This is a genomic window from Corynebacterium sp. HMSC11E11 (assembly GCF_001807025.1).
GTDB classification, from domain to species: Bacteria; Actinomycetota; Actinomycetes; order Mycobacteriales; family Mycobacteriaceae; genus Corynebacterium; species Corynebacterium freneyi.
This window is the reverse complement of record NZ_KV787101.1, coordinates 1-56523: the sequence shown is the minus strand read 5'-3', so window position 1 is coordinate 56523 and position 56523 is coordinate 1. Positions and strand designations below refer to the sequence as shown.

The following is a 56523-nucleotide window of genomic DNA, read 5'->3' as shown; positions in this document are numbered from 1 at the left end:
TCGCCGCCGCCACCACCGCCACCCGTGGCATCGCCACCGCCGTCGGCGGGCTCAAGGGATCCGTCACCGCAGCGTTCGACGGCATGAAGGCTGCCGGTACGGGGCTGATGAACATGCTCGGTGGCCCGTGGGGGGTCGCGATGATCGGCGCGGGTCTCGCCGTCGGCGCCATCACCACGGCGTACGGCGAGGCGAAGCAGGCTGCCAAGGACATGGCCGCCGCTGCGGTCACCGCCGCCGAGGCGCAGAAGCAGCTGTCCCGAGAGGTGGCTGGCACTACCGGCGAGATCGGCGAGGCAGGGCTTGCCGCCGCGACCAAGCTCGCTGAGGCGTCGATGGTCGAGTACATTTCGACCGGCGAGCGCATGGGCAGCATGTTCGGCGAGCTGGGGCTCAAGGCTGGCGGCTTCTTCTCCATGCAAAACGATGAGTGGGAGGCGCACAAGGCCCAGCTCACCGACATCGAGCGTGGCTACGACTCGCTGACCAAGTACATGGACGACCATGGCCTGACCATGGAGCGGGTCTATGAGATCGTCGCTGAGGGTGGCACCGCCTACTCCGAGCTGATCCAGGGACTCAAGGGCTCCGGCGAGTCCGGCCAGATGGCGGCCGAGGAGCTGGAGAAGGTCCGCGACAAGATCCAGCAACTCACCGACGAGGCCCGCCGCGTGTCGCCCGCGTCGGCTGAGGTGTCCGCAGCCATCGAGGACATCGCCAACAAGGCCGGCACCGCCGAGTCGAGGGTGGACAACTTCTGGCGTGCCATCCAGCGCATGCGCGGCTCCGCGCCCGACATGGCCGAGGCTGGGGCGGCGCTGGGCAACGAGATCGACGCACTCGCCGACAAGCTCACCGGAGCCGCGGGCGGCGCCGACGAATTCGCCGGTGCCGTGCTCAACGCCAACGGCAGCATCGACACCATGGCCGGCGCGTCGTCCCGTGCAGCGTGGGAGGCCGTCGACGGCCTGGCCCGCTCCATGCGCGAGGCCGTCGTCTCCGGCCACGACGCGCAGCAGGTGTACGACCAGGCCAGGCCGACGCTTGACGCGCTCGGCGCGGCCGCCGGGTGGTCCGCCGAGGAGGTCGACCGTCTGGCGCGTCACATGCAGATGACGCCCGACCAGCTGCAGATCCTCGCGAAGGTCGAATCCGACGCGGCGCTGGCCGACCTGGTGCATCTGCAGGAGAAGATCGACACCATGGGCACGGGGCTGATCTCGAAGGAGATCACCCTCGAAGGTGGCGACGAAGCCATCCAGAAGCTGCGAGACATCGGCGTGGAATTCACCATCATCAATGGTGAGACCGGCCAGATCCGCATCGACGCCATCGACCATGACGCGCGCCGGAAGCTCGCCGACATTCTCGCCGAGGCGTCGAAGCTCGACTCCCGCCCGCCGTCTCGGGTGGCCGTCGAAAGCGACGTCGCCGGCGCCCAGGCGGCTCTCGACGACATCGCCCGTCAGCTCAGCGACGTCGACGACACCACCGCGTCGCCGGGGCTCGACGTCGATCCGATCGCCTTCAACCAGGGCATCGACGACGCCAACGGGCAGCTCGATGTTTTCGACTTCCGGTTCGCCTCCGCGTCCGCTGGCCTGGACGCCACTGAACTGACCTGGAATGCCGTGGCCGCGCACACCGTGCTCGACGGCGTCGATGGGCGGCACGCGGTACCGACGTCCGACCTGGACAACATGCTGCTCGGCACCAACGCCGCCGCCGCGCATGCCACCCTGGATGGCGTCGATGGGCGCCGCCCGGTGCCGGTGTCCGACCTGTTCACCGGGCCGCTCGACGGCAACGCGGCAGCGGCGCATGGCACGTTGAACCTGCTCGACGGCGAGCGGCCGACCCCGGTCGCCGACCTGCACAACCAGCCGCTGCGTGACGGTGTGACCGAATCCCGCTCGTGGCTGCAGCGCCTGATCGACGACTTCAACAACTTCGCGTTGAACATCAGGTTGAACGTCGTCCGATCCATCCGCGACGTCTTCTCCTCCGGCGGTGCTGCCGTCGGCGGCACCATCGGTGCACTCGCGGCGGGTGGCTCGATCCGTGACCTGACCAGTGGGGGATCGCTGCCCACCACCGGGCCGGGAACGAACGTCGTCGACGGCTTCATGGGCGTCGACCGCTCCGGTGTGCCCATCGTCCGCGTCGACGCCGGTGAGGAAGTCGTCAACGCCAAGCAATCCGCCAAGCACAGGAGCTTCCTCAAGGCACTCAACCGCGGCGACCGTCGCGCCGAGCAGGCTGCGGAACTCACCGGTCTGGAGACCGGTGGCACGATCGGGTCCCGCGAGGGCCTGGACCGTGCGCTCCGCGAGGCGAAGTCGTCGCACGACATCGGTGCCCGCTACCAGTGGGGCGGTATCAGCCGTGAGGCCGCCGACTGCTCCGGTTTCATCGGTCGTGTCGCTTGGGCTGCCCAGGGTCGTGACCCCGACACCTCGGGCCGGATGGGGACGACCCACACGATGCTGCAGGGGCAGTGGCCGGGCTTCAAGCGTGGTCGCGTCGGTCCGTTCATCGTCGGCGTCAACTCCGCGCACATGGCTGCGTCGCTCGACGGGATCCCCGTCGAGTCCGGTGGCGACGTCGGTGGCCCGTCGATCGGTAAGGGTGACGGCGCCAACGATCCGCAGTTCACCGAGCACTGGTACCTGGCGCACGATCGCTTCTCGCCGCCGTACGCGAACCGCCCGTCGATCTCCGAGTCGTCGGAATCCCTGGAGTACGGCGACGGCGGAACGCGGATCACGGCAACGACCGATGGCGACGGCCGCGCAGTACCGCTTTCTCCCGAGGCTTCAGCGGCCGCGGAGTCGGCGTCGAATGACAAGGACTCGCCGTTTTACGGCACCGGTTCGGACTCGTGGTCGGGGCTGGCCGGGAACCTCGCGTCGGCATTCGTGTCGGGGCAGGTCGCCAGCTTGCTGTCGGTGCTTGGGATCCCCGACCAGCTCCCTCCGATCATGAAGGCGGGCAAGACCTGGTACCAGCAGGTCGAAGACGACGCGACGCCCCAGGAGATCGAGCAGCAGGACGAAGCGATCGCCCAGACCGCCGAACCGGACGCCCCGGCCGAGGCTGGTGTCGGCGATGGCGCCGCCACTGCGGTGGAGGATCCTGCGGCGGCGACGTACGCGACGCCGCAGGAGGCGGCGAAGGCTGCGCTGCGGCCGCGCGGCTGGGACACGGGCGCCAACTGGGCGGGGATCGACTTCATCTACACGCGCGAGTCGAACTGGAACCCGTTGGCGGAGAATCCGAGCTCAGGCGCGTGGGGCTTGCCACAGCTCAATCCATCAAGTGGGACGCTGCAGCAGTACCTGCCGGACAAGTCCCCGGATCCGTACAAGCAGACGCAGGCCGGCGCTCAGTACATCGAGGACCGCTACGGAAATCCTGTAGAAGCCGAGAAGTTCTGGCGCGCCAACAACTGGTACGACCGTGGTGGCCGCGCCACCGGTGTGGGCCACATGCTCAAGAACACCTTGGAGCCCGAGCGGGTACTCAGCCCGGAACAGACCCGGGCTTTCGAGGACCTCGTTTATAGCCAGCTGCCGGATCTTTCGGGGTTGGCGGAGTCGATGACGAAGGCGGCCGTCGCTGGTGCGGCTGGCCCGGCTGCGGGCATGGCCAACGCGATCGTTCCGGGTTCCGGCGCGGTCGTGTCGGCGGCCGCAGGCCCGGCTGGTGAGCTCGCCGGTTGGTACGCCGGTGAGGTAGCGGGGAACGTCCAGTACGCCGCTGAGGAGTTCGGCCGTGACCTGATGGCGATCCCGACGTCGATGCTCGACTCCGTGGCCGACGTCGTCATGCCAGCGATGCCTCACATGCCTCAGTGGCAGATGCCGCTGATGCCGGAGCTGCCCCAGGAGCCGGCCAACCGCGGCACCGCGGCCGACCGCCGTGGCCGGTACGGCAACGGCGATGTCCATTTCCACGTCCGGGATGACCAGGACGCCTACATGAAGGGCCGCCTACTCGCGATGCGCGAGCACCGCGGTCTGATTGGAGTGTGATCGAATGACCACCGAGTATGAGCTGTGGCTGCGCGGCTGCGACGGTTCCGAGTGGCCGCTGCACGGACCGGAGGCCCTGGGCCGCCCGGTGCGGGCGATGGCCGGCGAGATGGAGGAGTTCTACGACACACCGTTCGACTCCACGTACCGTGCACGTGTCGGCGGCGGCTCCGTCTACGCCGGGTCGATCCTCCGGGCGCCGCTGATCCCGCTGTCCATCGACTTCTTCGGCGACGAGTGGGCCGACGAGCTCAACCGATTCCGGCGCGCACTGCACCGGGACCGTGACTCGGAGCTCGTCGTGCGCACCGACAGGTCGGGGGAGCGGGTGCTCACCGTCCGCGAGGTCGAAGCCCGCGCGATGGCAAACGACGTCGACCCTGGCGCCGAAGAATCCGCGCGCTACAACTTCATGCTCATCGCACCGATCCCGGGATGGCGGTCCGCGGCCCCGATCACCGCCGAGTGGCAATTCGACGGCCATACGGTGATGGGCTCGGTGACGATCGACAACCCCGGCAACATGCCCGCGTGGCCCTATTGGTCACTCACCTCCCCGGCCGGGTGGCTGCTCCCCGACGTCGACCACGAACTCGGCACCGAACCAGGGGAAGAGGAACGGATGATCCCCATCGACTTCCTCCCATACGGCCGCGACGCTCTGGTCGACACCGACCCCGCCCAGCTGACTGTCGAGACCTCTGACCAGACCCTCGCGCCCCTTGCCGCAATGCGTGGCCAGTCATTCCTGCACCCCCTGCCGCCGGAGACCTACCGCATGCAGCTCCCGGTCGCCGTCGATCCGCTGCCGGCCCTGCCGTGGAACCTGCCCTACGAGTGGAAGGCATGGATCGCCCGCCGACTCCACGACCTCGCCAACGAAATCGGCGCCACCGCCTTCATGCAGATGACCCCCACCGACGTCGGCAACCGCATCGCCACCTGGATCCGCGACACCACGCCCTGGTGGGTGCCCACCATCGGCGACGGACTCATCGCCAACCTCACCGGCCAAGCCATCGCCGACCTCATCGCCGAGCACTACGGAACCTTCGGTGGAGTCGCCGGCGCCGCCGCCCAAATCCGCGTCTATCCGAGATGGGAGCAGCCGTGGTAGACACCACCACCCTCGACCGCCTCGACGCCGCCTACGAATCAGGCATGCGGCAACGCCGACGCCGCGAAATCAAGCGCCTGCGCCCACCCGTGGCCACCCTCTGGCACGCACGCACCGTCGGCCTCGACCTCGCCGGCCGCATCGCCGGGGAATACGCCGGCGACTGCGAATGGGTCGTCAACGACGTCGGCCGCGCCACCATCTCCATGCCCGAAGCCGACCCCCTCGCCCGGTGGGCCGCCGAATGGTACAACCGCGACAAAGACGTCGTCGTCCTGCGCATCGACAAGGACGGCGAACGCTGGTGCGGAACCCTCTCCGACCTCGACGTCGAACAGCACGAACAAGGCGACCGCACCGTCCACCTGACCTTCCTCCACGACTGGGAACAGCTCAAGCACATCCCCGTCTACCCCAACCCCATGTTCCCCAGCGCCTTCCAGGCCCCGAAGGTCTTCCAACTGTTCATGAAGGCCCAAAGCCTCCTGGCGCTGACCCTCCAACTCAACCTGCTGCGCCACTTCACCATCTTCGGTGGACACCTACCCGACGACCCCCTCCGCTTCGAGTCATGGGCCTCAGCATGGAACTGGCGCGACTGGCCCATCCTCGTCGCCCCCATCAACTACCTCGAAGACCCCACGCCCCTCCGCTACCTCGGCGCCAGAATGGACTACTTCGCCGACCTCGCCCAACCCATCCTCGAAGACGTCCAACTCCACATGCGCATCGACCGATGGTTCGAAGGAGACCCCGACCCCTGGCCCGGCGCCCGACTCACCCGCAACGGCCAAATGATCGTCACCTTCCACGACAAGTCCGGCTGGTTCGGCGAAACCGCCACCGAAGGAACCCTCGGCCGCGGACTCACCCGCACCGTCCTCGAAATCGCCGACGGCGGAGTCGAAGAAATCCGAAACCTCGTCGATGCCCGCCCCGACACCCCGCAGTACCACGTATCCCGATGGCTCGGCGTCGCGCCGGGCGATCCGTACGTCGTGTATCGGACAAGTGGCGCGGCGTCGATGGTGCGGTCGGCCCGGGCGTCGTATTCGCCGCCGACCGTGGGAATGATCACGGTCGGCGGCCAATCGATGCCGGGCGTCAACGAAACGATGAGCGCGGTCACGAAGGTGGTGTTCAACCTGCTGGGCGCGGCGATCCCGGGCGGCGCGGGTTTTGGCACGATCGTTGACGACGCGGCCAAGCCGATCTACGAGAACACAACGCTGGCGTTTCAGACGCTGGATCTGGTGTTGCGTACCCGCCGGCTTGGCTGGGGCCATTACCTGGAGGACACCGACGTCGGGAACATCGAGGCGTTCACCGTGGCGTCGCTCGTCGCGCTGCGCGCGCTGAGGCGGGCCACGGACGCGAAGTCGGGGCACAGCCTCGACGTCGGCGACGGGGCCCCGTTCCTCATCGGTGGTCGCGGGGAGGGGCACTGGCACTACGGCGATCGGATCGGCCATGAGTCATTGCTCAGCCGCGATGGCCGGATCGAGACCGGCCAGGCCACTCGGGTGACGCTTGCTTGGGCCGCCGATGAGCCGCATCACTATGCCGTGACCATCGGCGAGTTCCCCCGCCGTGATCCGGTCGAGTGGGCGATCAAGCTCGCGGGAAGTGTCGCCAAGGATCTCCAACGACAAGGACTGATGTAATGCCCATTCCGTTGCAATCGAACCTCGACATGAACAACCTGCGTGATCAGGTCTTGTGGACGCTGGTCAACCCCGGGCATCTCCTCGATGCTCCGCTGCTTCTTCGTCTCGAAGAGATGAAGCTCATCGCTGATCACTTGGTGGCTTGCGGTCTTCGATTTCATCCGGAGTTGCAGCAGCAGTGGTACATCCCACCGCGTCCCGGCGCCTCGATCCTTGAGGCTGGTGCCGGTCGCTGGGTGAAAGGCCCGGCGCCGGGCGTGCCGCCTGTCGAGGCGAGCGACGTCGCGCAGGCGCCGGATGATGACGCGAAGACGCTCCTGAATCTGCTGTCCGCCGAGCAGCGCGCACAACTGCGCAAGCTGCTGGGGGAGGAGGAACCATGAGCACTCCGACGCCTCCGTCTGATCCGGTCGTCCCTCCGGGGACGTTGAGCTACGCGCAGATCCGGCAGCTGTTCGAGGCCGATGAGGCCGCGAAACGAAAGGTTCGCGACGAACTGCAGGGCGCCGTCACAAATGCCCGTGGCTGGTTCATCGACGGGCTCCTCGATGGAATCGCTGACCTGTTCCGGGGGAAAATCCGTCCTGGATTCGAGGTTGCCGCCCAGGCCTTCCAGGACGGGCAACTGGCCCTGAACACCCGCCTTGACCTCCTGTCCCCGCTGGTCGACTACGGCAGCGTGTACATGGATCCCGTCGGAGGGTTTCTCCAGTTCGGGACCAACTACGGAACGATGCCCTTCAACAAACAGATCGGGCCGATGAGAGGCTGTGAGCTTCACGATGGTGGGATCCGACTGAAGGACAAGGGCCTGTGGGATTTGCACGCGCAGCTTGCCATCGGTGGGAACGCCCTCAACGTCGGATCGGGACGCGTGGACTGGCGAATCCGCGTCTACGCGCCGGACGGAACGCAGTTTTCCGAGCAAGTCGGATTCAAGTGGAACACACGACGTGAGACCGACGTAATTGTCTCGTCAGTCGTCGTCCCGGAAGCCGGCTATGTGGTCAAGGTTGAAATCAGCTGGATCCATGGATCTCGCGAGCTGCTTGGCGGCCCGGCGAACACACGTCTGAAGGTTCAGCACATCTCCCGTCGCACCGATGTTGGTGGAACCGGGGCCGAAGATTCGTATATCCCGGAGACGCCTCCGGAGGAGGAAGTAGAGCCATGACGATCTTGACAGGCTTCTTTCGAGATATTGCACGCCGAGCGTCACAGGGCACCGTCACGGTGTCATCGACGACGACCAGGCCGGCCCATGATGGGCCGGGGGAGATGGTGACGGAGGAGCGGCACGTGCTCAATCTTGTCGGCGGCGGGTTCACGTCTCCAGAGCTTGATCCGGGCCCGGTCCGAGTGGATCTCAACGCCATGGGTGTGCATAAGTGGTGGGAGCTGCATTTGCCGGAAACGGGCACCCACGACCTTTTTACGCTGATCGATGCTCAGGTTGAATACACGCCGGTTGTCGTTGGCCAGGCGCAGGCGGCGTCGGCGGAGGCCGCCAGGTCGGCGGCCGCGGCTGAGTCCAGTGCTTCCCGTGCGGAAGCGTCGGCGACGCATGTCGACGCGGTCGTCGCCGACGGTGCGGCGGCGGTACGCACGCAGCTGCAAACCGACATCACCGCCACCGCCGAAGCGAGGACCGCCGTCGAGGCCTCCCGCGATGAGGCAGCGGGCTCCGCGCAGACCGCGACGGAAGCGGCCGCCTCGGCGACGTCGTCTGCGGCGACGGCCGGCTCCGCCCAGTTGGCGGCGGTCTCCGCCCGCGACGAAGCGAAAGCCGCGGCGGCGTCGGCGACATCGGTGAGCAATTCCCTGAGCGAAGGGGGCGATCTGAAGGCGTACCTTGACGGTGTCGCCTCTGATGCGGGTGCAGATGCTGCCCGCGCCGCGACCTCTGAGGCGACCGCGGCTGACGCCGCGTCTCGCGCGGAGACCGCCGCGTCGACGGCCCAGTCGGCCCAGTCCCGGGTGCAGGCCGTTGTCGATAACGGTGCGGCCACGGTCCGCGCTGCCGTCGCCGGCGACGCCGACCGTGCCGAAACGGCACGCGATGCCGCAGAAGCTTCGGCCGCCGACGCGGCCCAGTCGGCATCGACTGCGACAACGGCGGCGGGAGAGGCAAGCGCTGCTTCGCAGGCAGCGACCGAAGCCGTCGGGTCCATCGCAGCGCACGCGGATGGTGCGGCGGAGGCGGCATCGCGTGCGGCGGCTTCGGAGTCGGTGGCCTCGGAGTCGGCGACGTCCGCGTCTGAGTCCGCGAGGGCGGCGTCGACGACGGCGGCGGCTGCCGCACAAATCGCGGCGTCGGAGAAGATTGCGGAGCTCGTCGGCTCGGCCCCGTCGAATCTGGACACCATCCACGAGTTGGCTGCGGCGATGCAGACCAAGGGGGAGGCGATCGCGGCGATCCAAACTGCCCTCGCAAACCGCGTCGTCGGCGACTACACCGTCGTGGTCCAGTCGACCCCGCCGGAGGGCGGAACAACGCCTTCCAACCAGATCACGTTTGTGGTGGGGGCGGACTGATGTCGATTTACGTGGGTGATCGCGAAGTCCGTCAGATCACGTTTCCCGACGGGACGCGGATGGGCCGAGTCCTGGGTGTCTACGTCGGTGCAGAACGCATTTTCCCACCGGAGGGCCGCACCGAGGAGTACCTGTTCACCGTCGGTGCGACAGGAGGCACCGCCAGCGGTAATCAGGTTCGGTTCACCCCGCGGGTTCCGTGGTGGGCTGTCGCGGTCGACGTGATCGCCATCGGTGGTGGCGGCGGCGGGCACGGCGGTGACGGCCGCTTCAACCGCGACGGCCAAGGAGGCCGCGCCGCTACCTGGCAAACGGGAACCATCGCTCTGACGAAGTCCGAGGGGGACTTCCTCAACTCCTTCCAGGTCAGGGTCGGGAAGGGAGGCGCCGGGGGATCTGCCGGCAACGCAGGGAACCCCGGTGCTGAGTCGAAGGTTTCTTACGGGTTCGACTTGGGGCCGTCCGTCTCCTCGCAAGGTGGACTCGGTGGCAGCTCCTACGGTGACGCCACGGGACAGGCCGCCGGAGACGTCAGCCGATTCGGGATGGAGTTTCCCGGTGGTGCTGGCGGTGGGCGCAGGCAGGCCGGTTGGTCACCAGGTGGCGGTGGCGGCGGTGGGCGCGGTGGCACCTTCGGTGGGGCCACCGCAGGCGCAGCCGGTGGTGCGGGCTCCGTCTGGATCAGATTCCGCAGCAGCGCTTAGCCACACACGGGAAGCACTCCCCGCACGAACCCCGTACCTAACCGCACGAACCCCGCACCATCCGGTGCGGGGTTTCCACATAGGAAGGACCCCCGTGGTCACCCACCCGATGAAACCAGGCACCTACACCGTGTCATCCGGCTACGGCCCACGGTGGGGCACTCACCACAACGGCATCGACTTCGCCGCCCCGATAGGAACCCCCATCTACGCGCCCGCCGATGGAATCGTCATCCAAGGCCGCGACCGCGCGCAAGGCACCGTCTCCGGGTTCGGATCGTGGATTTGGATTGACTCTCAACAGTCCGCCGGCCTGGACTTCATTTTCGGCCACGTCCACCACCCCGGCATCCTCGTCAAACGCGGCGACCAAGTAAAAGCAGGCCAGCAAATCGGAGTCGTCGGCAATGAAGGCCAGTCCACCGGCCCGCACCTGCATTTCGAGGTGTGGGGGCCTCCCGGCCGGTCCGGGGGGCGTCACGAAGACCCGGCGAAGTGGCTTTTCGCCGCCCACCCACCACCCCCAGCCCAGCACCGTCTGGTGCGGGGCTTTCGCATGCAACCCGAAAGGAGGGCACGAGTGACCAGTACCGTGCTCGATTTCTCCGCCGGGATCATCCCGGCCAAAGCGGTCCGCGACGCCGGCCACGTTGGCGCTGTGCGATACATCAGCCCGCCGCGCGAGCCGTGGATGCGCGGCAAGCCCGCCACCGCCGATGAGGTCGCCGACTACAAGGCCAATGCGCTCGACACCGCTTTCGTGTGGCAGTACGGCGGGGCCGACAACCCCGACGCCATGCGCGGCGCACGCGGCGGCGAGCTCGACGCCAAGGCCGCCGATGAACAGCTGAAGCGGATCAAGCGCACCGGGTACCCGGTGTTCTTCGCCGTCGACTTCGACATCACCCTCGACCAGTGGAACAACGTCGCCGTCGAGTATTTCCGCGCCGCCTGCAAGGTGTTGGGCCGGGAACGCGTCGGCATCTACGGGCATAGTCGCGTGTGCGACTGGGCCCGCGAGGACGGGGTCATCGGCTCCGCCGGCGACGGCAAGTACCTCATGTGGCAGACGTCCTCGTGGGCGCAGCCCCGGGGGCATGTCCACCCGCTCGCGGTGTTGTACCAGCACACCCACAATGTTCCCGGGCCCGCTGGGATGCAGGTCGACGTCAACGACATCCTGCATGTCTATTGGGGCCAGCACCCGCCGCGCCCCGACCAGACCCAGGACCAGACGGTCACCGACCCCGCGCCGACGGCGCCGTCGCTGCCGACCGGTCCTGCGCCGAAGCCCACCGAGCAGTTCAAGTGCGACCGCGACCTGCTGACCTGGAGGGACAACGGCATTGCCCGCCGCTCCCGTCGCGCGATCTGCATCCACACCGACGAGTCCGCCTACAACTACGCCACCGGCCAGCTCCGGCCGACGGCGTGGACGGCCGATCAGCTCGCGGAGTACAACCGCCGCCGCGATATCTCCGGCGGCTCGTACCACCTCGGCGTCGACCGTGCGGGGCGCACCGTCCGGCAGAACGACGACGTCTACGGCACATGGTCGGTGGGCAGCTTGGGCAACGACGAGATGTTCCACGTCTGCTGCACCGGCACCGCCTACCAGACCCGAGACCAATGGATGTCGCTCGGCAAGGCACAGCTCGCCAAGCTTGCCGACGTCCTCGCGCACTACTGCCGCTTCCACGACATCCCCGCCGTGCGCATCGCCCCGGCCGACCTCCGCGCGGGACGCAAGGGAATCCTCGGGCATTGGGACTGCTCGAAGTTCTACGGCGGCTCGGATCACTGGGATCCGGGCGGCTACGACGGCACCACCGGCGTGCCCCGCACGGCGGGCGGCTTCCCCTGGGACTACGTCCTCGACCTGGTGCGCAAGCAGCTCGAAGCCCCCGCACCGACCCCGGCGTTGCCGCATGCGCCGACCACCGACAAGAAGGAGACCCCCGTGCCCCACACCCCGCCGCCCGCCGACGTCCTCGCTCTCGACCAGCTCGCCGGGCCCCGCGACAAGGACGGCCAGCAGCTTTTCAAGGGCTGGCCGCAGCTCGGTGACCGCACCGTGGTCGACGCGCTCGCCGCGATTGGCGAGGCGCTGGAGGTGCCGGGAATGCGCGCGCCGCGCCCCACCGCCGGCGACCCGAAGTAGCGCGCTCACTGCCTGCTCAGTGCCCCTCACTCTAGGGAGTGACGGCACTGACGGTCTGCACTGACAACCAACGGCCACCCACCCTGGGTGGTCATTTTTCATGCCACAAGGAGGCACACATGCTCGATTTCATCCGTTCCGTTGTCCCCGCCGGCGCCCGCGCCGCCTGGTACGCCACCGCCGGCGCCGTCGTCACGGCCTTGGTGGCGTGGGGCATCCTCGACGACACCGCCACCCCGGCCGTCGTCGGCGTGGCCACCGCCGCCATCACCTTGCTGTTCGCCATCGTCCACTCGGATTCGCCCGTGCGGCAGGCCGGCTACGGCCTCGCGGCCGCAGTCGGTGTTCTCGGCGTGTACCTCGGCTGGGGAACTGAAGCGCAGATCGACTCGCTGCTTGCGGTCATCGCCCCGGCCCTGGGTCTGGGTACTGCTGCGGCGACGACCACCATCGGCGATGCGTCCTACGTGGGTGAGCACCGCCTGGAGAACTAAATGCCCGGCGTCGAGCTGTGGTTCGGGCCGGGCGGCATCGCCGCCGGCGTTGGCGGCGTCGTCCTCGCCGCCGCGGCATGGGTGCGCGCCTGGCGGGAATCCCGCAACGCCGACGAAAAGTTGAAACTCCAGCGGGTGGCCGACGAGGAGAAGCTTGAGCTCGAGCGAGAGAAGATCCGCCTCGAAGAGCGAAACGCCGACCTTGCCGGGCTCCAGACGCTGACCACCGAACTGCGAACGGACCTCTCCCGGATTCGTGACGACCTGACCGAGACCCGCAAGGACCTCGACGAGGAGCGCCGCAAGGGCGATGAAACCCGCCGCGACCTGGATGCCGAGCGCCGGCGCACCGACGAGGCGACGGAGAAGATCGACCGGCAGGGAAAAGAGCTGGCGCGGTTGGCTGATGAGCGGGCCGAGGCGTGGAAACTCGTCCGACGCCTTGCCAGTCATATCCGCGCTCGCGAGGAGTGGACGATCCTGCACCTTCAGCCGCGGCCACCGTCGCTGGAGTTGATCCCGGACGACGTCGTCCACATTGTGTTCCCGGACGGTGGCCCGTACCCGCGCGAGCCTCCGGACACGTCGTGACGCACGGTCACCGCACTGATACGGCCCCGGCCGCCGCCCCTTTGACGGGCAGCGGTCGGGGCCGTTTTCGCATTTGAGCGGCGCGTTCATCACCGCGGGGGAGCGGTGGGCAGCCGCGATTCCGTGGCTCATTTTTGGCTCACTTTTGGCTCACAAAGACGCAGAAACAGGCGTAAAGAGGCGTAAAGATACCCCCGCCCGAAAAACCGAAAACCCCCGCTGGCCTGCATTGAAGCAGGTCAGCGGGGGTGGTCGCCTGGCTCCCCCGCCAGGACTCGAACCTGAAATGCCTGAACCAAAATCAGGAGTGTTGCCATTACACCACGGGGGACCGGTGCTGCCCGGGGGCGATCGGGTGGACCAGGCGGACGATGTCGGTGATCTCCATCGTCGGCTGCTCGCGATCGTCGCGTGCGTGCACCGCGCATCAGACTAGCAACTTCCGATGCGGTATCCCGCAATCGAGGTGCCGGACCGTGGTCGGGCGGTCCGCCGCGGCTTCGATAGGCTCTGGGGCATGGGAAATCCGGGAAACGACGTTCGCAGGCGCATGAGCGGGCCGGAACGTCGCAGGCAGCTTCTCGATGTCGGCCGCGGGGCGTTCGCCGAGCGTGGCCTCGATGGCACGTCGATGGAGGAGATCGCTTCCCGGGCGGGGGTGTCGAAGCCGGTGGTGTACGAGCATTTCGGCACGAAGGACGGCCTGTACCGCGAGGTGGTGGCCGAGGAGATGGAGCGTCTGGAGCGCGTCATCGCCGAGTCGATTTCGAAGGGCCGGTCGCGTGCCCGCATCGAGCGGGCGGTGGTCGGCTTGCTCGAGTACGTGGAGGAGCACACGGACGGGTTCACCATTCTCGCCCGTGATCCCGCGTCGACGTCGGGCTTGGCGACGTTGCTGGGCAACGCCACCGGCCGGGTGTCCCATATTTTGGGCGCCGCGTTCGCCCGTGCGGGGCTTGACGAGTCCCATGCCGTGTTGTATTCGCAGGCGCTGGTGGGCATGGTGTCGCAGACGGCGCAGTGGTGGCTGGACGAGCGCACGGGGTCGCGGGAGGGCCCGGCGATGGACCGGGAGACGGTGGCGGCGCACATCGTGAACCTGTGCTGGAACGGGCTGGCCGGCATGGAGTCTCACCCGGTGTTGCGCGGCGACGTCGAGGGCCCCGCCGCCGAAGAGGGCGCGGTGCTCGGGGCGGGCGCCGAGGCCGATCCCGCCGACCGGGTCCGCCGTCTCAACGACCGTGGCTGACGGCTGCACCCGACCCGCCGCCCACCCGACCCACGCACGAAAAAGCAGATGATCGCGAGGACCGTGAACAACACCAAAAACGCCAAGGCCGTGCCGATGGTCGCCCCGTTGTCGGGGCTGGCCCAGGTGGTGGCGGGTGAACCGCAGCTGCGCGGCGTCGTCAAGCATCTCGGCGACCCGGAGCTGCACCTGACCGGCAACGACCGCGTCCGCCCGTACCTCATCGCGGCGCTGGCGGCGAAAACCCCCGTGCTGGCGGTGACCGCCACGGGCCGGGAGGCGGAGGATCTGACCGCGGAGTTGCGTGCGATGGTCGGCGAGGGCGCGGCGATGTTCCCGTCGTGGGAGACGCTGCCGCACGAGCGGCTGTCGCCGGCGGTGGACACGGTGGCCACGCGCCGGGCGGTGCTGGCCGGGATGAAGTCGGGGAAGGTCCGCGTCGTCGTCGCGGCGGTGCGGTCCCTGGTGCAGCCGGTGCTCGACGATGGAGCCGAACCGATCCGCCTCGCCGTCGACGCGGAAGTGCCGGACCTGCCGGAAAAGCTCGAAAGCCACGGCTACTCACGGGTGGACATGGTCGGCCGCCGCGGCCAGTTCGCGGTGCGCGGCGGCATCGTCGACGTGTTCCCCGCCACGGCCGACAACCCGGTTCGCGTGGAGTTGTGGGGCGACGAGATCACGGAACTGCGCCTGTTCTCCGTCGGCGACCAGCGCACCATCTCCGAGGAGGAGGGCGCCGCACCGTTGGGCGCCGTCGACGTCCACGCCTGCCGGGCCCTGCTTCTCGACGACGACGTCCGGGCGCGCGCCGGGGAACTCGCCAACGAGCGTTCCGGTGACGTGCAGGAGATGCTCGTGCGCATCTCGGAAGGACAATGGGTCGACGGGATGGAGGCCCTCATCCCGTTGCTCACCGACCGGCCGCTGGTACCGCTGACGGAACTGCTTCCCGACGGCGCCCACACGCTGCTGTGCGGGCCCGAACGCATCCGCTCGCGTGCCGCGGACCTCATCACCACCGGCGAAGAGTTCATGGCCGCCGCATGGGAAACCGCGGCGATGGGCGGCGGCGCGCCGATCCCGTCCGACGGACTGGAGGCCAGCGCCTACCGACACATCGACGACGTCCGCCGCGCCCCCTGGTGGACGATGTCCCCGCCGGGCATGCTCGACGGCGGCGTCACCGAAGACGACGTCCTGCCCCTGACCTACGAGCCGGGCCCCGAACCGCGCGGCGACCTCAAGGCCATCGGCGCCATGATGGCCCAACTGCGTCAAGCCACGGTCGACGGCCAACGAGTCGCCTATGTGGCGGGCACGCCGGCCGGCGTTCGTCGTCAAGCAGAAAAGTTCCGGGAGGCCGGCATCGCCTGCCGCATCGCCACCGGCCCCGAACAGCCCGAACCCGGCCGGATCACCGTCTACCAGGGCGTCAGCCACGGCGGCCTGGTGTTCCCGCGCACCGACGGCGGCGCACTGACCGTCATCGCCGAAGCTGACGTCACCGGCAACCGGGTCACCGACATCGGCGGCGGACGCCGTAAACCCGCCAAACGCCGCAACCGCGTCGACCCGCTGGCCCTCACCGCCGGCGACTACGTCGTGCACGACACCCACGGCATCGGGCGATTCGTCAAACTCACCGAACGCACCATCGGCACCGGCGATGACATGGCGCGGCGCGAATACGTCGTGCTGGAATACGCCTCCGGCAAGCGCGGCGGGCCGCCCGACCAGCTCTACGTGCCCATGGAAAGCCTCGACCAGCTCACCCGCTACGTCGGCGGCGAAAAACCCACCCTGTCGAAGATGGGCGGCTCCGACTGGAAGAGCACCAAACGCAAGGCCCGCGGCGCGGTCCGCGAAATCGCCGAGGAACTGGTCAAGCTCTACGCCGAGCGGCAGGCCGCGCCGGGCCACGCCTTCGCCCCCGACTCGCCGTGGCAGGCGGAGATGGAGGACAACTTCCCCTTCGCCGAAACCGAGGACCAGCTCACCGCCATCGCAGAGATCAAGGCCGACATGGAGAAGCCCGCGCCGATGGACCGCGTGCTCATCGGCGACGTCGGCTACGGCAAAACCGAAGTGGCCCTGCGCGCCGCGTTCAAGGCGGTGCAGGACGGCAAGCAGGTGGCGGTGCTCGTGCCCACGACGCTGCTTGCCCAGCAGCACTTGGCGACGTTCTCCGAGCGCATGGAGGGCTTCCCCGTGACCATCCGCGGCCTGAGCCGCTTCACGTCGACGCGCGAGGCGAAGGAGATCATCACGGGGCTGGCCGAGGGCACCGTCGACATCGTCATCGGAACCCACCGCCTGCTGCAGACCGGCGTGACGTGGAAGGAGCTGGGCCTGGTCATCGTCGACGAGGAGCAGCGCTTCGGCGTCGAGCACAAGGAGCACATCAAGGCGCTGCGCAACCACGTCGACGTGCTGACGATGTCGGCGACGCCGATCCCGCGCACCCTGGAAATGTCGATGGCCGGCATCCGCGAGATGAGCCAGATCCTCACCCCGCCGGAGGACCGCCATCCCGTGTTGACGTACGTCGGCGCGCAGTCGGACAAGCAGATCGCCGCGGCCATTCGCCGCGAGCTGCTGCGCGACGGCCAGGTGTTCTACCTGCACAACAAGGTCAGCACCATCGACAAGGCCGCGCAGAAGGTCCGCGACCTGGTGCCGGAGGCCCGCGTCGTCGTCGCCCACGGCCAGATGGGCGAGGACATGCTCGAACGCACCGTCCAGGGGTTCTGGGACCGCGAGTTCGACGTGCTGGTGTGCACGACGATCGTGGAAACCGGCCTGGACATCGCCAACGCCAACACGCTGATCGTGGAAAACGCCCACCACATGGGCCTGTCGCAGCTGCACCAGCTGCGCGGCCGGGTGGGCCGTTCCCGCGAACGCGCCTACGCCTATTTCCTGTATCCGGCGGACCAGACTTTGACGGAAACGTCCTACGATCGGCTGTCCACCATCGCGCAGAACAATGATCTCGGCGCGGGAATGGCCGTGGCGATGAAGGACCTGGAAATGCGCGGCGCGGGAAACGTGCTCGGCGCGGAACAGTCCGGCCACATTTCCGGCGTCGGTTTCGACATGTACGTCAGATTGGTCGGCGAGGCGGTCGCCGCGTTGAAGGCGGTCGCCGACGGCGAAACGCCCGACGCGTCGGTGCAGGAACCGAAGGAGATCCGCATCGATTTGCCCGTCGACGCGAATATCCCGGCGTCCTACGTCGATTCGGAGCGGCTGCGCCTGGAGGCGTACAGGAAGTTCGCGTCGGCGCAGGCCCTGGAGGACGTCGACGTCGTCCTGGACGAGTTGTCGGACCGGTACGGGGAACCTCCGGTGGAGGTGCAGCGGCTCGCGGCGATTTCCCGATTGCGCATCATTTGCCGCGAATTCGGCGTGCATGAAGTTCAGGCGACGGGTTCGCACATTAAGATCGGGCCCATGGAGCTCGCCGATTCGAAGCAGGTGCGTTTGAAGCGCCTGCATCCGCAATCGACGTATCGGGCCGCATCGCGGACCGTTTCCGTGGCCGTTCCGAAGGAAGGGAAGGGCCTGCGAGCCAAGCCGGTGCGTGATGTCGCGCTCGTTCAGTGGGTCGCGGATTTCCTGACCGGCATGGCGGGAATTCCCGTCATGGACATCGTCGGCGGCGCTCACGGCGGAAAGGATCGGAAATGACCATCATCGTGTTGGACCCGCGGTTTCCCACCGCAATTCCCCTGGAGGCGGCGAATCTGCTGACGGGGGAGGTGGCCTACACCGAAGAGGTGTCGATCCGCATCCGGTGGGCGATCGCCGACGCCGGCGGGCGTTCCGTCTCGGAGGCGGAGGTGCTGGTGACCACTGACGTCGACAACGACGAGGTGGTTGATCGCATCGCCGCGGGGGAGAAGGTGTACGGCGTCGGTCTCGACGAGGCCCCGTCGCCCGCCGCCGTCGCCGCCCCGGCACCGTCGTCGACGCCGGCTGCGTCCGAGGGCACGGAGGCTGCGACGGTTGCAGCGGATGCAGAGAACGCCGAAGGGTCCGAGGACGCGAAGTCTGCCGGGGCCGCATCGGAGGGTTCCCCGCAGGGCTCCTCGCAGGCGTCCGCCTCGACGCTTGACGACGACCCGTCGTCCGGCACCGCTGCCTTCGGGGCCGGAGACGCCGAGCGTTTCCCGCGGATGGCCGAGGCCATCGACGTGATGGCCGCCGCCCGCCGTACGGGGGAGTGGGAGGTCGGCCAGACCCACGCGAGCCTGCTGCCGTACCTGATCGAGGAGGCGTTCGAGTTCATCGACGCCGTCAACGAGGGCGGCGACATCCGCGGCGAGCTGTCGGATCTGCTGCTGCAGGTGCTGTTCCAGGCGGAGGTGGCCGACGACTTCGACATCGAAGACGTCGCCGGGGCGTTCGTGGACAAGATGCGTTCGCGCAAGCCGTACCTTTTCGACGGTTCGCGCGACATCGGCGAGGGCGCGGAGCTGATGCCGGTGGAGGAGCAGGAGGCCGCGTGGGCCGCCGGTCGCGGAGGCCCGCGGTCGCAGCCCGCCGAGTACCTGCCGGCGCTGTCGCTGGCGGAGGAGGCCATCCGCCGCGCCCGGCAGCTCGGCCTGTCGGATTCGGACATCCCCGTCGAGCTGATGTGCCCGACCCCGGGCCTGGAGTTGGAGTCGGGCTGCGAGGCCCGCACCCGTTTCGTCGCGCGCGAGTTCCTGGCCCACCTCGATTCGCTGGGTCAGCCGGAGCCGACCGCCGACGCGGAGGCCACGGCCGACCATGCCGAGCCCGTCGCCGGGGACGAGTACCCGGAGGACTACCCGGACGGTCCGGACTCGACCGGCGATTGGTCGGTGCCCGTCGACACGATGCGGTGACGGCCTTTCCCCGTCGGGCCGCCTGATCCGTAGGATGGGCACCCGTGTCCGACTTCGCTGATTCCCGTGGCGGCGGCCGACGTGGCAAGCGCCGCGACGTGCCGTCGTGGTCCGGTGACGCCCGGGGCAGGTCCGGGAAGAAGGGGCGGCGCCGCAATTCGGGGTGCGGTTGCCTTGGCTTTACGACGGTCGCCGTGTTGGCGATCATCGCGATGGTCGGGGCGATGACGATGTTCGTCGGGCCGGTGGAGGCGCCGTTTTCCAAACAGCCGATCCCGGACAACGTCCCGCCGGCGGCGGCGGAGCCCGCACCGCGCATCGACGTCCACGCCCCCGGCCGCAGCTCCGATCATTTGACCCAGTGGGCGCAGCCCATCGCCGAGGCCACCCGCATTCCCGCAGCCGCCGTGCGCGCCTACGGCAACGCCGAAGTCATCGCCGCCGAGTCCTGGCCGGAATGCCACCTGACGTGGAACACCCTGGCCGGTCTGGGACAGGTGGAGACCCGCCACGGCACCTACACCGGCAACTGGATGAAGCCGGCGGCGATCGAAGACGACGGCGTCGTGCGCCCGCCGATCATCGGAGTGCCCCTGGACGGGTCCCCCGGGTTCGCCGAAATCCAGGACACCGACGGCGGCGCCCTCGACGGTGATCCGGAGTTCGACCGGGCCGTGGGACCGATGCAGTTCATCCCCGAGACGTGGCACCGCTACGGCGTCGACGCCAGCGGCGACGGGGTCGCCGACCCCCACCACATCGACGACGCGGCGGCATCCGCGGCGCGTTTGCTGTGCTCCGGCGGACGCGACCTGGCCACCGCCGAAGGATGGACGTCGGCGATCCGGTCGTACAACCAGTCCGACGAATACGTCCGAGACGTCCGCGACGCCGCGGCGAACTACGCCCTGAACCAACCCGCCTGACGGCCGTTCGGGCCGCCCGGCGGGCGTCGTCGTCAAGCCGCCCCCCATCGGGGTTCGAAACCGGGGTTCCCGTAGCGGCGCGATCCGCGCAAACGTGCCACAATCGGAAGCATGTGGCCGGAAGGGTTCCGGCGGAAAGGTGACATATGGCTGCCCCCATCATCGGACTGAACGCGCTCGAAATCCTGGACTCCCGCGGAAACCCGACCGTCGAGGTCGAGGTCGCACTGGAAGACGGCTCGATCGGCCGCGCCATGGTGCCCTCCGGCGCCTCCACCGGCGAGCACGAGGCCTACGAGCTGCGCGATGGCGGCGACCGTTACCTCGGCAAGGGCTGCCAGAAGGCCGTCGAAAACGTCCTCGAGGCCATCCAGGACGAGCTGCTCGGCGAGTTCGCCGACGACCAGCGCAAGATCGACAAGCTGATGATCGACCTGGACGGCACCCCCAACAAGAAGAAGCTCGGCGCCAACGCCATCCTCGGCGTGTCCATGGCCGTCGCCGACGCCGCCGCCCAGTCCGCCGGCCTGGAGCTGTACCAGTACGTGGGCGGCCCCAACGGCCACGTCCTGCCCGTTCCGATGATGAACATCCTCAACGGCGGCGCCCACGCCGACTCCGGCGTCGACGTCCAGGAGTTCATGATCGCCCCGATCGGCGCCGAGACCTTCTCCGAGGCCCTGCGCGTCGGCGCCGAGGTCTACCACTCGCTGAAGAAGGTCATCAAGGACAAGGGCCTGTCCACCGGCCTGGGCGACGAAGGCGGCTTCGCCCCCTCCGTCGACTCCACCCGCGCCGCCCTGGACCTGATCAACGAGGCCATCGAGGCCGCCGGCTACAAGCTGGGCGAGGACGTCGCCCTGGCGCTCGACGTGGCGTCGTCGGAGTTCTACGAGGACGGCGTCTACAACTTCGAGGGCGGCAAGCACACCGCCGAGGAGATGGCCAAGGTCTACGGCGAGCTCGTCGAGGAGTACGCCATCGTCTCCATCGAGGACCCGCTGGACGAGAACGACTGGGACGGCTGGGTCGAGCTGACCAAGCAGATCGGCGACAAGGTCCAGCTGGTCGGCGACGACTTCTTCGTCACCAACCCGGCCCGCCTGGCCGAGGGCATCGAGAAGAACGCCGCCAACGCCCTGCTGGTCAAGGTCAACCAGATCGGCACCCTGTCGGAGACCTTCGAGGCCGTCGCCGTCGCGCACAACAACGGCTACAAGTCGATGATGTCGCACCGCTCCGGCGAGACCGAGGACACCACCATCGCCGACCTGGCCGTCGCCCTGAACTGCGGCCAGATCAAGACCGGTGCCCCGGCCCGCTCCGAGCGCGTGGCCAAGTACAACCGCCTGCTGCGCATCGAGCAGCAGCTCGGCGACGCCGCGGTCTACGCCGGCCGCTCCGCGTTCCCGCGCTTCAAGAAGTAGGCGACGATAAGTAGGCGACTGCGGCGCCCCGCCCCGGCCCGATGACGGGCGGGCGGGGTGAGCCGGAGGTCGGCCGAGAAAAAGGGGCCGGGTCGTTCATCGACCCGGCCCCTTTCGGCATGGCCCGGCGGGTATGATTCCGGGCATGGGTACAACAGCGCGAGGCCGCCGAGGGCGGGGGACGACCGCCGCGCCCGCGTCGAATCGGCGGGCGGGCGGCGGCCTGGGGTCGCTGACGACCGGCCAGACGCTGACGATGGCCGCGCTGCTGGTGTTCCTGGTGCTCACGCTGGCCATGCCGCTGCGGACGTTCGCCGAACAACGCGCCGAACTGGCGGAGACCCGGGAGAACATCGCCCGGATGGAGGAGCGTACCCGCGAGCTGCAGGCGGAGAAGGAGCGTTTCTCCGACCCCGCCTACATCAAGGAGCAGGCCCGCATTCGGCTCGGCCTGGTGGAGGAGGGGGAGACCCCGTTCCGCATCATCGACCCCGCCCTCGGCGCGGTTTCGGGGGAGGACCCGGTCGGCGAGGAAGCCGCGCCGGCGAAGCCCTGGTACGAGCAGCTGTGGGATTCGGTGTCGCTGCCGCCGGAGGAGGAGAAGCCCGCCAACCCGGCCCGCGACGAGGCGACCCGCCCGGATCGGTTGCCGACCGTCCCCGAACCGGAGCCGGAACCCGGGCCGGAGGCGGAGCCCCACGTCGAATAATGGGTCCCGATGCCGGTAAGGTTGCCACCCGGCCGGTGCCTTTTTTCGGGGCGTGGCCGCCGCCGTCGTCGTACGGCAAGAGTTTTATGACAAGCCCGTGAATCACCCCGGCCGCCCGCCGGCGGGGACAGGAGGATCGCCGTGACCGTAGACCCCGCAGACCTGGAGGCCGTGGCCGTTCAGCTCGGCCGCGCCCCGCGAGGCGTTCTGGAGATCTCCTACCGCTGCCCGGACGGCGCGCCCGGCGTCGTCAAGACGGCCCCGCGCCTGGACGACGGCACCCCGTTTCCGACGCTGCACTACCTGACGGATCCGAGGCTGACGGCCGAGGCGTCGCGCCTCGAGGTCGCCGGCGTCATGCGGGACATGTCGGCGCGTTTGCTGGAGGACGAGGAGCTGGCCGCGGATTACCGCGCCGCCCACGAGCACTACCTGCGCGAGCGCAACGCCATCGAGGATTTGGGCACCGATTTTTCGGGCGGCGGCATGCCGGATCGGGTGAAGTGCCTGCACGTGCTCATCGCCTATGCGCTGGCCGAGGGGCCGGACCATTTCCGCTTGGGCACTGAGGCGGTGGCGTTGGCCGCCGAGGGCACGGGCCTGCGCGGCACGGCGATTCCGGCGGACTGGCCGACGTGCGCCGACCTCGGCATCGAGAGGAGCGACGGATGACCCGCTTCGGGGCCGTGGATTGCGGCACGAATTCGATTCGCCTGCTCATCACCGACGTCCGCCGCGGCGACGATGGCGTGCTGGAGCTCACCGAGCTGCATCGCGTGATGGAGATCGTGCGTTTGGGCGAGGGCGTTGACGCGACGGGTCGTCTGGCCGACGCCGCCTTGCAGCGCGTTCGCGAGGCGCTGACCGGTTTCGCGGAGCTCATGCGCGTCGAGCGCGTGGAGGCGGTGCGGATGGTGGCGACGTCGGCGTCGCGCGATGCGTCGAACCGCGACGATTTTTTCTCCATGACCCGCGAGATCCTCGCCGATTGGGGCGTGGAGGCGCAGGTCATTTCCGGTGACGAGGAAGCTGCGCTGTCGTTTCGCGGTGCGGTCGACGATTTCCACCCGGAGGAGGGGCCGTTTTGCGTCATCGATGTCGGCGGCGGTTCGACGGAGGTCGTCGTCGGCGATTACGACGGCACGGTGCATGCCGCGGTGTCGGTGCCGATGGGCAGCGTGCGCCTGACGGAACGTTTCCTCGTCGATTCCCCGCCGACGCCGGAGCAGGTGCAGCGGGCGCATGATTACGTCGCCAGCCAAGTTGAGCGGGTGCTGGCGGAGGTGCCGGTGGCGGGGGCGCGCACGATCGTGGGCTGTGCGGGCACGTACACGACGTTGTCGGCGTTGGCGCAGGGCCTGGAGACATACGATCCGTCGGCGATTCACTTGTCGACGTTGCGTTTCAATGCGCTGCGGTCGCTGAATCAGTCGGTGTTGGCCACCGATCGTCGGACGTTGGCGGAAAATCCGGTCATGCATCCGGGCCGCGCCGATGTTTTCGCCGGCGGGGTCATGGTCATCGACGGTTTGATGGACATGTTCGAGGCGGTCAACGCCGCGGCGAAGGAGAAGGGGGCCCGCGGGGATGCGGTGCCCCTGGAGTTCCACGTCAGCGAGAAGGATATCCTCGACGGCATCGTCGCCGGCTTGGTCGACGAGAAGCTGGCCCGCGCGCAGGAGTGATCGCGGGCGGGGGCCCGCCGACGTGGCGGTCGGCGGGCGCCCACCCCTTATTTTTGCTTTGCGACGGCCCGAGCTGGTCGTGGGACGTCGTCAAGCCCCCGTAGCCCAATTGGCAGAGGCAGCGGACTTAAAATCCGCGAGTTGCGAGTTCGAGTCTCGCCGGGGGCACCGGATGGGGTGGTCTTCTCGGTTGAAAGGCCCGGGAAAGTCGGCCGAGGGGCGCAGGCACGTCGGCTGAAAGGGTCGAATGGCCCGGGAAAGTCGGCCGAGGCGGGGGACTCGTCGGAGAACCGTCGGAAAGTCGACATTCCGGAGCGTCGAAAAAGCCCGACCTGGTGTTTTGTGCGGCGGTGGCAGTACTTTCCGACCACCGCCGCCCCTGCCGTTGCGGTTGGTGGGTGCCTACGCCTCTTTTTGCTTTACGACGTCTCGCGTGGTGCGTGGGTCGTCGTCAAGCCCCCGTGGCCCAATTGGCAGAGGCAGCGGACTTAAAATCCGCGAGTTGCGAGTTCGAGTCTCGCCGGGGGCAGCGGATGGGGTGACCATCTTGGCCGAAAGGCCCGGGAAAAATGGCCGAGGCGGGGGAGCTGGTCGGAGAACCGTCGGAAAGTCGACATTCCCGAGCGTCGAAAAAGCCCGACCTGGTGTTTTGTGCGGCGGTGGCAGTACTTTCCGACCACCACCGCCGCAACCGCGACGCGCCCGCAGCCCCAAGGTTGCCGCGCCCGAAGCAGCCGCCGAAGGACTGCGGCGCCGCAGGTTTACGGCAGGATGCCGAACTTCTTGCCCAGCTTCAGGGCGGTGGTGAACACCTTCGCGTAGGTCTCGCGCTCCAGCATCGGCAGCGCGATCGGCGACAACCGCTGGACGGTGACCGTCTGCGCGTCGGTGTACTTCAGCAGACCCTCGGCAGCCTGGCGACGGCCGACGCCGGACTCCTTGAAACCGCCCATCGGCGCGTCGACGGAGGCGAAGGTGGCGGCGAAACCGTCGTTGACGTTGACGGATCCCGCCTGAATCTTCGGTGCCAGCTCCTTGGCGCGCGACGGCGAGCACCACAGCGAGGCGTTGAGGCCGTAGCGGGAATCGTTGGCGCGGCGGATGGCCTCGTCGACGTCGGCGACGCGCTGGACCACCACGACCGGGCCGAAGACCTCCTCGGTGAGCAGCTCGACGCCCTCGGGGACGTCGGTGAGCACCGTCGGCTCGTAGAACAGGGGGCCGAGATCCGGGCGGGCGCGGCCGCCGGCGAGCACCGTGGCACCGGCCTCGACGGCGTCGTGGACCATCTTCTGCACGATGTCGAACTGGCCTTGCGACTGCAGCGACCCCATCTCGACGTCCCAGCCGTAACCGGGGCCCAGGCTCATGGCCTTGGTGCGGTCGGCGAAGGCGGGCACGAACTCATCCCACACCGCGTCGGCGACGTAGATGCGCTCGATGGAAACGCACAGGTGGCCGGAGTTGGTGAAGCTGGCGATGCGGGTGCCCTCGACGGCGGCCTTGACGTTGGCGTCCTCGGCGACGATCAGCGGGTTCTTGCCGCCCAGCTCCGCCGAAAAACCGATCAGTCGCTCGCCGCACTGCTGGGCCAGCGCCTTGCCGGTGGCGGAGGAGCCGGTGAACATCAGGTAGTCGGCGTTGGCGACGATCGCCTGGCCGACGACGGAGCCGGGGCCGGGCACGACCTGGACGATGTCCTCGGGCAGGCCGGCGCGGTACAGCATGTCGACGGCCACCAGCGCCGAGAACGGGGTGGTGGAGTCCGGCTTGAGCACGATGGCGTTGCCCGCCATGATCGCGGCGACGGCGTCGGAGATCGCCAGGGTCAGGGGGTAGTTCCACGGGCTGATCACGCCGACGACGCCCTTGGGGTGGTGGTGGACGGTGGTGTCGGACAGCACGGGCAGGGCGCCGTGGGCCTTGGCGGGCTTGAGCAGCGCCTCGGCCTGGTTGCCGTAATAGCGGGCGGTGATGGCGACGTGCAGCACTTCCTCGAAGGCGGAGGCGCGGTTCTTGCCGGTCTCGGCCTGCACGATGTCCATCAGCTGGTCCTGGTGGGTGAGCACCAGGTCGTGGAAGCGGTGGAGGACCTCGCGGCGCGAGGTGACGGGGATGCGGGCCCAGGCGGCCTGCGCGAAGCGGGCGCGTTCGAAGGCGCGCTCGACGTCGGCGGCATCGCCGACGGGCACGCGGCCAGGGGCTCGCCGGTGAAGGGGGAGGTGATGGTGCGGGTTTCCGAGCCCGCGACGGATGCGCGCTTGAGCAGCCGTTCGACGACGTCGGGCGTCAGGGGATTGCGGATGTCCTGCGCGCCGGTGGCGCGGTCGGTGTCGGTCGTGGTCGCGTTCATGGGTGAAATGATACGCAACGGGGCCGGGCCCGGGGCCGTTTCGCGTGACGACGATCCGCCGTCAGTTGTCGGTGTAACCGAGTCGCCGGCTGCGGTCGGGGTCGCGGTTGCCGCGCTCGCCGAACTCGAAGGGTTCGTGGCCGTCGACGTCGCCGTAGCGCAGTTCCGGATCCGCGTCGGGGTCGTCGTCCGGGTCGATGTCGGGCTTTTCCTCGGCGAGCCGGCGGTCGAGGGTGTCGTGGGGTTCGGCGCCGCGCCAGCGGTCCGGCGGGGTCATGACGTAGTTCTCGCCGTCGCCGGTCATGAGGTCGGCGTCGAGTCCCTCGGAACCGTCGAGGGTGTTCTCGTCGAAATCTCCGGTGGTGTCGGGATCGTAGTCGCCGGCCATGTCGTCCTCCGCGTCGTCTTTTCCGTTCTCATCCCGATCGTACCCCGCCGGGGAGCGGGTTCGGCCGGGATTTTCCGGCTGCGAAGATGCGTCCGTTCGGGAACAATCGGGGAGGTTCGACCGTTATACGTGTCGTAAGACAACTAATGATCGGCCCCTAAGAAGGCCGGAAGGAAGGACGACGTGCGCGAAAGCAGTAACCCCGCATTCAGCTCGCTCACCAAGACCGTCGCCCGGGGCCAGGCCGGCGCCCACCACTACGGGCAGCAGCAGTACGGCCAGGACCCGTTCGCCCAGGGCCAGTACGGCGCCTCGCAGCAGGCGCAGGATGCCCGCCCGATGACGGTGGACGACGTGGTGTCGAAGACCGGCATCACCCTGGCCGTCATCGTCGCGCTGGCGGCGGTCAACTTCGCCATCGCGGCGTACGTCAGCCTGGGGCTGTCGATGATCCTCACCATCGTCGGCGCCATCGGCGGTCTGGTGACGGTGCTGGTGTCCACCTTCGGCAAGAAGTACGGCTCCGCCCCGGTCACCCTGACCTACGCGGCATTCGAGGGTCTGTTCGTCGGTGGCGTGAGCTTCATGTTCGCCGGGTTCGACGTCGCGGGCACCTCCGGCTTCGGTCTGATTTCCCAGGCCGTCATCGCCACCATCGGCGTGTTCGCCGGCATGCTGTGGGTCTACAAGTCGGGCGCCATCCGCGTGACCCCGAAGTTCACCCGCTTCATGACCGCCGCCCTCATCGGCGTGCTGATCCTGGCCGTCGGCAACCTGCTGCTGGCCGTGTTCGGCATCGGCTCCCCGCTGCGCGACGGCGGCCCGATCGCCATCATCTTCTCGCTGGTGTGCATCGGCCTGGCGGCGTTCAGCTTCCTGCTCGACTTCGATCAGGCCGACAAGCTGGTCCGCGCCGGCGCGCCCGCCAACTACGCCTGGGGCGTCGCGCTCGGCCTTGCGGTCACCCTGGTCTGGCTCTACGTCGAGATCCTGCGCCTGCTGTCCTACTTCAGGGACTAGCCGCTTCAGGGACTGGCCGCTTCAGGGAGCGCACCCACCCGCCGCCTCCGTCCGGCACGCCGCTGGGCGTCGGCGGCGGGCTCGTCGTAAAGCAACGATTAAAGCGACGAGGTAAGCGACGACAGACACGGCGAAGGGCCCCGGTGAAAACCGGGGCCCTTTCGCATGCCGTGAAGCCGGAACTAGTCCTGGAACTCGGGGTCGTACGGCTCGGCCTTGATCAGGGTGACCTGGACCTCGTCGCCCGTCGGGGACTTGTAGGTGCGGGTCTCGCCCTCCTTCGCGCCGACCAGGGCGCTGCCCAGCGGCGAGTCGGTGGAGTAGGTCTCCAGGTTCGGGTTCGACGAGTCCGCGCCGCGGGTGCCGATGAGGAAGGTCTCCTTGTCGTCCTCGTCGCCGTCGTAGTAGACGTGCACGACGGTGCCGACCAGCGCGACGCCGGACTCCTGCGGGGTTTCGCCGACGGTGGCGCGCTGCAGCAGGTCCTCGAGGTAGCGGATGCGCGCCTCCTCCTGGCCCTGCTGCTCGCGGGCGGCGTCGTAGCCGGCGTTTTCCTTCAGGTCGCCCTCTTCGCGGCGCTCGTTGATTTCGGCGGCGATGACGGGGCGGTTCTCGTACAGGGCGTCCAGCTCGGCCTTCAGCTTGTCGTAGGACTCCTGCGTGAGCCACGGGTTGTTGGAGTCGGTCATGGTGCCTCCTTGGTCTGCGACGCCGCCGGCGGGTCGCCGGTCGGCGGAGAAAGCTGGCCTGGCCAGCCGGAATATGAAAAATCGGCCCCAGCCGGGGCCGTGAACGGGGTCAGGATACCACCGTCACGTCGTGCGGCGTCAATCGCCCCCGGGTGTGCCGGAGCGGGGTCGGGGCGCGGTGCTTTACGACGCCTTGTCGGAGAGGAACTCGGGCATTTCCGTGGAGCAGCCGTACACGTCTCCGGCCACGGCCTGTTCGCGGGTTTGGATGGGCACGTCCAGGCGCACGGTGGAGGGGCCTCCGGCGGGGATGAACACGTCGCGGCGGCCGACTTCGGCGACGTCGTAGTTCAGGGCGTAGATGATGCAGTACGCGTCGAGCGTCGGGTCTTCGCGGGTGACGTCGAGGGTGAAGATGAACACGTCGTCTTCGCGGCCCTCTTCGCGGGCCCAGCCGGCCTGGGTGGCGGTGACGTCGGGCGTGGACACCCGGTTCATCTGGACGAAGATGTACGCCGCCGCCACGACGAGCATGCCGATGATGCCGACGACGATCAGCTTGCCCGGCAGGCGGCGGTTGGTGTCGCCGTAACGGGCGGTGCGCTTGGCGGAGGTGGATCGGGCGTCGCTTCCGCGATCGCGGTCCGCGTTGGAGGCCTTCGTGTCCGACATGCCCCCAACTGTATCGGACGATTCCCCGCCACCCGCGTCGGGGCCCGCGGATCGGCCCCGTAGACTGAACGAATGTCGGAACAGGTACCGGACTGGAAGGACACCGCATGAGTCTGCGATTGATGGCGGTCCACGCCCACCCCGATGACGAGTCGAGCAAGGGTGCGGCGACGATGGCGCGCTACGCCGCCGAGGGCCATGACGTCATGGTGGTCACCCTCACGGGCGGGGAGCGCGGCAGCATCCTGAATCCGGCGATGGATCGTCCGGAAGTCGTCGAGAACATCGCCGCCGTGCGGGTGGGCGAAATGGCGGAGGCGGCCCGGATTCTCGGGGTGCAGCACCGTTGGCTCGGCTTCGTCGACTCCGGTCTGCCCTCCGGGTCGCCGACCCCCGTGCTGCCGGACGGGTGTTTCGCCCGGGAGAAGGTGGAGGACGCGGTCAAGCCGCTCATCGAGGTCATCCGGGAGTTCCGCCCGCATGTGCTGATCACCTACGACGAAAACGGCGGGTACCCGCACCCGGACCACATCATGACGCACATCGTTTCCGTGCGCGCCTGGACCGAGGCGGCGTCCGATCTCTACCCGGAGCTGGGGGAGCCGTGGGAGATCAAGAAGATGTACTACACCCACGGTTTCGTGCGCCGTCGCCTGCTGGCGTTGGACGCCTACTACGTGGAGCGGGGTCTGCCCAGCCCCCTGGCTGAGCCGCTGAAGCGGTGGGTGTCCACTCGCGGCGACATCATGGAGCGGGTGACCACGCAGGTCGAATGCGGGGACTTCTTCGACGCCCGCGACGATGCGCTGCTGGCCCACGCCACCCAGATCGACCCGAACGGGCCTTTCTTCGCGGTGCCGACGGACGTGCAGCGTAGAGTGTGGCCGACGGAGGAATTCGAGTTGGCGCGTACGCGGGTGCGCACCTCCCTGCCGGAGGATGACCTGTTCGCGGGCATCGAGCCGGATGACGCTCCCGGTGATGGATCCGCGGCGGACGATGCCGCAGAGCATTAAGGAATGATGGCTGACATGCCCCAGGCAATGGAATTGTGGAATGCCGCCGCGGCGGAGGCTGTGGTGGACGTGGCCCTGCTGGCGCAGAATCCGGTGGGCCCGATGGGCGCCGACTTCGGCAAGGCGTCGCCGATCGGTTTGCTGGTCATCGTGTTGTTGTTGGTCACCATCTTGTTGATCGGCGTCGACCTGTCCCGTCGCATGAAGCGGATGCGTCGTCGTCGTGCTTTCGCCGAGGGGCACGGCATGGATCCGTTCGACGTCGAGGCGATCGATCGTGCGATGGCGGCCCGAGAGGGTTCGGGTGGCGTCGACGGGGAAGCCACCGTCGAGGATCGCTTCTCGGGGGAGCCCGAATTGCGGGATCGTCGTTCCAAGGATTAGGATTTGTGACGTGCGTAACTGGCGATTTTATTTTATGAGGGGCTCCGGCAGCTGACCCCGTCAGTCATGCATCCCTGAAATCGTCGCGCGCACGCCGGAGCCCCAAAGGCAGCACCCGTTCATCGGGTCGCTGCCTTTCGTCGTATCCGGCCTTTTGCCGGAGGGCGGCGACCGGCGCAGACATCCGAAGACTCACCGAAAGGCACTGGCCATGACGCCCCCGACTTCCCTTGAAAATCCCGCTTCGACGTCGAATCAGCGTGTCGTCGCGTTCCATGATCTGCCGTCTCCCCGGCAGTTGCTTTCCGACGTTCCGCTCGGCGAGAAATTGGCCAATGACGTCGAGGACGCCCGCCGGGCGATCGCCGACGTCATCGCCAACGAGGATGACCGTCTGCTCGTCGTCGTCGGGCCGTGCTCGGTGCACGACCCGGAGGCCGCGGTCGATTACGCCCGCCGGCTGAAGGTCGTCGCCGACGAGCTGAAGGACGATCTGCTGGTGGTCATGCGGGTGTACTTCGAGAAGCCGCGCACCACCGTGGGCTGGAAGGGCCTGATCAACGATCCGCACATGGACGGTTCGTTCGCCATTCTCGACGGCCTGCGCATGGCCCGTGAGCTGCTCATCGAGGTGCTGCAGATCGGGCTGCCGGTCGGCGCGGAGTTCCTGGAGCCGAACAGCCCGCAGTACATCGCCGACGCGGTGGCGTGGGGCGCGATCGGCGCGCGCACGACGGAGTCGCAGGTTCACCGCCAGTTGGCGTCGGGCCTGTCCATGCCGATCGGCTTCAAGAACGGCACCGACGGCAACGTCCAGGTCGCGGTGGATTCGCTGGTGTCGGCGGCCAATCCGCACTTCTTCTTCGGCATGAACGACGACGGTCGGGCCGCGGTGGTGGAGACGGCGGGCAACGCCAACTGCCACATCATCTTGCGCGGCGGCACGAAGGGGCCGAATTGCGATCCGGAGTCCGTCGCCGATGCGAAGGATCGTCTGGAGAAGTCGGGTCTGCCGCGGTCGCTGATGATCGACGCCAGCCACGCCAACTCCGGCAAGTCGGAGGTCCGCCAGGCCGAGGTCGTGCGGGAGATCGCCGAGCAGATCGCCGCCGGCGACGACGGCATCGACGGCATCATGATCGAGTCCTTCATCGAGGCCGGCAACCAGAAGGTGGTCAACGGCCGTGAGGGCCTGACCTACGGGCAGTCGGTCACCGACGCCTGCATCGACTGGGACACGACGGATTCTCTGTTGCGCGGTCTCGCCGAGGCCGTCCGCGCCCGCCGTGAGGTGCGTGGCGACGGTCCGCAGCGGGCGTAGGGTTTCCCGGCGCCGTCTGGTCCGGGGCCGGGGAGCCGCCCCGCCACGTGTGCGAGAGCGGCCCGCCGAGTGGCGGGCGCCATCTCACCGGGACGGGGGCGGCCCGGTAGACTCGTCCGCGTGAAACCGTTCCAGCTTCCGCGGGTGCTCGGGCGCCTGGCGTACCCGCTCTACGAGCGTCGGCTCGCCCGGTCCCTCGAGGGTTTGCCGCGCCCGCACCATGTCGCGGTGATGGCAGACGGCAATCGCCGGTGGGCTCGCGAAGCCGGGTTCACCGACGTCAGCCACGGTCACCGGGTGGGGGCCCGCAAGATCGCGGAGTTCGTGTCCTGGTGTTCGGAGCAGCAGATCGGTCTGGTGACCATTTATCTGCTGTCGACGGAGAATCTGCGGCGTTCGGCCGATGAGTTGGAGCTGCTGTTCGACATCATCGGCGACGTCGCCGACGAGTTGGCCGATGCCGGGCAGGACATTCGGCTGCGGATGGTGGGGCATCTCGAGTTGCTTCCCGACGAGATGGCCGATCGGTTGCGCCGGGACGAGGAGCTCACGGCGGGGAATACGGGCATCCAGGTCAACATCGCGGTCGGTTACGGCGGTCGCCAGGAGATCGTGGATGCGGTGCGTCGGATCGTCGGCGACGCCGCGGCCGAGGGCGTGGCGGCGAAGGACATCGTCGAGCTGATCACGCCGGAAGCCATCGGCGGTCATTTGTACACGTCGGGGCAGCCGGATCCGGACCTGGTCATCCGCACTTCGGGGGAGCAGCGGCTCAGCGGTTTTCTGCTGTGGCAGTCGGCGTACTCGGAGATCTGGTTCACCGACACCTATTGGCCGGAGTTCCGGCGCATCGATTTCCTCCGGGCGCTGCGGGACTTTTCGCAACGCAGCCGCCGTTTCGGGCGCTGACCGGCCGACATCCGGTCGCGCCGCGCAGCCGCCGGACGTCCCGCGCGGATCGCCGCGCAACGGCCAAACACTCTGCAACTCCACGCAACCGCCGGCCGTCCCGCGCGGATCGCGACGGATGAGGGCACAATCGGTGCCATGTCGAACACCACGCCCGTTCAGCCCATCGTCGTCGTCGCCAACACCCGCTACGGATCGACGAAGGATTACGCGACGGAATTCGCCCGCCGCACCGGGGGACGGCTCATCGGCGGCGACGGCGGGGCTTCGACGCAGATGACCGATGAACTCGACTCGGTGCTCACTCAACACCCCGACGCCCCCGTGATCGTGTTCACCCCGAACTACGCCGGCACCTTCGGCGGCGCCAACCTGATGAAGACCATCGCCCGCGCCACCCCGGACCGCCACATGGCGCTGGCCGTCATCGGCATGACCCTGCTCGACGAAGTCCGCGAAAAGGACCCCGCCCGCGCGGCCCTCGACGACGTCTCCGACCTCGTCCACCGCCACTACCTGCCCGGGCGCCTGCTGTACTCCGTGATGTCCCGCAAACACCGGGCGGTGATGTGGACCATGACGCGGATGATCAAGGGGAAGAAGAACCCGTCGCCGAATGAAATCCAGATGATCGAGTCCTACGGCGTCGACACCGACCGCGTCGACTACTCGGAACTCGACGCACTGGTCGAATGGCTGGAGGCGGCCGACGGGAAATAGGGGCGCCGTCGTAAAGCACGCTACAGCTTGCGCATGCGCACGCGGTCAATCGTGTGATCGCTCGACTTGCGCAACACCAACGACGCCCGGACCCGCGTGGGCAGAATGTTCTCCATCAGATTCGGCAGGTTCACCGTCTGCCAGATGCGGCGCGCCTCGACGGTCGCCGCCTCGTCGTCCAGATCCGCGTAATCCGCGAAATGGGCCCCCGGCGCCCGGAACGCCGTATGCCGCAACTTGAGGAAACGCTCGATGTACCAGCGCTCGATGTCCTCGCGACGCGCGTCGACGTACACGGAAAAGTCGAACAGATCGGACACCATCAGCATCGGGCCCGTCTGCAGGACGTTGAGGCCTTCCACGATGAGAATGTCCGGCTGGTCGACGACCTCGAACTCGCCGGGCACCCGGTCATAGGCGGTGTGCGAATACACCGGCGCCTTCACGTCGCGGACCCCCGCCTTCACCGACGTGACGAAACGCATCAACGCCCGCTGATCGTACGACTCCGGGAAACCCTTGCGGTTCATGATCCCCCGCCGATTCAACTCGGCCGACGGATACAGGAAACCGTCCGTCGTGATCAGATCCACACGCGGATTCGTGTCCCACCGCTCCAACAGAACCTGCAGCAGACGCGCCGTCGTGGACTTGCCGACGGCCACCGAACCGGCGACGCCGATGATGAACGGCACGCCCTGATACTCCTCGCCGAGGAACGTCGCCGTCGTGCGGTTGAGCTCGCGATGTGCCTGCACCCGCAGGTGAATCAGACGCGACAGCGGCAGGTAGACCTCGGCGACCTCGTCGAGATCGATGTTCTCGCCGATGCCGGACAGACGCTCGGCTTCCTCGGCGGTGAGCACCTGCGGCATCGACTCGCGGAGTTCGCGCCATGTGCGCCTGTCGAACTCCAGGTACGGGCCGGGTGCATGCGCGCGGGTCATGGCCCCATCATGCCAATTCCTCCGACTGCGGCGGCCAACCGGGTGCCTTAGGCTGGATTGTCATGGCCGAACCGAAGCCCGGGAACAGCGAAGGACGTGCCGCTCGTGCGGCGGATGGTGCCGGTGGGGCGGATGGCGGGATAAGCGACGCCGGGGGAGCGTCGACACGCAAAGGCTCGGTCGGCGAGGTGTTTTCGGCGTTCGGCCTGCTGGGTCTGACGTCTTTCGGCGGCCCCGTGGCGCACCTCGGCTATTTTCGCGAGGAGTTCGTCGGCAAGCGCAAGTGGCTCACCGACTCGGAGTACGCCGACGTCGTCGCCCTGTGTCAGTTCCTGCCCGGCCCGGCGTCGTCGCAGGTCGGCATGGCGCTGGGTTGGCGGCGCGCGGGGCTGCCGGGCATGGTGGCGGCGTTCATCGGCTTTACGACGCCTTCCGCGATCGTCCTTGCGCTCGCCGCGATCGGAGTGGCGTACTTCGGCGATCTGGACGGCGCCATCGCGGGATTGAAGGCGGCGGCGGTGGCGGTCGTCGCCGTCGCCCTGTGGGGCATGGCCGGAAACCTGGTGACGTCGCGGTTGACCGCCGCGCTGGCCATCGGCGCGATGGCGGTGACGCTGCTCGCGCCGGGCACGTGGGGAGCGTGGGCGCAGGTCGCGGCGATCGTCGTCGCCGGCGTCGTCGGGTTGGCGTTCATCCGCGGGGGTGATCGTGGTGACGACGATTCCGAGGGCCCGACGAAGCCTGCGCATCTGGCGTACTCGGTGCCCGCGTGGGCGTCGATCGGTGCGCTGGTGGCGTTCTTCGTCGTCATGGCCGTCGCCGCAACGCAGTGGTGGGGCACGTACTACTGGGCGGGTGCGCTGGTGTTCGGCGGCGGGCACGTCGTGTTGCCGCTGCTGGAGGGCGGCCTGGTGCCGGACGTCGTCGACGCCGATACCTTCCTGGCGGGGTACGGCCTGGCGCAGGCGGTGCCGGGTCCGTTGTTCACTTTCGCGTCGTACCTGGGGATGGCGTCCGGTGGGGTGCTCGGCGCGGTGGTCGCGACTTTGGCGATCTTCCTTCCGTCGATGTTGCTGCTCGTCGCCGTGATGCCGGTGTGGGCGAAGCAGGCCGCCAACCCGAGGGCCCGTGGTGCCGTCGCCGCGATCAACGCCGCCGTCGTCGGCCTGCTGGGGGCCGCGTTCTACGACCCCGTGTGGACGCATGGCATCACCGGGCCGGGTACTTTCGTCGTCGCCGTGATCGCTTTGGCGGCGCTGACCAGGTTCAAGGTTCCCGCGTGGGCCGTCGTTCTCGCCGCCGGCGCGGTCGGCTGGGTGGTGTTCTGAGCGGGCCTTCTTTGGTTCGTCGACTCCAACCGCCCTTTCCGGGGTCACTACTCCTTGTAGGTAATCGGTGTCGGGGCCCGGCTTTGGGCAGCAAGTTTTCTATCGCACAAAACGGGACAAATCGCCCGGCGGCGACCTGGTCTTTTGCTGATCGGCGTGTCCCGTTTTGTGCGATGCCTCGGAATTTGGGGCGCAGGTGACGTGAGGGGCTTGGGTGGTTGTGGGGGAGAGCGTGGGTCGCGGGTGAGAGGTGGTGGGCTGAGAAAAGGCGGACCGTGAGTGGGGGATCTGGGGCGCGGGTGACGTGAGTGGCTTGGATGGTTGTGGGGGAGAGCGTGGGTCGCGGGTGAGAGGTGGTGGGCTGAGAAAAGGCGGGCCGCGAGTGGGGGATCTGGGGCGCCGGTCGGGGAGAGCGTGCGCCGTGGGTGGGAGGTGGCCAGCTGAGAAGGAGGCGGGCCGTTGGTGAGTGATGTGGTTCGCTGCAGGGGGAGACGACCCAGACCGAATCGGCCCCGCTGGAGGCGGGGGACTACGATGGCCTTTCGAACCCGTAGCTTCCTTCGAAAGGTTGTTGGCCACCCATGACCGGTATCCCCAGCGATGACGTCCGCTACCAGTCCCTCAGCGAACTCGACCCGGCAGTCGCCGAGGCCATGGCCGGCGAGCTCGCCCGCCAGCGCGACACGCTGGAGATGATCGCCAGCGAGAACTTCGTCCCCCGCGCCGTCCTGCAGGCCCAGGGCTCGGTGCTGACCAACAAGTACGCCGAAGGCTACCCGGGCCGTCGCTACTACGGTGGCTGCGAAAACGTCGACGTCGTCGAGGACCTCGCCCGCGACCGCGCCAAGGAACTCTTCGGCGCCGAATTCGCCAACGTCCAGCCGCACGCCGGCGCCCAGGCCAACGCCGCCGTTCTGCACGCGCTGATCAACGCCGGCGACCGCATCCTCGGCCTGGACTTGGCCCACGGTGGCCACCTGACCCACGGCATGAAGCTGAACTTCTCCGGCAAGCTCTACGAAGTCGGCGCCTACGGCGTTGACCCGGACACCATGCGCATCGACATGGACAAGGTCCGCGAGCAGGCGCTGGCCGAAAAGCCGGACGTCATCATCGCCGGCTGGTCCGCGTACCCGCGCCACCTGGACTTCGACGCGTTCCGCTCCATTGCAGACGAGGTCGGCGCGAAGCTGTGGACCGACATGGCCCACTTCGCCGGCCTGGTCGCCGCGGGCCTGCACCCCTCGCCGGTCGCCGCGTCGGACGTCGTGTCCACCACCGTGCACAAGACCCTCGGCGGCCCCCGCTCCGGCATGATCCTGGCCAAGCAGGACTACGCCAAGAAGCTCAACTCCGCCGTCTTCCCGGGCCAGCAGGGCGGGCCGCTGATGCACGCCATCGCCGCCAAGGCCGTGGCCCTGAAGATCGCCGGCACGGAGCAGTTCAAGGAGCGCCAGGAGCGCACCCTGACCGGCGCGCGCCTGCTGGCCGAGCGCCTCACCGCCGCCGATTGCAAAGACGCCGGCGTCGACGTCCTCACCGGCGGCACCGACGTGCACCTGGTGCTCGCGGACCTGCGCAACTCGGAGCTGAACGGCCAGGAGGCCGAGGACCTGCTCCACGAGGTCGGCATCACCGTCAACCGCAACGCCGTGCCGTTCGACCCGCGCCCGCCGATGGTCACCTCCGGCCTGCGCATCGGCACCCCGGCGCTGGCCACCCGCGGCTTCGACGAGAAGGCCTTCGAGGAGGTCGCCGACATCATCGGCACCGCCCTGGCCGCCGGCAAGAACGCCGACACCGCCGCCCTGCGCGCCCGCGTGTCCAAGCTCGCCGAGGACTTCCCGCTGTACGAGGGCCTCGAGGACTGGACCATCGTTTAGGACGGTCGTTTGGCGCCATCGTCTAGGACCTCGTTGAGGACCACCGGCTAAGTCCACCCCGGGATCGCGGACACCGGGTAGTTTGAGGGCCATGGAATTCGTCACCGTCACTCGCGACGCCGGCTTGCTCACCATCACCATCGACCGTCCCGAGGGCCACAACTCCCTGAACCGCGCTCTGCGGCTGGAGCTGCGGCGCGCTTTCGAGGATGCGGCGGAACAGTGCGTCGTCAAGCATGATGCCGACGCCGACGCCGACGCCACCGGCACGGGCGCCACGGACGCCGGCCCGGTGCGTGCAGTGCTGCTCAAGGGCGGGAAGAAGGTGTTCTGCACGGGGCAGGACCTCAAGGAACACCTGGTGGACATGAACGAGCCGTCGGCTATGGACAAGGTCGACACGGAGTACAACCCGATGGTCGCGGCGCTGGCGTCGATTCCGGTGCCGGTGGTCGCGGCGGTCAATGGTGCGGCGGCGGGCGCGGGCTGGTCGCTGGCGCTGAACTGCGATTTCCGGGTGGCGGCGCGGTCGGCGTCGTTCAAGGCGGCGTTCCCGTCGATTGGGTTGGCCACGGATTGCGGCATCAGCTACCTGCTGCCGCAGTTGGTTGGACCGGCGAAGGCGTTGCAGTTGCTTTTCGACGATCAGCCCGTCTCGGCGGAGGCGGCCCTCGAGTTGGGGCTGGTCACGCAGGTCGCCGACGGGGATGATGCCGATGCGGCGGCGGAGGAGTTCGCGCGGAGGCTCGCGTCGGGTCCGACGGGGTCGTACCGGGAGATCAAGGCGATGGTGAAGGATGCGGCGGCGATGTTGGCGGTCGCCGATTTGGAGGGCGGCGCGCAGAAGCGGCTGGTCAACTCGGTGGATCACCGCGAGGCCGTCGAGGCGTTCCTGAACAAGCGCGCCCCGAAGTTCACGGGGCGGTAGGGGGCGCCGTCGCGTCGGTGTTTCGTCGCGGGGCTTGCTTTGCGACGCCTCAGCGCACCGAACATCCGGCGTCGCAACCGGTGTCGGCGCATGGGTTGCGTCGCCATGCCCATGCCACCGCGGCGATGAGGGCGGCGAGGGAAATCCCGGCGAGGAACGGCTGCAGCGGTTGCCAGAAGCCCAACGCGCCCGACGTGCCCAGGGCGAGGAGCACGATCTTGTTGCAGACCGGGCAGGCCACGGCGAACATGGCCAGGCCCGCGCCGCCGATCGCCGGGCCCGACTTGGCCGAACCGGGGCGCTGCAGTCCGAAGTAGAGGCCCGTCAGCCCCGAGGTGGCCGCCAGGACCGGCAGCTCCCACGGCCGCACCGGCACGTCCCGGCCGAACATCGGGTTGGGGATGATGTCGGTGGGCACGCCGATGATGAGAAACGTCGCCAACGCCGCGCCCACGGCGACGACCACCCGGAACGCGCGCCCTGCGACCAGGACGGTCCCGCGATCGGGGTGGGCCGCGCACCGCCCCTGCACAGCCCCACCGCACCCACGACGAAGGCCCGCTCCCACCGGGGGAACGGGCCGTCGTCAAGCGCAAAAGCAATCAGGGGAGGCACGCCAACCGTGCCGCGGGAACCGGGCCGCACACGGCGCCGGCACCCGCCGAACCGCGAACCTTACGCGGCGCCGCCCTTGGCGATGCGGCGGAAGATGATCTCCTTCATGATCTCGTTGGTGCCGCCGTAGATGGTCTGCACCTTCGAGTCCAGGTAGTGCGTCGAGATCGGGTACTCGAGCATGAAGCCGTAGCCGCCGAACATCTGCAGGCAGCGGGTCACGATGTCCTGCTGCTCCTCGGTGGTCCAGAACTTCGCCATCGACGCCGCGGTCTCATCGAGGTTGCCGTCGTTGTGCGCCATGACGCACTGGTCGACGAACGCCTGCTGCACGGTGAGGCGCGAAGCGATGTCCGCCAGGTAGTGGCCGTGAACCTGGTGCTGGATCAGCGGCTTGCCGAAGGTCTCGCGCTCCTGCGCGTAGTTGTACGCCAGGGTCCAGGCGCGGCGGGAGGTGGCCACCGAACCGACGGCGACCGTCAGACGCTCGTGGGCCAGGTTGGTGCGCAGGTAACCGAACGCGGCACCCTCCTCGCCCAGCAGGTTCTCGGCCGGGACGCGCACGTTGTCGAAGTGCAGCTCGGCGGTGTCCTGGGCCTTCAGGCCGACCTTCTTCAGCGGGCCGGTCTTGGTGTAGCCCTCCAGGCCGGTGTCGACCACGAACATGGACACGCCGGCGCGGCCCTTCGACGGGTCGGTGATCGCCGCGACCAGCGCGAAGTCCGACAGCATGCCGTTGGAGATGAAGGTCTTCGCACCGTTGAGGACCCAGTGGTCGCCGTCGCGCTTGGCGAAGGTGCGCATGCCGGCGAGGTCGGAGCCCGCGCCCGGCTCGGTCATGGCCAGGCAGCCGATCAGGTCGCCGGCGTTCATCGGCGCCAGGTACTTCTGCTTGAGCTCCTCGGACGCGAACTTGGCCAGGTACGGGGCGCACAGGTCGTTGAGGGTGCCGAAGGACACGACGATCGAGCCGCAGTCGGACTTGGTCAGCTCCTCGTTGAGGACCTGGTTGTAGCGGAAGTCCATCTCGCCGCCGCCGCCGTAGGCCTCCGGGGTCGACATGCCGATGAGGCCGAGCTCGCCGGCCTTCTTGAAGACCTCGCGGTCCGGCATGCCCTGCTCGTGCCAGCGCTCGACGTTGGGGGTGATCTCCTTCTCGACGAAGCCGCGGACCATGTCGCGGAACATCTCGTGCTCTTCGTTGAAGTGGGTACGGGGCAGGAAGTCCTTCATGGGGGCGTCTCCTCGTGCTCGGTTGAGGTGGGGTCGGTGCGGTGCGCGGGTCCGGGCCGGTGGCTCGGGCTGCGGTCCGCTCTCCGGAATGTCTGTCTCAACCATTATGCATAAATATGTGACTGGGGCCACCGTTGGCGGTGACATTGCCCCCATTTTCGCCAAACCTGAGGGGCGTATCACGTTGCGGCGGGGCGCGCGGGCGGGGCGGTGATTGCGGGCGGGCTGCGGAATGTGCTGGTTGGGATGCTTTACGACGGTCGTGACTACCCCCGTTTCAACTTTTCGCCCGCGACTTAGGGCGCCCTAAAAAAATCGGTGTTTACCTGCGGTGACGACGGCGCGAAGTTGGCGTGCGAGATGGCCTCACGGGGGTGATTAACGCAAGCGTTTCGTTGTTTTAATCGCGTTGGTGCAGGTCGGGGATTATCGTTGCGCTCAGTGGTCAACTGCCACGACAGTCACGACAGTCAGTCACATGCAACCTCCAATTGCACACGAAGAGCGAGGCGGCCATCCCTTGGAACAGGATGGCCGCCTCGCTTTTTTGCGTTTCCGGCGGTTGTTCGGGCGCCTGCCGGGCTGCACATTTGACGAGTGTGCGCGTGAGGGCTTGTGGCGCACATTCGTCGGCCGGGTGGGGGCTGCAGATTTGACGAGTGTGCGCGAGGGACTCTGTGGCGCACATTCGTCGGCGCGGGCGGGGCTGCACATCTGACGAGTGTGCGCGTGAGGGCTTGTGGCGCACATTCGTCGGCGTCGTCGCCTACACGCCCCACTGCATGGCCAGCACCCGATTGACCGCGTCCGGCACCTCGACGTTGACCAGGTGCTTCGCCGGGGAAATCTCGGTCAACGACGACTCGGGAATGCCGTCGTACAGCGACGTCACCACATCAAGCGGAGTTGACGTGTCCTCCTCGCCGGCGATGACCCACGTGGGCACGGTGATGTCGCCGAGTTGCTCGCGGGTGTCGAACCCGGCGATGGCGTGGCAGCAGCCGGCGTAGCCCTCGTCCGAGGTGGCGCGGATGCCGTCGGCGAAACGGGCGGGCAGTTGCGGGTTCTCGGCGAAGCACTCGTCGGTGAACCAATTGCCCACGACGGTGTCGGCCAGCACGCCGGTGCCGTTGGCGCGGACGTTCTCGGCCTTGTCCAGCCAGGCGTCGGTCTCGCCGAACTTCGGTGCGGTCGAGATCAGGGTCAGGGTCCGCAGGCGCTCGGGGTGGTCCAGGGCGATGGTCTGGGCCACCGCGCCGCCGAGCGACAGGCCGACGATGTGGGCGCGGTCGATTCCGAGGGAATCCATGAGCGCCAGCACGTCGTCGGCCAGGCCGGTCATGGAATATTCGCCGACCGGCGCCGGGGATTCGCCGTGGCCGCGCAGGTCGACGGTGATGATCCGCGCCGACTCGGACAACGCCTCCACCTGCGGATCCCACATGTCGCGGGATGCGCCGAGCGACCCCAGCAGGATGGCGGTCGGCGCGCCCTCGCCCCCGCCCGTGGCGCCACCGTCGGCGCTGGCACCGGTCGGCCCGTGGACGTCGTATGCGAGCTCGACGGTTCCGGTCATTGCGCGCCCCCGTCCTTTCGTTCGGCGGCATCGGCGCGCTGCTGGGCCAGGGATGTTCGGGCCGCGCGCAGCCAGTCGGGCTGGTCGGCGAGGAGCGCCTTGATGTCTTCGGTGGTCAGCGGCTTGTCCATGTCGTTGGCTTTGAGGGCGGTGATGGTGATGCCCAGGCGCCGGGCGACTTCGGGCCGCGGGTGGGGGCCGGTGCGGCGCAGTTCGGCGAGCCATTCCGGCGGGTTCTTTTGGAGTTCCACGAACTGCTCGTGGCTCAAGTCCGACTGCTGGAAATCTTCGGGGGTCGCGGGCAGGTAGATGCCCAGTTTCTTGGCCGCGGTCAGGGGTTTCATGGGGCCCACGGTAGCACCGGCAAGTAGCATGGCGTTCATGTCGACCGTGCCCGCAGATCATGCCGAAGCCCGCGCCGATGTCACCGCAGACGCTGTTGCGGACGTCGCCGACCGGGGTGTGTCGCCGGGGCCGCGGGCGTTGCGGGTGGCGTTCGTTCCGGGGGTGATGCCGGAGAAGTGGTTTCGCCGGTACCGGGAGCGCACGGGGTTGGAGCTGACGTCGTTTTCCGCGGATGACCCGGTTGCGGAGCTGCGTGCGGGCCGGGCGGACATGGTGTTGGCCAGGGATCCCCGGGAGGACGATTCCCTGCACCGCATCAGGCTTTACGACGAGGCCTGCGGCATCGCCGTCGAGCGGGAACACGTGTTGTCTCTGCTCAAGGATGGTGAGGTCGTCGATCGAGCGGATCTCGAGGGGGAGACGGTGCTTCTCGACGCCTCGTCGGCGGCCGACCCGGGGGAGGTTCGGGACATGCTGCAGGTCGTGGCCACCGGGGCGGGCGTGGTGTTGGCGCCCCGGCCGCTGCTGCGGGCACTCAACGCCCGCGGCACGACCCACCGGGAAATCGCCCCGGCCGCCGGCGCCGAGCCGACGACCCTGTGGCTGACGTGGCCCAAGGACGGCGACGACGATCTGACGCAGGAACTGGCCGGCATCGTCCGCGGGCGTCGCGAAGGCTCCCGCCGGTCGGCGCTCGCCGACGATCGAACCCCGAAGAAGAAAATGTCGGCGCGGGAAAAGACGTTGGCCAAACAGGCTCGTCGTCAAGCGGCGAAGACGGGCGGCAAACCCACCGGAAAGACCGGCGCCAAGCGGGGCGGATCATCCGGCGGCGGCACGGGCCGGGGCGGTCGCGGAAAGGGCGGGCCCCGCGCATCGAAACGGCGACGCTGAACAGGCTTTTCGTCGATTCATTCGACGTGGCGCGCCAAATCGGACAGACTGGTCTCATGGCTGACGGAAACCGCGGATTCAGCATTCGGTTGATGCGCGAAGACGACTACCCGCAGGTGCAGGCGATCTACGAGATCGGCCTCGACACGGGGCACGCATCGTGGGAACACTCGGCGCCGGACTGGGAGGGGTTCAGCGCGCTGAAGCGGCTCGACCTCTGTTACGTCGCGACTTCCGACGACGACCCGTCGAAGATCCTCGCCTGGGCGTCGGCGTCGTCGGTGTCCAAGCGCCAGATCTTCAACGGCGTCATCGAGGACTCCATCTACGTTCATCCCGACGGGCAGGGCATGGGCATCGCCGGAGCGCTGCTCAACCACCTCATCGACGAGGCCACCGAGAAGGGCTGCTGGTCCATCCACTCGTGGGTGTTCCCCGAAAACGTCGGCTCGCTGAAGCTGCACCGCAAGGTCGGTTTCCGCGAGGTCGGCGTGTACCACCACATGGCGAAGATGACCTACGGGCCGATGGCCGGCCAGTGGCGCGACATCATCATCCTCGAGCGCCTGCTGGAAAAGCCCGAGGAACGAGCCGAGAAGCGCGCCATCAAGGAGGCCGAGGAGTCCGGCGACCCGGTGCGGCCGGTGCTGGAGAAGCTCGACAACGCCGCCGACCAGGTCGGCGCGTAAGGGCGGGGGTTACTCCACGGTCTCCTTGAGCTTGTCCTCGCGGACGAACGCCAGGATGATCGCGGCGGCGGCCATGAGCGGCACGAGCATGAGCAGCACCGGCGTGAAGCCGTCGTTGTAGCTGCTGACCACCACGTCGCGGATGGGGTCGGGCAGGCTGTCGAGGATCGCCGGCGTCAGGGTCGACGCGGACCCGTGGGAGAAGGCGCCGTCGACGGGCATGCGCTGGGCCAGCAGGTCGCGCATGCGGTGGATGAAGATCGCGCCGACGACGGAGGAACCCACGGCACCGCCGATCTGGCGGAAGAAGTTGTTCGTGGCGGTGGCGGTGCCGACGACGCGCACGGGGAACGAGTTCTGCACGATGAGCACCAGCACCTGCATGACCAGGCCCAGTCCGAAGCCCATGAGGAACAGGTTGCCGCCGATGACCGCGGTCGACGTGTCGGGGGTCAGGGTGGACATCAGGCCCAGTGCGGCGGCGACGAGCGCCATGCCGACGACGGGGTACCACTTGTAGTGGCCGGTGCGGCTGATGATCCAGCCGACGGTGATGGACGTGCCGAGCATGCCCACCATCATGGGGATCATCATCAGGCCGGCGACGGTGGGGGACATGCCGTGGACCATCTGCAGGTACGTGGGCAGGTAGGCCATCGTGCCGAACATGCCGACGCCCATCGCGAAGCCGGCCAGGGTGGTCAGCACGAAGTTGCGGTTGGCGAACAGGGCCATCGGCACCAGGGGGTTCTTCGCGCGCTTTTCGACGACCACGAACAGGCACCAGGCCACGATGGACACGGCGATGAGGGAGATGATCATCGGGGAACCCCACGGGTATTGGGTGCCGCCCCAGGTGGACATGAGGATCAGCGACGACGTGGCGATGATCATCAACGCGGTGCCGGCCCAGTCGAAGTCGCCGGTGGTGGGGCGCTTGGGCAGGCGCAGGTAGCGCCAGGCGGCGATGAGGGCGACGAGGCCCAGCGGGACGTTGATCCACAGGCCCCAACGCCAGCCGGGGCCGTCGGTGAACCAGCCGCCGAGGACCGGGCCGAGCACGGAGCTGAGGCCGAAGGTGGCGCCGAACAGGCCCATGTACTTGCCGCGTTCGCGGGCGGAGACGACCTCGGCCATGATCGCCTGCGACGACACCATCAGCGTGCCGGCGGCGAGGCCCTGGACGGCCCGACCGATGATCAGCAGGGTCATGTCCTGCGCCAACGCGCCCATGATGGAGCCTGCGATGAACATGGAGATGCCGAAGAGGAACAGGCCCTTGCGGCCGATCATGTCGCCGAGCTTGCCGACGATGGGCAGGGCGATGGTCTGCGCCAGCAGGAAGCCGGTGATCACCCACGACATGTGCTCGACGCCGCCGAGTTCACCGACGATGGTCGGCAGGGCGGTGGAGAAGATCATCTGGCCCAGCGAGCTCATGAGCATCGACAGGATCAGCGCGGCAAGGATCAGCCCCAGGTTGCCGCGGTTGTTCTCGACGACCCGGGCGTGGTCGGCGACTGCGGCGGATGTGCCGGCGGAGGCCCCGGTGGAGGCTGCCGCGGGCATGGCGGACTCACCGCTCGGGGTGGTGGCGGTGTTCGCGGATTCGGGTGTCGGGTTCACGCGTTCAACTCCTTCGCGAATCGGGTGACGAGGCGTGCGGCGTCGTGGATGGGGGACCCGTCGGCGCCGATGCGGTCGTGGGAGACGGCGAGCCACACGGCCTCGCGGATGAGGCCCGTGATCAGCCCGGCTTCCTCGTCGGCGCCGAGGTCCGGCATGGTCCGCGCCTCCGGGTGGGCCTCCAGGTGATCGGCGACGGCGCCGCGCATCCGCCGTATCGTCGCGGCCCGGCTGGCCATCGACACCATGAGCATGTTCGGCGTGGAGTTGATGATCTCGCGCCGCAACCTGCGCATGCGCCGGTGTCGTTCGGCGCGTTCGTCGGGGGGAAGGTCGTCGTCTTCCAGCGAAGGGCTGGCGATGGCGGTTTCGACGACGTCGAGCAGCGCCGAGTACGGGGTTGCGTCGGGCCGTGCCGCGGCATCGGAAAACGCCCGTGCTTCGGCATCGCCGAACTCGACCAGCCCGCGGCCGAAGATCGCGTGGTCCTTCGACGAGAAGTAATTGAAGAAGGTACGGCGGCTGACCTCGGCGGCGGTGCAGATGTCTTCGACGGTGACGTCGTCGTATCCGCGGTCGGCGATGAGGGTGAGCGCCGCGTCCTCGATTCCGCGTCGGGTGCGGCGGCGCTTGAGTTCGCGCAGGCCGCAGTCCGCTGTCATGTTCGCTTCCATGAGGTGCAAATATACACCCCGTGCAAGTTTGCCCGCAATGCAGGTTTGTATGCGCGTCAGTCGCGCACGGACTTCGTCGCACCCTCCCACTGGTTGATGCCCCGGTCGACCGCCCATTCGTCGATGGCGCGGAGCTGGTCGTCGGTGAAGGGCTCGGCGTCGGCGGCGTCGAGGTTCGCGTCGAGCTGGGCCACCGAGCTGGCGCCGATGAGCGCCGAGGTGACCTCGGGGCGGCGCAGCACCCAGGAGATCGCCATCTGCGCCAGCGACTGACCGCGGTCGGCGGCGATGCCGTCGAGCGCGCGGATCGCGGCGAGGGTGTCGTCGGTGAGGAAGTCCGCGTTCATCTTCCCGTCGCCCAGGCGCGAATGCTCCGGAACGCCGTCCAGATACCGGTCGGTGAGCAGTCCCTGCGCGAGCGCGGAAAACGCGACGACGCCGATGCCCTCCTCGGCCGCGACGTCGAGAAGCGCCGGGGAACCGTCGTCGCCGGGGCGCTCGATCCAGCGGTTGAACATCGAGTAGCTGGGCTGATGCAGCACCAGCGGCGTGCCCAGGTCACGGGCGATGGCCTGCGCGCGCCGCGTCGTCGCCGGCGAGTAGCTGGAAATGCCCGCGTAGAGGGCCCGGCCCGACCGGACGATGAAATCCAGCGCCGCCATCGTCTCCTCCAGCGGCGTGTCCGGGTCGGGGCGGTGGTGGTAGAACACGTCGACGTAGTCCAGGCCCATGCGGCGAAGCGACGCATCACAGCTGGCCACGAGGTACTTCCGGGAACCGCCGAACCCATGCGGGCCCTGCTGCATCCACCAGCCGGCCTTGCTGGTGACGGTGAATTCGTCGCGGTAGGGCGCCAGGTCCTTGGCCACGATGCGGCCGAAGTTCTCCTCCGCCGAACCGGGCGGCGGGCCGTAGTTGTTGGCCAGGTCGAAGTGGGTGACGCCCCTGTCGAAGGCGCGGCGCACGATGGCGCGCATGCCGTCGAAGGGGCGGTCGTCGCCGAAGTTGTGCCACAGTCCCAGCGAGATCTCCGGCAGCTTCAGGCCGGAGGCGCCCGCTCGGCGGTGGGGCATGGCGTCGTGGTGGTTCGGGTCGGCTGCGTAGACGTCCGGATACATGGCATCCAGGATGCGCCGATTCGCTGGGTCGTGCCACCGTCCAAACGACGTGTCCGAAAAACGCATGCTTTACGACGGCGCGACCACCGCACGGGACACGTCCGCCGTCGTGCCGTGATCTGGGGTCTCCGCTGCGGTGCTCACTCCGCCCGCAGCAGCTCGTGGCGCAATGCCTTCTTCAGGTCCGGGAAGCGGAATTCGTGGCCCACCGCCTGCAGTGCGGCGGGGATCGCCCGCTGGTTGGCGAAGGCCAGCTCCTCGGCGCCGCGGCCGCCCAGCACCAGCGAGGGGGCGACCTTCGGCACGGGGATCGCGGCCGGGCGTCGGAGCACCGAGGCCAGCGTCCGCGTGTATTCGGCATTGTCGACGCCACCCGGCGCGACAGCGTTGACCGGCCCCTCCAGGCTCGGGTCGAGGGCGGCGCGATGGTAGACGTCGAGGAGATCGTCCAGGGCGATCCACGGGAACCACTGTCCGCCGTCGCCGAGCGTTCCGCCCAGCCCGGTGGAGGTGATGCCGGCCAGGATCGGCAACAGGCCACCGCCGCCGGCCTGCACCAGCCCGGTGCGCACGCACGTGACCCGGATGCCGGCTTCCCGCGCCGGAGCCCACGCGGCTTCCCAATCCCGGACGATGTCGGCGAGCGGGCCGGACCCCGGGGGCGCAGACTCGTCGAGAAGTTCCGTGCCTCGATCCGCCCCGTAATAACCGACGGCCGAGGCCGAAACGACCGCCTCCACCTGTGACGCCGCCGCCAGTTCGGCGAGCTTCCGGCTCGGCCCGACGCGGGAATCGCGGACTTTGGCCAGGTGCTTGTCGGTGAAACGCCCGGCGATCGGCGCTCCGGCGAGGTGGATGAGCACGTCGATGCCGTCGAGAAGGTCGCCGGCCGGGGCCTCCGGATCCCACGTGCGGGTGTTCGGCTCGGTGGAGGAGGTTCGCGTCAGCTTCACGACGTCATGGCCGGAGGTCGACAGCAGCGCGCAGAGCATCGAACCCACGGTGCCCGATGCGCCCGTCACCGCGATGATCTTGCGGGGCAGCGCGTTGTGGGGATGCGGGCGCACCGGGTGTTCGCGGGTGCCCGAGGCGGTCGGCGGGCCGTCGTCACGCGAAGAAGCCACGGCCGACGCCAGCCTGTCGGCGGCCGCGAAGTCGCCCTCGAGAACCGCCGCCCGGTAGGCGAAGACGCCCGCGATGGTGCGGCGCGGCACACGGGAGGTGACCTCGTCGACGACGTTGGTCCACCAATCGGGGTGATCCTCGCCGGGACCGCGGACGTCCTCGAAACGGTGGACGTGGCGCCAACCGAGCATGCGGCGGAAGGGTTGGTTGGCCACGTAATCGGCGAAACGATGACCGGCGACGTACTCCCCGCGATCATGCTTCGCCCGCCACGACAGGCCCGCTGGCATGTCGAACACCGTCGTGCCGTCGCGGAGATTCGCGGCCTCCTCCACCGGCGTCATCGGCAACAGCCCCGGCGTCAGGCGGCGCACCGCGCCGGGCCGCGCGAACCAGTCGACCACCCGCTCGCGTGGATGAAACAGCAGGTGAGTGAAACGGTCGGCCGTCGGGGCGATGAACGGGATGGCCATGGGGTCGTCCTTCCGTGGTTCGTGCGGGCCGCGCCGATGAGCACGACCGGGGCGGGTCGACGCCGGCCCGTTGGTGAACGACGATACGCAAAACACCGCGCCCCGCCCCCGGGAAACCCGGGGACGGGGCGCGGCGCGTCAAGCGGTTCGGCCGGCGTGCGGCCGAACGGCGGAGACTAGTCGCGGTCGGTGTTGGCCATGGCCAGCACGTCGAGGCGCTTGTCCAGCTCCTCCTCCGTCAGCTTCTCGCCATCGACGAAGCCCATGTCGATGACGGTCTGGCGGATGGTCTTGCCCTCCTTGAGGGCGGTCTTGGCCACCTTGGCGGCGTTTTCGTAGCCGATGGCGGAGTTCAGCGGCGTCACGATGGACGGCGAGGACTCGGCCAGGGTCTTCATGCGTTCCTCGTTCGGCTCGATGCCGTCGACCAGCTTCTCCGCGAAGACGCGGGCGGTGTTGGCCAGCAGGCGGGAGGACTCGAGGACGTTGCGGGCCATCACCGGGATGAACACGTTGAGCTCGAACTGGCCCTGGGTGCCGGCGAAGGCGACCGCGGCGTCGTTGCCGATGACCTGAGCGGACACCTGGGTGGCGGTCTCGCACAGCACCGGGTTGACCTTGCCCGGCATGATCGACGAACCCGGCTGCAGGTCCGGCAGGTGAATCTCGGCCAGACCGGTCAGCGGGCCCGAGCCCATCAGGCGGATGTCGTTGGCGATCTTGTACAGCGACACGGCGACGACGCGCATGGCGCCGGAGAACTCGACCAGGGCGTCGCGGTTGGCCTGGGCCTCGAAGTGGTTCTTGGCCTCGGACAGCTCCTTGACGCCGGTCAGCTCGACGAGCTCGGCGGTGACCTTGGCGCCGAAGTCGGCCGGGGTGTTCAGACCGGTGCCGACGGCGGTGCCGCCGATGGGCAGCTCGCCCAGGCGCGGCAGGGTGGCCTCGATGCGCTCGATGCCGGCCTCGATCTGGCGGGCGTAGCCGCCGAACTCCTGGCCCAGGGTCACCGGGACGGCGTCCATCAGGTGGGTGCGGCCCGACTTGACCACGGACTTCCACTCGGCGGCCTTCTTCGCCAGCGACTCCTGCAGAACCTTCAGGCCCGGGATCAGGTCGTTGACGGCGGCCTCGGTGGCGGCGACGTGGGTGGCGGTCGGGAACGTGTCGTTCGACGACTGGCCCATGTTGACGTGGTCGTTCGGGTGGACCTCGACGCCGTTGGCCTTCGCGATGGAGGCGATGACCTCGTTGGTGTTCATGTTCGAGGAGGTGCCGGAACCGGTCTGGAAGACGTCGATCGGGAACTCGGCATCGTGCTTGCCGTCCGCGATCTCCTTCGCGGCGGCCACGATGGCGTCGGCCTGCTCGGCCGGCAGGAGGCCACGGTCCTTGTTGACGATCGCGCACGCCGCCTTCAGCAGGCCCATCGCGCGGATCTGCTGGGCCTCGAGGCCACGGCCGGAGATCGGGAAGTTCTCGACGGCGCGCTGGGTCTGGGCACGCCACAGGGCGTCGACGGGCACCTTGACCTCGCCCATGGTGTCGTGCTCGGTGCGGTACTGCTGCTCGGTCATAAATTCCTCTTTCGTGTCGGGTCCATCTGAGGTGTGAAAGGTGGATGGATTCCATCCCCAAGTATTGCGCACCCGCCGGGCCCGTGGTGGGCTCCACCCCCGGCGGGTGCGGGTGAGCGCCGCGACCGGGCCACCACGGCCGATCGCGACGCTCGCCGACGGTGGCCGCGGGCATGTGCGCGGCCACCGAACGGCGTTCTACAGGTCCATGTCCGGGAAACCGTTCGAGCCGTAGTCCACGGAGGAGAACTGGCGCAGCTTCTCCAGCGAGTGCCAGGCCTCGATGTTGCGGACCGTGCCCGACTTCGAGCGCATGACCAGCGAACGGGTCCAGGCGCCCTTGCCGCGGTAGGCGACGCCGCGCAGCATGTCGCCGTTGGTGACGCCGGTGGCGACGAAGTAGCAGTTGTCCGAGCTGACCAGGTCATCGGTGGTCAGGACGGTGTCGAGCACAAGGCCGGCGTCGAGGGCCTTCTGGATCTCGGCCTCGTCTCGCGGATGCAGCTTGCCCTGGATCTCGCCGCCCATGCACTTCATGGCGCACGCGGTGATGACGCCCTCCGGGGTGCCGCCGATGCCCATCATGATGTCGACGGAGTTGGTGTTCTGCGCGGCGGCCACGGCACCGGCGACGTCGCCATCGCCGATGAGACGGATCTTCGCGCCTGACTCGCGGATGTCGCGGATCAGGTCGGCGTGGCGCGGACGGTCGAGAACCATCACGGTGACGTCCTCCTTGCGCAGGCCCTTGGCCTTGGCGACGGCAGTGATGTTGTGGTCGACCGGGGCCTCGATGTCGATCTTGCCCGCGGCCTCCGGGCCGACGGCGATCTTGTCCATGTAGAACACCGCGGAGGGGTCGTACATGGTGCCGCGCTCGGCGGCGGCGAGAACGGCGATGGAGTTCGGGCGGCCCTCGGCCATCAGGGTGGTGCCGTCGATCGGGTCGACGGCGATGTCGACCTCCGGGCCCTCGCCGTTGCCGACCTTCTCGCCGTTGAACAGCATCGGGGCCTCGTCCTTTTCGCCCTCGCCGATCACGACCACGCCGTTCATCTGCACGGTGTTGATGAGCTTGCGCATCGCGTCGACCGCGGCGCCGTCGCCCTTCTCCTTCTGACCACGACCGACCCACTGGCCGGCGGCCAGTGCCGCGGACTCGGTGACGCGGACCAGCTCCATGGCGAGGTTGCGGTCGGGGATTTCGGGATTGACAGCGTTCATGTTCGGGTGGCCTCCGTCTTTGAGTATGAAGCGTCTGAAGATCGGCGCGTAAAGGATCGCCGCACCCCGTTTCGGGGCCCGGCGGCCATGCGGGACGCGCCCCGCATGGGCTCCACCTCAAGTGTTCCACTTTTTCGGAAATGACGGCGGGCGGGGCAGTCGTGTTCGGGGGTGGCGGCGTGGGATGGCATACTTGGGCGCGTGAAATCGGAGAAGCCCAGGATTCTGCAGGATGGCCGCGACATGACCATGACCCTCGTGGTCTTGGGCATCGCGATGCTGGTCACCGTCGGCTTCACCGGTCTGTGCAGCTTCAATCCGGGCAAGCCGGAGAACGGGCCGGTTCGGGAAGTCGACTCGGCGTCGTTCCTCCAGATGGAGGCCCAGCGCGCCGATTATCCGGTGCGCGAGCCGGAAACGCCGCAGGGGTGGCAGCCCAACTCGGTGCGCGCCGGCATGGCCGACGGCCACATCACGACGATCCTCGGTTTCGTCACCGCCAACGGCGATTACGTCCATGCGTTGCAGACCGACGCCCCGCTCGAGTCGTTGCCGGCCGACGGCAAGGCCCGCGTCGACGACGGCACGGTCGACGTCGATGGCGTGACGTGGGTGAAGAAGGAGGGCGTCGAGCCGAACACCCGCCGCACCTGGGTCGCCGACCTGGGCGACTCCCGCGTGCTTCTCGAAGGCTCCGCCAACGACGACGAGTACCGCGTGCTGGCCAAGGCCATGCAGGACGCGCCGATCGTGGAGAAGCACACCAACTAGGGCCAACCGGGTTCGGTCGGGACCAACCGGGTCCGGTCAATCCCGACCGGGTTCGATCAGGTCCAACCGGGTCCGGTCAGTCCCGGTCGTCGTCCTCGCCGCCGGCGCCCTCTGCGCCGCGGGACAGCGCAGCCTCGACCTTGGCCTTCGCGCCGGCCAGATGCTCTTCGCAGCGTCGCGCCAGCGCCTCGCCGCGCTCCCACAGCGCCAGCGAATCATCCAGGCCCATTTGGCCCATCTCCAGCAGCTTCACGGTTTCCACCAGCTCGTCGCGCGCCTGTTCGTAACCGAGCTTTTCGACGGGCACCGGCTCGGCTCCGCGGCCGTCACCCGCGCCGACAACGTCCTGGTTCATGTGCGTGTTCCTCTCGTGTTTCCGGCCCTCGGCCGGGGATTGGTGTTCGGTGTCGTGGCGTCCGGTCGGTCAGTCATCGGTCGGTAAGCGGTCAGTCGGCGGGTTTGACGCCCATCGCGGCCGCCGTGATCGAACCGTCGGCCACTCGGATGCGCAACTGCGAACCCGGCGGCGACTGATCGATGGTGGTGACCACCTGATCACCCGAACCATCGCGCGGCTGGACCTGCACCACCGCGTAACCGCGGGCCAGCGTCGCCGCCGGCCCCAGCGCGGAGACCTTGCCGCGCAACCCGGCGACCAGCGACTCCTCGCGCTCCAGACGCCGCGCCATTGCACTGCGCAAACGATCACGGCCGCGTCCGATGTCCTCCGACCGGGCGCGGATCGGCGTCATCGGATCCGCCAAAACGGGACGCGAGCGCAAATCCCGGACGATGCGGGCCTCCCGGTCGACCCACCGTCGCAAAGCCGCCGCGGAGCGGGCCCGAAGCTCCGCCAACCGGTGACGCTCCTCCATCACGTCCGGGACGACCCGCTTGGCGGCATCCGTCGGCGTCGCCGCACGCACATCCGCGACATGATCCAGCAGCGGATTGTCCGGTTCATGGCCGATCGCCGACACCACCGGAGTCCGCGCACGGCTGACCGCACGGACCAGGGCCTCGTCGGAAAAGGGCAGCAGATCCTCCACCGACCCGCCGCCGCGGGCGATGATGATGACGTCGACCGACGGATCGGCGTCGAGCCTCTCCAACGCCGGAATAATCTCCGACACCGCCTTGGCGCCCTGGACGATGGTGTTGATCACCTCGAAATCGACCTCCGGCCACCGACCCCGCGCCACCGCCAGCACATCACGCTCGGCGGCCGACCCCCGACCCGTGATCAAGCCGACTCGCCGCGGCAAAAACGGCAGGGGGCGCTTGAGGCGGGCGTCGAAAAGCCCCTCGGCCGCCAACGCCACCCGCAACCGCTCGATGCGCGCCAACAACTCGCCCACGCCCACCGGCCGCCACTGCGTCGCCCATAACGAAAAAGACCCGCGGCCCGCGTAAAACGCCGGTTTACCCAACATGACCACCCGGTCACCCGTGCTCAACGGATTCGCCCGCAACGCCGCCGTCGAACACGTCACGGACACCGACGCATCCGCCTGCGTGTCACGCAACGTCACATACGACAACTTCCAGGTCGGCTTGGAACTGATCTGCGCGATCTCGCCCTCGACCCAGATCTGGCCCAACTGCTCGATCCAGTCCTTCACCATCTGATTCAGACGACGGACCTGGACCGGCGACTCCGGCGTGGTGGTCAGCTTCGACATGTGGCGCTCGTACCGTCCCCGCCCGTCAGTCGCGCAGGGCGTTGTCGAGCAGCGTGCGGAACGCCGGACGATCGCCCAGGGTGCGCTCGTGGCGGCTCAACGCCGACAACTGCACGGCATCCAACGTCGGGATCAGATCCTCCAGATCCTCCGCGTCCATGTCCGCGTACCCGACATCCCGGGCGACCTGCTCCGGGGCGGGCACGTCACCGTCGGCTGCGGCGCGCGCGGACGCCGCCGCCGACGCCGAATTCGCCGCAGCGGCGTCGGGATCGACGTCCTCGTCGAACGTCGCCCACGCCGGCTGTTCCTCCACCGGCGTGGCCAGCTCCTCCAACACCATGTCGCCGCGGGCCACCAGATCGGTGAAATTCTGGCGGGCCCGCATGGCCGAGCCCGCCGCCGACGTCAACGCCGAACCCGCGACGCGACCGGGCAGTCGACGCAGGCGGTAGGGGAGGCGAAACGCCTCTTCGACGGTGGTGACGGCGATGCCTGCCGCAAGGCGGATGGGCAACGGTGCGGGCATGTCAACGCTCCTGGTGGAAGGGAAGTGGCGGGAAGTGGTCGGCTTGTGTCGATTGTAGGTGCCTTTGGCTAGGGTGGTGGCCATGACGACTATCTCAACCGACGCAACCGCCGCCGAGAAGAAGGTGCTGCTGGCCGCCCCGCGCGGGTACTGCGCCGGCGTCGATCGCGCCGTCGAGACCGTGGAAAAGGCCCTGGCCATGCACGGCGCGCCCCTGTACGTGCGCAAGGAAATCGTGCACAACAAGTACGTGGTCGAAACCTTCGAGGAGCAGGGCGTCATCTTCGTCGACGAGACCGACGAAGTGCCGCACGGCGCCAACCTGGTGTTCTCCGCCCACGGCGTCTCGCCCGAGGTGCACCGCCAGGCCAAGGCCCTGGACCTGCACACCTTCGACGCCACCTGCCCGCTGGTGACGAAGGTCCACAACGAGGTCAAGCGCTTCGCGCGCGACGGCTACCAGATTCTGCTCATCGGCCACGAGGGCCACGAGGAGGTGGAGGGCACCGCAGGCGAGGCCCCGGATCGCGTGCACCTCATCGACGGCGCCGAGTCCATCGAGTCCCTCGACTTCGGCCCCGAGGACAAGCTGGTGTGGCTGTCCCAGACCACCCTGTCGGTCGACGAAACCATGGAGATGGTCGACCTGCTCAAGGCGAAGTACCCGCACATCCAGGACCCGCCGAGCGACGACATCTGCTACGCCACCCAGAACCGCCAGGTCGCTGTGAAGGCCCTGGCTCCGAAGTGCGACCTGGTCATCGTGGTCGGCTCGCAGAACTCCTCCAACTCGAAGCGTCTGGTCGAGGTGGCGCTGCAGGCCGGTGCCCGCGATTCGCACCTGGTCGACTACGCGCACCAGATCCAGGACGAGTGGTTCGACGGCGTGACCACCATCGGCCTGACCTCCGGTGCGTCGGTGCCGGAGATCCTGGTCAAGGGCGTCTTGGACTACCTCGCCGAGCGCGGGTACGTCGACGTCGAGGAGGTTCGCACGGCCAGCGAGAAGATCGTGTTCTCCCTGCCGCGCGAGCTGCGCGAGGCCCGCGTCCAGCGCTAGACGTCGGGCCCCGGCCCAAACCACGGGTTCAGCACTCCGAACCCAAACCACGGGTTCAGCACTCCGAACCCAAACCACGGGGTCCAAACCACGGGGTCGATGCCGACCCCGTGGTTTAGCGCTTTAAAAGGGGCGATCCCGTGTTTCGGACCCCGTGGTTTGCGGGTGGGGCGGGGGCCGCCGGCGGCGCAGGGCCCGGAATATCGGAGAGCCGGCCGGTGAATCAGTCGCGGCGGAGGTCGTCGCGCGAGTGCCGCGGGCGTTCGTGGCGCGGCGGCCATTCCCGCACGCGTCGGCGTTCCGGGTGTGCTTCACGACGTCCGTCGTAACGCGCACCATCCCGGTACCGGTCTTCGCGGCGGGCATCATCGCGTCGGACATCGTCCCGTCGGGGAGCCATGCGGCGGTCGTCCCGAGGGACGCCGCGACGGTCATCACGGGGCGCCGAACGGCGGTCGTCGAAGCGGTACTCGCGCACGCCGCGATCGTCGCGGGCATCGCGCCGGACACGGCGGGGATCCTCGCTGCGGCGGGCGGCGCGCTGGATGTCCCGGCGGCCGGCATGAGCTGCGGCACGGTCGTCG

Annotated in this window: 49 protein-coding genes, 3 tRNA genes and 2 pseudogenes (1 of these 54 only partly in view); 35 read left to right on the top strand and 19 right to left on the bottom strand. The window is 68.4% G+C overall.

Annotation, left to right across the window (positions count from 1 at the left end; genetic code table 11):
- From HMPREF3121_RS12995 to HMPREF3121_RS01140, 11 genes and pseudogenes are all read left to right on the top strand, one after another.
- Positions 1 to 4034, top strand: partial view of an aggregation-promoting factor C-terminal-like domain-containing protein gene (locus HMPREF3121_RS12995; protein ID WP_070519215.1) — the 3' portion only. 1561 nt of this gene lie to the left of the window's left edge; the window shows 4034 of its 5595 coding nt (coding positions 1562-5595); its start codon lies off the left edge, out of view; the stop codon is at positions 4032 to 4034.
- 4 nt (positions 4035 to 4038) lie between these two features.
- Positions 4039 to 5151, top strand: coding sequence for a hypothetical protein (locus HMPREF3121_RS01175; RefSeq protein WP_070519213.1), 1113 nt, complete (start codon positions 4039 to 4041; stop codon positions 5149 to 5151).
- A complete protein-coding gene (locus HMPREF3121_RS01170) occupies positions 5145 to 6815 on the top strand; it encodes a Gp37-like protein (protein WP_070519211.1) in 1671 nt (556 codons plus the stop codon). The genes HMPREF3121_RS01175 and HMPREF3121_RS01170 overlap by 7 nt, the downstream gene beginning before the upstream one ends.
- Positions 6815 to 7201 (top strand): phage gene 29 protein family protein, encoded by a 387-nt coding sequence (locus HMPREF3121_RS01165; RefSeq protein ID WP_070519209.1) that lies wholly within the window; start codon positions 6815 to 6817, stop codon positions 7199 to 7201. Before HMPREF3121_RS01170 ends, HMPREF3121_RS01165 begins: the two co-directional genes overlap by 1 nt.
- Positions 7198 to 7992 carry a hypothetical protein gene (locus HMPREF3121_RS01160; RefSeq protein WP_070519208.1) on the top strand — a complete coding sequence of 265 codons (795 nt, stop codon included), beginning with the start codon at positions 7198 to 7200 and terminating at the stop codon, positions 7990 to 7992. Before HMPREF3121_RS01165 ends, HMPREF3121_RS01160 begins: the two co-directional genes overlap by 4 nt.
- A gap of 200 nt (positions 7993 to 8192) precedes the next feature.
- Entirely contained in the window at positions 8193 to 9353 is a 1161-nt protein-coding gene (locus HMPREF3121_RS01155; protein ID WP_141742909.1) for a hypothetical protein, read from the top strand.
- Complete coding sequence (locus tag HMPREF3121_RS12275; protein WP_141742908.1) at positions 9353 to 10057, top strand: glycine-rich domain-containing protein; 705 nt, start codon at positions 9353 to 9355, stop codon at positions 10055 to 10057. The genes HMPREF3121_RS01155 and HMPREF3121_RS12275 overlap by 1 nt, the downstream gene beginning before the upstream one ends.
- Positions 10058 to 10166: 109 nt before the next feature.
- Positions 10167 to 10496: pseudogene (locus tag HMPREF3121_RS12800) on the top strand (M23 family metallopeptidase); the annotation flags it as partial.
- Positions 10497 to 10637: 141 nt separating this feature from the next.
- The gene (locus tag HMPREF3121_RS01150) at positions 10638 to 12218 is read left to right on the top strand and encodes a glycoside hydrolase domain-containing protein (RefSeq protein ID WP_246816026.1); all 1581 of its coding nucleotides are present in this window, start codon (positions 10638 to 10640) and stop codon (positions 12216 to 12218) included.
- A 119-nt stretch (positions 12219 to 12337) separates the two neighbouring features.
- Positions 12338 to 12712, top strand: coding sequence for a phage holin (locus tag HMPREF3121_RS01145; RefSeq protein WP_070519202.1), 375 nt, complete (start codon positions 12338 to 12340; stop codon positions 12710 to 12712).
- Positions 12713 to 13303: a hypothetical protein gene (locus HMPREF3121_RS01140; RefSeq protein ID WP_070519201.1), complete on the top strand. Its 591-nt coding sequence runs from the start codon at positions 12713 to 12715 to the stop codon at positions 13301 to 13303. It begins immediately after the preceding gene.
- 257 nt (positions 13304 to 13560) lie between these two features.
- Here the strand turns inward: HMPREF3121_RS01140 and HMPREF3121_RS01135 are convergent.
- Positions 13561 to 13634 (bottom strand) — tRNA-Gln (locus tag HMPREF3121_RS01135).
- A gap of 186 nt (positions 13635 to 13820) precedes the next feature.
- Here HMPREF3121_RS01135 and HMPREF3121_RS01130 point away from each other — a divergent pair.
- The 10 genes from HMPREF3121_RS01130 (at position 13821) to HMPREF3121_RS01085 (ending at position 24699) form a co-directional block, all read left to right on the top strand.
- Positions 13821 to 14552: a TetR/AcrR family transcriptional regulator gene (locus HMPREF3121_RS01130; protein WP_244979497.1), complete on the top strand. Its 732-nt coding sequence runs from the start codon at positions 13821 to 13823 to the stop codon at positions 14550 to 14552.
- A gap of 48 nt (positions 14553 to 14600) precedes the next feature.
- Positions 14601 to 18242: a transcription-repair coupling factor gene (mfd, locus tag HMPREF3121_RS01125; RefSeq protein ID WP_070519196.1), complete on the top strand. Its 3642-nt coding sequence runs from the start codon at positions 14601 to 14603 to the stop codon at positions 18240 to 18242.
- A complete protein-coding gene (locus HMPREF3121_RS01120) occupies positions 18239 to 19423 on the top strand; it encodes a MazG nucleotide pyrophosphohydrolase domain-containing protein (RefSeq protein ID WP_070519194.1) in 1185 nt (394 codons plus the stop codon). The genes mfd and HMPREF3121_RS01120 overlap by 4 nt, the downstream gene beginning before the upstream one ends.
- A 224-nt stretch (positions 19424 to 19647) precedes the next feature.
- Complete coding sequence (locus HMPREF3121_RS01115; protein WP_371327301.1) at positions 19648 to 20349, top strand: lytic transglycosylase domain-containing protein; 702 nt, start codon at positions 19648 to 19650, stop codon at positions 20347 to 20349.
- Between the two features lie 146 nt (positions 20350 to 20495).
- On the top strand, positions 20496 to 21776 hold the full coding sequence (gene eno / locus HMPREF3121_RS01110; RefSeq protein WP_070519192.1) for a phosphopyruvate hydratase: 1281 nt from the start codon (positions 20496 to 20498) through the stop codon (positions 21774 to 21776).
- Positions 21777 to 21921: 145 nt separating this feature from the next.
- Positions 21922 to 22485 (top strand): FtsB family cell division protein, encoded by a 564-nt coding sequence (locus tag HMPREF3121_RS01105; RefSeq protein WP_070519256.1) that lies wholly within the window; start codon positions 21922 to 21924, stop codon positions 22483 to 22485.
- Between the two features lie 141 nt (positions 22486 to 22626).
- Positions 22627 to 23157, top strand: a complete 531-nt coding sequence (locus tag HMPREF3121_RS01100) for a DUF501 domain-containing protein (protein ID WP_035123119.1) — start codon at positions 22627 to 22629, stop codon at positions 23155 to 23157.
- Positions 23154 to 24170 carry a Ppx/GppA phosphatase family protein gene (locus HMPREF3121_RS01095; protein WP_070519191.1) on the top strand — a complete coding sequence of 339 codons (1017 nt, stop codon included), beginning with the start codon at positions 23154 to 23156 and terminating at the stop codon, positions 24168 to 24170. The genes HMPREF3121_RS01100 and HMPREF3121_RS01095 overlap by 4 nt, the downstream gene beginning before the upstream one ends.
- A 94-nt stretch (positions 24171 to 24264) precedes the next feature.
- Positions 24265 to 24338, top strand: a tRNA-Leu gene (locus tag HMPREF3121_RS01090).
- 287 nt (positions 24339 to 24625) lie between these two features.
- Positions 24626 to 24699: transfer RNA gene (locus HMPREF3121_RS01085), tRNA-Leu, on the top strand.
- Positions 24700 to 24931: 232 nt separating this feature from the next.
- Here HMPREF3121_RS01085 and HMPREF3121_RS01080 read toward each other — a convergent pair.
- Both HMPREF3121_RS01080 and HMPREF3121_RS01075 read right to left on the bottom strand, forming a co-directional pair.
- Positions 24932 to 26523, bottom strand: a pseudogene (locus HMPREF3121_RS01080) (succinic semialdehyde dehydrogenase).
- A 61-nt stretch (positions 26524 to 26584) separates the two neighbouring features.
- Positions 26585 to 26911 carry a hypothetical protein gene (locus tag HMPREF3121_RS01075; protein WP_035123116.1) on the bottom strand — a complete coding sequence of 109 codons (327 nt, stop codon included), beginning with the start codon at positions 26909 to 26911 and terminating at the stop codon, positions 26585 to 26587.
- Positions 26912 to 27094: 183 nt separating this feature from the next.
- Here HMPREF3121_RS01075 and HMPREF3121_RS01070 point away from each other — a divergent pair, with 183 nt between their 5' ends.
- Positions 27095 to 27931 (top strand): Bax inhibitor-1/YccA family protein, encoded by an 837-nt coding sequence (locus HMPREF3121_RS01070; protein WP_070519189.1) that lies wholly within the window; start codon positions 27095 to 27097, stop codon positions 27929 to 27931.
- A 182-nt stretch (positions 27932 to 28113) separates the two neighbouring features.
- On the opposite strand, the gene greA is transcribed toward HMPREF3121_RS01070, so the two are convergent.
- Together greA and HMPREF3121_RS01060 are read right to left on the bottom strand one after the other, a co-directional pair.
- The gene (greA, locus tag HMPREF3121_RS01065) at positions 28114 to 28620 is read right to left on the bottom strand and encodes a transcription elongation factor GreA (RefSeq protein ID WP_070519187.1); all 507 of its coding nucleotides are present in this window, start codon (positions 28618 to 28620) and stop codon (positions 28114 to 28116) included.
- Between the two features lie 183 nt (positions 28621 to 28803).
- Positions 28804 to 29292, bottom strand: a complete 489-nt coding sequence (locus HMPREF3121_RS01060) for a DUF4307 domain-containing protein (protein ID WP_070519185.1) — start codon at positions 29290 to 29292, stop codon at positions 28804 to 28806.
- A 107-nt stretch (positions 29293 to 29399) separates the two neighbouring features.
- Between HMPREF3121_RS01060 and mca the strand changes: the two genes are divergently transcribed.
- The 5 genes from mca to HMPREF3121_RS01035 all read left to right on the top strand — a co-directional run bounded on the left by mca (position 29400) and on the right by HMPREF3121_RS01035 (position 33642).
- Positions 29400 to 30308: a mycothiol conjugate amidase Mca gene (gene mca / locus HMPREF3121_RS01055; protein WP_070519184.1), complete on the top strand. Its 909-nt coding sequence runs from the start codon at positions 29400 to 29402 to the stop codon at positions 30306 to 30308.
- Positions 30309 to 30323: 15 nt separating this feature from the next.
- Positions 30324 to 30692, top strand: a complete 369-nt coding sequence (locus HMPREF3121_RS01050) for a hypothetical protein (protein WP_371327299.1) — start codon at positions 30324 to 30326, stop codon at positions 30690 to 30692.
- A 211-nt stretch (positions 30693 to 30903) separates the two neighbouring features.
- Positions 30904 to 32013, top strand: a complete 1110-nt coding sequence (locus tag HMPREF3121_RS01045; protein ID WP_070519181.1) for a 3-deoxy-7-phosphoheptulonate synthase — start codon at positions 30904 to 30906, stop codon at positions 32011 to 32013.
- A gap of 120 nt (positions 32014 to 32133) precedes the next feature.
- On the top strand, positions 32134 to 32922 hold the full coding sequence (locus HMPREF3121_RS01040; RefSeq protein WP_070519179.1) for an isoprenyl transferase: 789 nt from the start codon (positions 32134 to 32136) through the stop codon (positions 32920 to 32922).
- A 138-nt stretch (positions 32923 to 33060) separates the two neighbouring features.
- On the top strand, positions 33061 to 33642 hold the full coding sequence (locus tag HMPREF3121_RS01035; protein WP_070519177.1) for a flavodoxin domain-containing protein: 582 nt from the start codon (positions 33061 to 33063) through the stop codon (positions 33640 to 33642).
- Positions 33643 to 33662: 20 nt separating this feature from the next.
- Here HMPREF3121_RS01035 and coaA read toward each other — a convergent pair whose 3' ends face one another.
- Positions 33663 to 34589: a type I pantothenate kinase gene (gene coaA / locus HMPREF3121_RS01030; RefSeq protein WP_070519175.1), complete on the bottom strand. Its 927-nt coding sequence runs from the start codon at positions 34587 to 34589 to the stop codon at positions 33663 to 33665.
- 62 nt (positions 34590 to 34651) lie between these two features.
- Between coaA and chrA the strand changes: the two genes are divergently transcribed.
- From chrA to HMPREF3121_RS01015, 3 genes are all read left to right on the top strand, one after another.
- Positions 34652 to 35917, top strand: coding sequence for a chromate efflux transporter (gene chrA / locus HMPREF3121_RS01025; RefSeq protein WP_083291130.1), 1266 nt, complete (start codon positions 34652 to 34654; stop codon positions 35915 to 35917).
- A 581-nt stretch (positions 35918 to 36498) separates the two neighbouring features.
- Positions 36499 to 37800, top strand: a complete 1302-nt coding sequence (gene glyA / locus HMPREF3121_RS01020; protein ID WP_070519172.1) for a serine hydroxymethyltransferase — start codon at positions 36499 to 36501, stop codon at positions 37798 to 37800.
- Between the two features lie 91 nt (positions 37801 to 37891).
- On the top strand, positions 37892 to 38728 hold the full coding sequence (locus HMPREF3121_RS01015; RefSeq protein WP_070519171.1) for an enoyl-CoA hydratase-related protein: 837 nt from the start codon (positions 37892 to 37894) through the stop codon (positions 38726 to 38728).
- 49 nt (positions 38729 to 38777) lie between these two features.
- Here HMPREF3121_RS01015 and HMPREF3121_RS01010 read toward each other — a convergent pair whose 3' ends face one another.
- The 4 genes from HMPREF3121_RS01010 to HMPREF3121_RS00995 form a co-directional block, all read right to left on the bottom strand.
- Complete coding sequence (locus HMPREF3121_RS01010; protein WP_246816022.1) at positions 38778 to 39194, bottom strand: hypothetical protein; 417 nt, start codon at positions 39192 to 39194, stop codon at positions 38778 to 38780.
- A gap of 209 nt (positions 39195 to 39403) precedes the next feature.
- Positions 39404 to 40576 carry an acyl-CoA dehydrogenase family protein gene (locus HMPREF3121_RS01005; RefSeq protein ID WP_070519170.1) on the bottom strand — a complete coding sequence of 391 codons (1173 nt, stop codon included), beginning with the start codon at positions 40574 to 40576 and terminating at the stop codon, positions 39404 to 39406.
- Positions 40577 to 41342: 766 nt separating this feature from the next.
- Positions 41343 to 42152 carry a 3-oxoadipate enol-lactonase gene (gene pcaD, locus HMPREF3121_RS01000; protein WP_083291129.1) on the bottom strand — a complete coding sequence of 270 codons (810 nt, stop codon included), beginning with the start codon at positions 42150 to 42152 and terminating at the stop codon, positions 41343 to 41345.
- Entirely contained in the window at positions 42149 to 42496 is a 348-nt protein-coding gene (locus tag HMPREF3121_RS00995; RefSeq protein WP_052054382.1) for a DUF5997 family protein, read from the bottom strand. The genes pcaD and HMPREF3121_RS00995 overlap by 4 nt, the downstream gene beginning before the upstream one ends.
- 37 nt (positions 42497 to 42533) lie before the next feature.
- Here HMPREF3121_RS00995 and HMPREF3121_RS00990 point away from each other — a divergent pair, with 37 nt between their 5' ends.
- The gene (locus HMPREF3121_RS00990) at positions 42534 to 43391 is read left to right on the top strand and encodes a LysR substrate-binding domain-containing protein (RefSeq protein WP_083291135.1); all 858 of its coding nucleotides are present in this window, start codon (positions 42534 to 42536) and stop codon (positions 43389 to 43391) included.
- Positions 43392 to 43447: 56 nt separating this feature from the next.
- Positions 43448 to 44080 (top strand): GNAT family N-acetyltransferase, encoded by a 633-nt coding sequence (locus HMPREF3121_RS00985; RefSeq protein WP_035123138.1) that lies wholly within the window; start codon positions 43448 to 43450, stop codon positions 44078 to 44080.
- Positions 44081 to 44089: 9 nt separating this feature from the next.
- Here the strand turns inward: HMPREF3121_RS00985 and HMPREF3121_RS00980 are convergent, their stop codons facing one another.
- The 6 genes from HMPREF3121_RS00980 to glpX form a co-directional block, all read right to left on the bottom strand.
- Positions 44090 to 45649, bottom strand: a complete 1560-nt coding sequence (locus tag HMPREF3121_RS00980; protein WP_070519250.1) for an MDR family MFS transporter — start codon at positions 45647 to 45649, stop codon at positions 44090 to 44092.
- A 53-nt stretch (positions 45650 to 45702) separates the two neighbouring features.
- Positions 45703 to 46368 carry a helix-turn-helix domain-containing protein gene (locus HMPREF3121_RS00975; protein ID WP_168161340.1) on the bottom strand — a complete coding sequence of 222 codons (666 nt, stop codon included), beginning with the start codon at positions 46366 to 46368 and terminating at the stop codon, positions 45703 to 45705.
- Positions 46369 to 46436: 68 nt separating this feature from the next.
- Entirely contained in the window at positions 46437 to 47498 is a 1062-nt protein-coding gene (locus HMPREF3121_RS00970; protein ID WP_070519166.1) for an aldo/keto reductase, read from the bottom strand.
- 140 nt (positions 47499 to 47638) lie between these two features.
- A complete protein-coding gene (locus tag HMPREF3121_RS00965) occupies positions 47639 to 49096 on the bottom strand; it encodes a TIGR01777 family oxidoreductase (RefSeq protein WP_070519163.1) in 1458 nt (485 codons plus the stop codon).
- A 176-nt stretch (positions 49097 to 49272) separates the two neighbouring features.
- The gene (locus tag HMPREF3121_RS00960; protein WP_070519161.1) at positions 49273 to 50673 is read right to left on the bottom strand and encodes a class II fumarate hydratase; all 1401 of its coding nucleotides are present in this window, start codon (positions 50671 to 50673) and stop codon (positions 49273 to 49275) included.
- 198 nt (positions 50674 to 50871) lie between these two features.
- Complete coding sequence (glpX, locus tag HMPREF3121_RS00955) at positions 50872 to 51897, bottom strand: class II fructose-bisphosphatase (RefSeq protein WP_035123153.1); 1026 nt, start codon at positions 51895 to 51897, stop codon at positions 50872 to 50874.
- 201 nt (positions 51898 to 52098) lie between these two features.
- Here glpX and HMPREF3121_RS00950 point away from each other — a divergent pair, with 201 nt between their 5' ends.
- The gene (locus HMPREF3121_RS00950; RefSeq protein WP_083291127.1) at positions 52099 to 52668 is read left to right on the top strand and encodes a DUF4245 domain-containing protein; all 570 of its coding nucleotides are present in this window, start codon (positions 52099 to 52101) and stop codon (positions 52666 to 52668) included.
- Between the two features lie 76 nt (positions 52669 to 52744).
- Here the strand turns inward: HMPREF3121_RS00950 and HMPREF3121_RS00945 are convergent, their stop codons facing one another.
- From HMPREF3121_RS00945 to HMPREF3121_RS00935, 3 genes are all read right to left on the bottom strand, one after another.
- Positions 52745 to 53023 carry an exodeoxyribonuclease VII small subunit gene (locus tag HMPREF3121_RS00945; RefSeq protein WP_035123155.1) on the bottom strand — a complete coding sequence of 93 codons (279 nt, stop codon included), beginning with the start codon at positions 53021 to 53023 and terminating at the stop codon, positions 52745 to 52747.
- A gap of 91 nt (positions 53024 to 53114) precedes the next feature.
- Positions 53115 to 54350 carry an exodeoxyribonuclease VII large subunit gene (xseA, locus tag HMPREF3121_RS00940; protein ID WP_035123156.1) on the bottom strand — a complete coding sequence of 412 codons (1236 nt, stop codon included), beginning with the start codon at positions 54348 to 54350 and terminating at the stop codon, positions 53115 to 53117.
- Positions 54351 to 54375: 25 nt separating this feature from the next.
- A complete protein-coding gene (locus HMPREF3121_RS00935) occupies positions 54376 to 54879 on the bottom strand; it encodes a hypothetical protein (RefSeq protein WP_070519160.1) in 504 nt (167 codons plus the stop codon).
- A gap of 82 nt (positions 54880 to 54961) precedes the next feature.
- Here HMPREF3121_RS00935 and HMPREF3121_RS00930 point away from each other — a divergent pair, with 82 nt between their 5' ends.
- Positions 54962 to 55939, top strand: coding sequence for a 4-hydroxy-3-methylbut-2-enyl diphosphate reductase (locus HMPREF3121_RS00930; protein ID WP_070519248.1), 978 nt, complete (start codon positions 54962 to 54964; stop codon positions 55937 to 55939).
- A 250-nt stretch (positions 55940 to 56189) separates the two neighbouring features.
- Positions 56190 to 56523, top strand: a 334-nt coding sequence (locus tag HMPREF3121_RS00925) for a hypothetical protein (RefSeq protein ID WP_141742906.1), incomplete at its 3' end; no start/stop codon positions are given.

What these genes read in the sequence shown, in the direction of transcription:
- HMPREF3121_RS01175 (WP_070519213.1), top strand. Translation starts at nt 4,039, where the DNA reads ATGACCACCGAGTATGAGCTGTGGCTGCGCGGCTGCGACGGTTCCGAG.
- HMPREF3121_RS01165 (WP_070519209.1), top strand. Translation starts at nt 6,815, where the DNA reads ATGCCCATTCCGTTGCAATCGAACCTCGACATGAACAACCTGCGTGAT.
- HMPREF3121_RS01160 (WP_070519208.1), top strand. Translation starts at nt 7,198, where the DNA reads ATGAGCACTCCGACGCCTCCGTCTGATCCGGTCGTCCCTCCGGGGACG.
- HMPREF3121_RS01155 (WP_141742909.1), top strand. Translation starts at nt 8,193, where the DNA reads ATGGGTGTGCATAAGTGGTGGGAGCTGCATTTGCCGGAAACGGGCACC.
- HMPREF3121_RS12275 (WP_141742908.1), top strand. Translation starts at nt 9,353, where the DNA reads ATGTCGATTTACGTGGGTGATCGCGAAGTCCGTCAGATCACGTTTCCC.
- HMPREF3121_RS01145 (WP_070519202.1), top strand. Translation starts at nt 12,338, where the DNA reads ATGCTCGATTTCATCCGTTCCGTTGTCCCCGCCGGCGCCCGCGCCGCC.
- HMPREF3121_RS01140 (WP_070519201.1), top strand. Translation starts at nt 12,713, where the DNA reads ATGCCCGGCGTCGAGCTGTGGTTCGGGCCGGGCGGCATCGCCGCCGGC.
- HMPREF3121_RS01130 (WP_244979497.1), top strand. Translation starts at nt 13,821, where the DNA reads ATGGGAAATCCGGGAAACGACGTTCGCAGGCGCATGAGCGGGCCGGAA.
- mfd (WP_070519196.1), top strand. Translation starts at nt 14,601, where the DNA reads ATGATCGCGAGGACCGTGAACAACACCAAAAACGCCAAGGCCGTGCCG.
- HMPREF3121_RS01120 (WP_070519194.1), top strand. Translation starts at nt 18,239, where the DNA reads ATGACCATCATCGTGTTGGACCCGCGGTTTCCCACCGCAATTCCCCTG.
- HMPREF3121_RS01115 (WP_371327301.1), top strand. Translation starts at nt 19,648, where the DNA reads ATGACGATGTTCGTCGGGCCGGTGGAGGCGCCGTTTTCCAAACAGCCG.
- eno (WP_070519192.1), top strand. Translation starts at nt 20,496, where the DNA reads ATGGCTGCCCCCATCATCGGACTGAACGCGCTCGAAATCCTGGACTCC.
- HMPREF3121_RS01105 (WP_070519256.1), top strand. Translation starts at nt 21,922, where the DNA reads ATGGGTACAACAGCGCGAGGCCGCCGAGGGCGGGGGACGACCGCCGCG.
- HMPREF3121_RS01095 (WP_070519191.1), top strand. Translation starts at nt 23,154, where the DNA reads ATGACCCGCTTCGGGGCCGTGGATTGCGGCACGAATTCGATTCGCCTG.
- HMPREF3121_RS01075 (WP_035123116.1), bottom strand. Translation starts at nt 26,911, where the DNA reads ATGGCCGGCGACTACGATCCCGACACCACCGGAGATTTCGACGAGAAC.
- greA (WP_070519187.1), bottom strand. Translation starts at nt 28,620, where the DNA reads ATGACCGACTCCAACAACCCGTGGCTCACGCAGGAGTCCTACGACAAG.
- HMPREF3121_RS01060 (WP_070519185.1), bottom strand. Translation starts at nt 29,292, where the DNA reads ATGTCGGACACGAAGGCCTCCAACGCGGACCGCGATCGCGGAAGCGAC.
- mca (WP_070519184.1), top strand. Translation starts at nt 29,400, where the DNA reads ATGAGTCTGCGATTGATGGCGGTCCACGCCCACCCCGATGACGAGTCG.
- HMPREF3121_RS01050 (WP_371327299.1), top strand. Translation starts at nt 30,324, where the DNA reads ATGCCCCAGGCAATGGAATTGTGGAATGCCGCCGCGGCGGAGGCTGTG.
- HMPREF3121_RS01045 (WP_070519181.1), top strand. Translation starts at nt 30,904, where the DNA reads ATGACGCCCCCGACTTCCCTTGAAAATCCCGCTTCGACGTCGAATCAG.
- HMPREF3121_RS01035 (WP_070519177.1), top strand. Translation starts at nt 33,061, where the DNA reads ATGTCGAACACCACGCCCGTTCAGCCCATCGTCGTCGTCGCCAACACC.
- coaA (WP_070519175.1), bottom strand. Translation starts at nt 34,589, where the DNA reads ATGACCCGCGCGCATGCACCCGGCCCGTACCTGGAGTTCGACAGGCGC.
- chrA (WP_083291130.1), top strand. Translation starts at nt 34,652, where the DNA reads ATGGCCGAACCGAAGCCCGGGAACAGCGAAGGACGTGCCGCTCGTGCG.
- glyA (WP_070519172.1), top strand. Translation starts at nt 36,499, where the DNA reads ATGACCGGTATCCCCAGCGATGACGTCCGCTACCAGTCCCTCAGCGAA.
- HMPREF3121_RS01015 (WP_070519171.1), top strand. Translation starts at nt 37,892, where the DNA reads ATGGAATTCGTCACCGTCACTCGCGACGCCGGCTTGCTCACCATCACC.
- HMPREF3121_RS01005 (WP_070519170.1), bottom strand. Translation starts at nt 40,576, where the DNA reads ATGAAGGACTTCCTGCCCCGTACCCACTTCAACGAAGAGCACGAGATG.
- pcaD (WP_083291129.1), bottom strand. Translation starts at nt 42,152, where the DNA reads ATGACCGGAACCGTCGAGCTCGCATACGACGTCCACGGGCCGACCGGT.
- HMPREF3121_RS00995 (WP_052054382.1), bottom strand. Translation starts at nt 42,496, where the DNA reads ATGAAACCCCTGACCGCGGCCAAGAAACTGGGCATCTACCTGCCCGCG.
- HMPREF3121_RS00990 (WP_083291135.1), top strand. Translation starts at nt 42,534, where the DNA reads ATGTCGACCGTGCCCGCAGATCATGCCGAAGCCCGCGCCGATGTCACC.
- HMPREF3121_RS00985 (WP_035123138.1), top strand. Translation starts at nt 43,448, where the DNA reads ATGGCTGACGGAAACCGCGGATTCAGCATTCGGTTGATGCGCGAAGAC.
- HMPREF3121_RS00980 (WP_070519250.1), bottom strand. Translation starts at nt 45,649, where the DNA reads ATGCCCGCGGCAGCCTCCACCGGGGCCTCCGCCGGCACATCCGCCGCA.
- HMPREF3121_RS00975 (WP_168161340.1), bottom strand. Translation starts at nt 46,368, where the DNA reads ATGACAGCGGACTGCGGCCTGCGCGAACTCAAGCGCCGCCGCACCCGA.
- HMPREF3121_RS00970 (WP_070519166.1), bottom strand. Translation starts at nt 47,498, where the DNA reads ATGTATCCGGACGTCTACGCAGCCGACCCGAACCACCACGACGCCATG.
- HMPREF3121_RS00965 (WP_070519163.1), bottom strand. Translation starts at nt 49,096, where the DNA reads ATGGCCATCCCGTTCATCGCCCCGACGGCCGACCGTTTCACTCACCTG.
- HMPREF3121_RS00960 (WP_070519161.1), bottom strand. Translation starts at nt 50,673, where the DNA reads ATGACCGAGCAGCAGTACCGCACCGAGCACGACACCATGGGCGAGGTC.
- glpX (WP_035123153.1), bottom strand. Translation starts at nt 51,897, where the DNA reads ATGAACGCTGTCAATCCCGAAATCCCCGACCGCAACCTCGCCATGGAG.
- HMPREF3121_RS00945 (WP_035123155.1), bottom strand. Translation starts at nt 53,023, where the DNA reads ATGAACCAGGACGTTGTCGGCGCGGGTGACGGCCGCGGAGCCGAGCCG.
- xseA (WP_035123156.1), bottom strand. Translation starts at nt 54,350, where the DNA reads ATGTCGAAGCTGACCACCACGCCGGAGTCGCCGGTCCAGGTCCGTCGT.
- HMPREF3121_RS00935 (WP_070519160.1), bottom strand. Translation starts at nt 54,879, where the DNA reads ATGCCCGCACCGTTGCCCATCCGCCTTGCGGCAGGCATCGCCGTCACC.
- HMPREF3121_RS00930 (WP_070519248.1), top strand. Translation starts at nt 54,962, where the DNA reads ATGACGACTATCTCAACCGACGCAACCGCCGCCGAGAAGAAGGTGCTG.